Annotated in this window: 58 protein-coding genes and 3 pseudogenes (1 of these 61 only partly in view); 34 read left to right on the top strand and 27 right to left on the bottom strand. The window is 59.8% G+C overall.

All coding sequences use genetic code 11. The features are described from left to right. From ACIOUG_RS12480 to ACIOUG_RS12500, 5 genes are all read left to right on the top strand, one after another. The coding region (locus ACIOUG_RS12480; protein ID WP_401065791.1) for a ribonucleotide-diphosphate reductase subunit beta at nt 1-442 on the top strand (442 nt) is incomplete at its 5' end. Between the two features lie 98 nt (nt 443-540). Then, nucleotides 541-1521 carry a ParA family protein gene (locus ACIOUG_RS12485; RefSeq protein ID WP_401065793.1) on the top strand — a complete coding sequence of 327 codons (981 nt, stop codon included), beginning with the start codon at nt 541-543 and terminating at the stop codon, nt 1519-1521. A 536-nt stretch (nt 1522-2057) separates the two neighbouring features. Next, entirely contained in the window at nt 2058-2591 is a 534-nt protein-coding gene (locus tag ACIOUG_RS12490; protein ID WP_401065795.1) for a Bro-N domain-containing protein, read from the top strand. A gap of 116 nt (nt 2592-2707) precedes the next feature. Next, nucleotides 2708-3421, top strand: a complete 714-nt coding sequence (locus ACIOUG_RS12495) for an HNH endonuclease (protein ID WP_401065797.1) — start codon at nt 2708-2710, stop codon at nt 3419-3421. 252 nt (nt 3422-3673) lie between these two features. Next, a complete protein-coding gene (locus ACIOUG_RS12500; protein ID WP_401065800.1) occupies nt 3674-4657 on the top strand; it encodes a hypothetical protein in 984 nt (327 codons plus the stop codon). A 3-nt stretch (nt 4658-4660) separates the two neighbouring features. Here the strand turns inward: ACIOUG_RS12500 and ACIOUG_RS12505 are convergent, their stop codons facing one another. Together ACIOUG_RS12505 and ACIOUG_RS12510 are read right to left on the bottom strand one after the other, a co-directional pair. Further along, a complete protein-coding gene (locus ACIOUG_RS12505) occupies nt 4661-5800 on the bottom strand; it encodes a hypothetical protein (protein WP_401065802.1) in 1140 nt (379 codons plus the stop codon). Between the two features lie 63 nt (nt 5801-5863). Beyond that, nucleotides 5864-6679, bottom strand: a complete 816-nt coding sequence (locus ACIOUG_RS12510; protein ID WP_401065804.1) for a sulfite exporter TauE/SafE family protein — start codon at nt 6677-6679, stop codon at nt 5864-5866. Between the two features lie 112 nt (nt 6680-6791). Between ACIOUG_RS12510 and ACIOUG_RS12515 the strand changes: the two genes are divergently transcribed. The 4 genes from ACIOUG_RS12515 (at nt 6792) to ACIOUG_RS12530 (ending at nt 8688) form a co-directional block, all read left to right on the top strand. Continuing rightward, a complete protein-coding gene (locus ACIOUG_RS12515; RefSeq protein ID WP_401065806.1) occupies nt 6792-7559 on the top strand; it encodes an AraC family transcriptional regulator in 768 nt (255 codons plus the stop codon). Between the two features lie 93 nt (nt 7560-7652). Continuing rightward, on the top strand, nt 7653-7970 hold the full coding sequence (locus ACIOUG_RS12520) for an XRE family transcriptional regulator (RefSeq protein WP_401065808.1): 318 nt from the start codon (nt 7653-7655) through the stop codon (nt 7968-7970). A gap of 42 nt (nt 7971-8012) precedes the next feature. Then, entirely contained in the window at nt 8013-8381 is a 369-nt protein-coding gene (locus ACIOUG_RS12525; RefSeq protein ID WP_083368143.1) for a type II toxin-antitoxin system RelE/ParE family toxin, read from the top strand. Further along, nucleotides 8368-8688, top strand: coding sequence for a helix-turn-helix transcriptional regulator (locus ACIOUG_RS12530; RefSeq protein ID WP_339430903.1), 321 nt, complete (start codon nt 8368-8370; stop codon nt 8686-8688). The genes ACIOUG_RS12525 and ACIOUG_RS12530 overlap by 14 nt, the downstream gene beginning before the upstream one ends. 11 nt (nt 8689-8699) lie before the next feature. On the opposite strand, the gene ACIOUG_RS12535 is transcribed toward ACIOUG_RS12530, so the two are convergent. Continuing rightward, on the bottom strand, nt 8700-9755 hold the full coding sequence (locus ACIOUG_RS12535) for an MBL fold metallo-hydrolase (RefSeq protein ID WP_401065811.1): 1056 nt from the start codon (nt 9753-9755) through the stop codon (nt 8700-8702). A 215-nt stretch (nt 9756-9970) separates the two neighbouring features. On the opposite strand from ACIOUG_RS12535, the gene ACIOUG_RS12540 reads away from it, so the two are divergent. The 5 genes and pseudogenes from ACIOUG_RS12540 (at nt 9971) to ACIOUG_RS12560 (ending at nt 14218) form a co-directional block, all read left to right on the top strand. Then, the gene (locus tag ACIOUG_RS12540; protein WP_401065813.1) at nt 9971-10579 is read left to right on the top strand and encodes a TetR/AcrR family transcriptional regulator; all 609 of its coding nucleotides are present in this window, start codon (nt 9971-9973) and stop codon (nt 10577-10579) included. 135 nt (nt 10580-10714) lie between these two features. Beyond that, nucleotides 10715-11812 (top strand): diguanylate cyclase, encoded by a 1098-nt coding sequence (locus ACIOUG_RS12545; protein ID WP_401065814.1) that lies wholly within the window; start codon nt 10715-10717, stop codon nt 11810-11812. Between the two features lie 274 nt (nt 11813-12086). After that, a pseudogene (locus ACIOUG_RS12550) lies at nt 12087-12770 on the top strand (PAS domain-containing protein); the annotation flags it as partial. Nucleotides 12771-12878: 108 nt separating this feature from the next. Continuing rightward, nucleotides 12879-13316, top strand: a pseudogene (locus ACIOUG_RS12555) (methyl-accepting chemotaxis protein); the annotation flags it as partial. Between the two features lie 368 nt (nt 13317-13684). Further along, entirely contained in the window at nt 13685-14218 is a 534-nt protein-coding gene (locus ACIOUG_RS12560; protein WP_401065815.1) for a DUF1003 domain-containing protein, read from the top strand. Here the strand turns inward: ACIOUG_RS12560 and ACIOUG_RS12565 are convergent, their stop codons facing one another. After that, nucleotides 14219-15160, bottom strand: a complete 942-nt coding sequence (locus tag ACIOUG_RS12565) for a LysR family transcriptional regulator (RefSeq protein ID WP_401065943.1) — start codon at nt 15158-15160, stop codon at nt 14219-14221. It abuts the gene before it with no gap. Nucleotides 15161-15300: 140 nt separating this feature from the next. On the opposite strand from ACIOUG_RS12565, the gene ACIOUG_RS12570 reads away from it, so the two are divergent. Together ACIOUG_RS12570 and ACIOUG_RS12575 are read left to right on the top strand one after the other, a co-directional pair. Beyond that, on the top strand, nt 15301-16002 hold the full coding sequence (locus tag ACIOUG_RS12570) for a CTP synthase (RefSeq protein WP_401065817.1): 702 nt from the start codon (nt 15301-15303) through the stop codon (nt 16000-16002). Then, nucleotides 15999-16313, top strand: a complete 315-nt coding sequence (locus ACIOUG_RS12575; protein WP_401065818.1) for an antibiotic biosynthesis monooxygenase family protein — start codon at nt 15999-16001, stop codon at nt 16311-16313. Before ACIOUG_RS12570 ends, ACIOUG_RS12575 begins: the two co-directional genes overlap by 4 nt. A 196-nt stretch (nt 16314-16509) precedes the next feature. Here ACIOUG_RS12575 and ACIOUG_RS12580 read toward each other — a convergent pair whose 3' ends face one another. Then, nucleotides 16510-16836 carry a DUF2025 family protein gene (locus ACIOUG_RS12580; RefSeq protein ID WP_401065820.1) on the bottom strand — a complete coding sequence of 109 codons (327 nt, stop codon included), beginning with the start codon at nt 16834-16836 and terminating at the stop codon, nt 16510-16512. A 222-nt stretch (nt 16837-17058) separates the two neighbouring features. Here ACIOUG_RS12580 and ACIOUG_RS12585 point away from each other — a divergent pair, with 222 nt between their 5' ends. Next, nucleotides 17059-18183, top strand: coding sequence for a glycerophosphodiester phosphodiesterase (locus ACIOUG_RS12585; RefSeq protein WP_401065823.1), 1125 nt, complete (start codon nt 17059-17061; stop codon nt 18181-18183). Beyond that, a complete protein-coding gene (locus ACIOUG_RS12590; protein ID WP_401065826.1) occupies nt 18184-18867 on the top strand; it encodes a helix-turn-helix domain-containing protein in 684 nt (227 codons plus the stop codon). Between the two features lies 1 nt (nt 18868). On the opposite strand, the gene ACIOUG_RS12595 is transcribed toward ACIOUG_RS12590, so the two are convergent. After that, nucleotides 18869-19747 (bottom strand): sterol desaturase family protein, encoded by an 879-nt coding sequence (locus ACIOUG_RS12595; RefSeq protein ID WP_401065828.1) that lies wholly within the window; start codon nt 19745-19747, stop codon nt 18869-18871. A gap of 164 nt (nt 19748-19911) precedes the next feature. Between ACIOUG_RS12595 and ACIOUG_RS12600 the strand changes: the two genes are divergently transcribed. Together ACIOUG_RS12600 and ACIOUG_RS12605 are read left to right on the top strand one after the other, a co-directional pair. Further along, nucleotides 19912-20217 (top strand): PepSY domain-containing protein, encoded by a 306-nt coding sequence (locus ACIOUG_RS12600; RefSeq protein WP_401065831.1) that lies wholly within the window; start codon nt 19912-19914, stop codon nt 20215-20217. A gap of 161 nt (nt 20218-20378) precedes the next feature. Next, a complete protein-coding gene (locus ACIOUG_RS12605) occupies nt 20379-21554 on the top strand; it encodes an ATP-binding protein (RefSeq protein WP_401065834.1) in 1176 nt (391 codons plus the stop codon). Nucleotides 21555-21685: 131 nt separating this feature from the next. Here ACIOUG_RS12605 and ACIOUG_RS12610 read toward each other — a convergent pair whose 3' ends face one another. Next, nucleotides 21686-22132, bottom strand: a complete 447-nt coding sequence (locus ACIOUG_RS12610; RefSeq protein WP_401065837.1) for a hypothetical protein — start codon at nt 22130-22132, stop codon at nt 21686-21688. Nucleotides 22133-22242: 110 nt separating this feature from the next. Continuing rightward, nucleotides 22243-23865 carry a methyl-accepting chemotaxis protein gene (locus ACIOUG_RS12615; RefSeq protein WP_401065839.1) on the bottom strand — a complete coding sequence of 541 codons (1623 nt, stop codon included), beginning with the start codon at nt 23863-23865 and terminating at the stop codon, nt 22243-22245. 412 nt (nt 23866-24277) lie between these two features. Here ACIOUG_RS12615 and ACIOUG_RS12620 point away from each other — a divergent pair, with 412 nt between their 5' ends. Further along, entirely contained in the window at nt 24278-25300 is a 1023-nt protein-coding gene (locus ACIOUG_RS12620) for a transporter (protein ID WP_401065841.1), read from the top strand. 199 nt (nt 25301-25499) lie between these two features. Then, complete coding sequence (locus tag ACIOUG_RS12625) at nt 25500-27113, top strand: inorganic phosphate transporter (RefSeq protein ID WP_401065843.1); 1614 nt, start codon at nt 25500-25502, stop codon at nt 27111-27113. A 122-nt stretch (nt 27114-27235) separates the two neighbouring features. Here ACIOUG_RS12625 and ACIOUG_RS12630 read toward each other — a convergent pair whose 3' ends face one another. Further along, nucleotides 27236-28132, bottom strand: coding sequence for a LysR family transcriptional regulator (locus ACIOUG_RS12630; RefSeq protein WP_401065846.1), 897 nt, complete (start codon nt 28130-28132; stop codon nt 27236-27238). Between the two features lie 120 nt (nt 28133-28252). Here ACIOUG_RS12630 and ACIOUG_RS12635 point away from each other — a divergent pair, with 120 nt between their 5' ends. Continuing rightward, nucleotides 28253-29008, top strand: a complete 756-nt coding sequence (locus ACIOUG_RS12635) for an SDR family NAD(P)-dependent oxidoreductase (protein WP_401065849.1) — start codon at nt 28253-28255, stop codon at nt 29006-29008. Between the two features lie 106 nt (nt 29009-29114). Here the strand turns inward: ACIOUG_RS12635 and ACIOUG_RS12640 are convergent, their stop codons facing one another. Continuing rightward, nucleotides 29115-29552: a multidrug/biocide efflux PACE transporter gene (locus ACIOUG_RS12640; protein WP_401065852.1), complete on the bottom strand. Its 438-nt coding sequence runs from the start codon at nt 29550-29552 to the stop codon at nt 29115-29117. A gap of 89 nt (nt 29553-29641) precedes the next feature. Between ACIOUG_RS12640 and ACIOUG_RS12645 the strand changes: the two genes are divergently transcribed. Next, nucleotides 29642-30496: a LysR family transcriptional regulator gene (locus ACIOUG_RS12645; RefSeq protein ID WP_401065854.1), complete on the top strand. Its 855-nt coding sequence runs from the start codon at nt 29642-29644 to the stop codon at nt 30494-30496. 84 nt (nt 30497-30580) lie between these two features. Here the strand turns inward: ACIOUG_RS12645 and ACIOUG_RS12650 are convergent, their stop codons facing one another. After that, complete coding sequence (locus ACIOUG_RS12650) at nt 30581-31417, bottom strand: LysR family transcriptional regulator (protein ID WP_401065857.1); 837 nt, start codon at nt 31415-31417, stop codon at nt 30581-30583. A 111-nt stretch (nt 31418-31528) separates the two neighbouring features. Here ACIOUG_RS12650 and ACIOUG_RS12655 point away from each other — a divergent pair, with 111 nt between their 5' ends. Beyond that, entirely contained in the window at nt 31529-32254 is a 726-nt protein-coding gene (locus ACIOUG_RS12655) for an SDR family oxidoreductase (protein WP_401065858.1), read from the top strand. Nucleotides 32255-32401: 147 nt separating this feature from the next. Here ACIOUG_RS12655 and ACIOUG_RS12660 read toward each other — a convergent pair whose 3' ends face one another. From ACIOUG_RS12660 to ACIOUG_RS12670, 3 genes are read right to left on the bottom strand one after another with little or no spacing between them, the layout of a single operon-like run. Further along, nucleotides 32402-33631, bottom strand: coding sequence for an RNA polymerase sigma factor (locus ACIOUG_RS12660; protein WP_401065861.1), 1230 nt, complete (start codon nt 33629-33631; stop codon nt 32402-32404). Then, entirely contained in the window at nt 33624-33968 is a 345-nt protein-coding gene (locus ACIOUG_RS12665) for a YciI family protein (protein WP_401065864.1), read from the bottom strand. Before ACIOUG_RS12665 ends, ACIOUG_RS12660 begins: the two co-directional genes overlap by 8 nt. A gap of 40 nt (nt 33969-34008) precedes the next feature. Continuing rightward, nucleotides 34009-34434: a YybH family protein gene (locus tag ACIOUG_RS12670; RefSeq protein ID WP_401065866.1), complete on the bottom strand. Its 426-nt coding sequence runs from the start codon at nt 34432-34434 to the stop codon at nt 34009-34011. 141 nt (nt 34435-34575) lie between these two features. On the opposite strand from ACIOUG_RS12670, the gene ACIOUG_RS12675 reads away from it, so the two are divergent. Both ACIOUG_RS12675 and ACIOUG_RS12680 read left to right on the top strand, forming a co-directional pair. Then, entirely contained in the window at nt 34576-35061 is a 486-nt protein-coding gene (locus tag ACIOUG_RS12675; protein WP_401065868.1) for a GNAT family N-acetyltransferase, read from the top strand. An 18-nt stretch (nt 35062-35079) separates the two neighbouring features. Continuing rightward, nucleotides 35080-35685 carry a pyridoxamine 5'-phosphate oxidase family protein gene (locus tag ACIOUG_RS12680; RefSeq protein WP_401065871.1) on the top strand — a complete coding sequence of 202 codons (606 nt, stop codon included), beginning with the start codon at nt 35080-35082 and terminating at the stop codon, nt 35683-35685. A gap of 137 nt (nt 35686-35822) precedes the next feature. On the opposite strand, the gene ACIOUG_RS12685 is transcribed toward ACIOUG_RS12680, so the two are convergent. From ACIOUG_RS12685 to ACIOUG_RS12695, 3 genes are all read right to left on the bottom strand, one after another. Further along, nucleotides 35823-36311, bottom strand: coding sequence for a GNAT family N-acetyltransferase (locus ACIOUG_RS12685; protein WP_401065874.1), 489 nt, complete (start codon nt 36309-36311; stop codon nt 35823-35825). Nucleotides 36312-36634: 323 nt separating this feature from the next. After that, nucleotides 36635-37129: a GyrI-like domain-containing protein gene (locus tag ACIOUG_RS12690; RefSeq protein WP_007969356.1), complete on the bottom strand. Its 495-nt coding sequence runs from the start codon at nt 37127-37129 to the stop codon at nt 36635-36637. Between the two features lie 67 nt (nt 37130-37196). Beyond that, nucleotides 37197-37859, bottom strand: a complete 663-nt coding sequence (locus tag ACIOUG_RS12695) for a LysE family translocator (RefSeq protein ID WP_210558846.1) — start codon at nt 37857-37859, stop codon at nt 37197-37199. 136 nt (nt 37860-37995) lie between these two features. Between ACIOUG_RS12695 and alaC the strand changes: the two genes are divergently transcribed. Further along, entirely contained in the window at nt 37996-39213 is a 1218-nt protein-coding gene (alaC, locus tag ACIOUG_RS12700) for an alanine transaminase (protein ID WP_401065878.1), read from the top strand. A 161-nt stretch (nt 39214-39374) separates the two neighbouring features. Here the strand turns inward: alaC and ACIOUG_RS12705 are convergent, their stop codons facing one another. Further along, a complete protein-coding gene (locus tag ACIOUG_RS12705) occupies nt 39375-40730 on the bottom strand; it encodes a GntP family permease (protein WP_401065881.1) in 1356 nt (451 codons plus the stop codon). Between the two features lie 82 nt (nt 40731-40812). After that, on the bottom strand, nt 40813-41346 hold the full coding sequence (locus ACIOUG_RS12710; RefSeq protein ID WP_401065882.1) for a gluconokinase: 534 nt from the start codon (nt 41344-41346) through the stop codon (nt 40813-40815). 216 nt (nt 41347-41562) lie between these two features. Here ACIOUG_RS12710 and ACIOUG_RS12715 point away from each other — a divergent pair, with 216 nt between their 5' ends. Further along, nucleotides 41563-42594 carry a LacI family DNA-binding transcriptional regulator gene (locus ACIOUG_RS12715; RefSeq protein WP_095121388.1) on the top strand — a complete coding sequence of 344 codons (1032 nt, stop codon included), beginning with the start codon at nt 41563-41565 and terminating at the stop codon, nt 42592-42594. Between the two features lie 158 nt (nt 42595-42752). Here ACIOUG_RS12715 and ACIOUG_RS12720 read toward each other — a convergent pair whose 3' ends face one another. Then, nucleotides 42753-43625, bottom strand: coding sequence for a LysR family transcriptional regulator (locus ACIOUG_RS12720; protein ID WP_401065884.1), 873 nt, complete (start codon nt 43623-43625; stop codon nt 42753-42755). Nucleotides 43626-43746: 121 nt separating this feature from the next. Between ACIOUG_RS12720 and ACIOUG_RS12725 the strand changes: the two genes are divergently transcribed. The 3 genes from ACIOUG_RS12725 (at nt 43747) to ACIOUG_RS12735 (ending at nt 46453) form a co-directional block, all read left to right on the top strand. Then, a complete protein-coding gene (locus ACIOUG_RS12725; protein ID WP_123588708.1) occupies nt 43747-44187 on the top strand; it encodes a PACE efflux transporter in 441 nt (146 codons plus the stop codon). A 125-nt stretch (nt 44188-44312) separates the two neighbouring features. Next, on the top strand, nt 44313-45737 hold the full coding sequence (locus ACIOUG_RS12730; RefSeq protein WP_401065887.1) for an MFS transporter: 1425 nt from the start codon (nt 44313-44315) through the stop codon (nt 45735-45737). Nucleotides 45738-45892: 155 nt separating this feature from the next. Continuing rightward, nucleotides 45893-46453: a hypothetical protein gene (locus tag ACIOUG_RS12735; RefSeq protein ID WP_401065946.1), complete on the top strand. Its 561-nt coding sequence runs from the start codon at nt 45893-45895 to the stop codon at nt 46451-46453. Nucleotides 46454-46579: 126 nt separating this feature from the next. Here the strand turns inward: ACIOUG_RS12735 and ACIOUG_RS12740 are convergent, their stop codons facing one another. From ACIOUG_RS12740 to ACIOUG_RS12750, 3 genes and pseudogenes are all read right to left on the bottom strand, one after another. After that, complete coding sequence (locus tag ACIOUG_RS12740) at nt 46580-47119, bottom strand: methyl-accepting chemotaxis protein (protein ID WP_256214240.1); 540 nt, start codon at nt 47117-47119, stop codon at nt 46580-46582. Between the two features lie 3 nt (nt 47120-47122). Continuing rightward, nucleotides 47123-47899 (bottom strand): annotated as a pseudogene (locus ACIOUG_RS12745) (PAS domain-containing protein); the annotation flags it as partial. A gap of 409 nt (nt 47900-48308) precedes the next feature. Beyond that, nucleotides 48309-49199, bottom strand: a complete 891-nt coding sequence (locus ACIOUG_RS12750) for a LysR family transcriptional regulator (RefSeq protein WP_401065889.1) — start codon at nt 49197-49199, stop codon at nt 48309-48311. A gap of 99 nt (nt 49200-49298) precedes the next feature. Between ACIOUG_RS12750 and gstA the strand changes: the two genes are divergently transcribed. Next, on the top strand, nt 49299-49892 hold the full coding sequence (gstA, locus tag ACIOUG_RS12755) for a glutathione transferase GstA (protein WP_401065891.1): 594 nt from the start codon (nt 49299-49301) through the stop codon (nt 49890-49892). A 124-nt stretch (nt 49893-50016) separates the two neighbouring features. Here gstA and ACIOUG_RS12760 read toward each other — a convergent pair whose 3' ends face one another. The 4 genes from ACIOUG_RS12760 to ACIOUG_RS12775 all read right to left on the bottom strand — a co-directional run bounded on the left by ACIOUG_RS12760 (nt 50017) and on the right by ACIOUG_RS12775 (nt 53642). Then, nucleotides 50017-51030, bottom strand: coding sequence for an ABC transporter substrate-binding protein (locus ACIOUG_RS12760; protein WP_401065894.1), 1014 nt, complete (start codon nt 51028-51030; stop codon nt 50017-50019). Then, complete coding sequence (locus ACIOUG_RS12765) at nt 51027-51554, bottom strand: sigma-70 family RNA polymerase sigma factor (protein ID WP_401065896.1); 528 nt, start codon at nt 51552-51554, stop codon at nt 51027-51029. The genes ACIOUG_RS12760 and ACIOUG_RS12765 overlap by 4 nt, the downstream gene beginning before the upstream one ends. Nucleotides 51555-51752: 198 nt before the next feature. After that, a complete protein-coding gene (locus tag ACIOUG_RS12770) occupies nt 51753-52544 on the bottom strand; it encodes a phosphate/phosphite/phosphonate ABC transporter substrate-binding protein (protein WP_401065898.1) in 792 nt (263 codons plus the stop codon). Nucleotides 52545-52700: 156 nt separating this feature from the next. After that, nucleotides 52701-53642, bottom strand: coding sequence for a fatty acid desaturase (locus tag ACIOUG_RS12775; protein WP_401065900.1), 942 nt, complete (start codon nt 53640-53642; stop codon nt 52701-52703). A 324-nt stretch (nt 53643-53966) separates the two neighbouring features. Between ACIOUG_RS12775 and ACIOUG_RS12780 the strand changes: the two genes are divergently transcribed. Next, nucleotides 53967-54229, top strand: partial view of a GNAT family N-acetyltransferase gene (locus tag ACIOUG_RS12780; protein WP_401065903.1) — the 5' portion only. The gene runs 148 nt beyond the window's last position; only the first 263 of its 411 coding nucleotides appear in the window; the start codon lies at nt 53967-53969; its stop codon lies off the right edge, out of view.

The following is a 54229-nucleotide window of genomic DNA, read 5'->3' on the forward strand; positions in this document are numbered from 1 at the left end:
CCAAATCCTCTCCATGGGACGCCGCAACAAAATCACCGGCGTCGCCGAGCAGTTCCAGTACATCCTGCGCGACGAATCCATGCACCTGAACTTCGGCATCGACGTGATCAACCAGATCAAAATCGAAAACCCACACCTGTGGGATGCCGAGATGAAAGAAGAAGCGACCCAGATGATCCTGCAGGGTACGCAGCTGGAAATCGAATACGCCCGCGACACCATGCCTCGCGGCGTACTGGGCATGAACGCAGCGATGATGGAGGACTATCTGAAGTTCATCGCCAACCGTCGTTTGTCGCAGATTGGTTTGAAAGAGGAATATCCAGGGACGACTAACCCGTTCCCTTGGATGAGCGAGATTATGGACTTGAAGAAAGAGAAGAATTTCTTTGAGACGCGGGTTATTGAGTATCAGACTGGTGGTGCGTTGAGCTGGGATTGACCCCCTCTAACCTCGAAGCCGTGCTTTACCTACATATGGATGTTGGGAAAGTAAATAATAGCCCCGCATTTGCGGGGCTTTTTTATTAGGAGCAAAAAATGCAATCAATCGCAATTTTTAATAATAAAGGTGGAGTTGGAAAAACCACCTACATCTATCACGTTGCGCATCTGCTCGCCGAGAAAGGCAAAAAAGTTTTATTGGTTGACTGCGATAGCCAGTCGAACCTTACAGCTTACTGCCTTGACGATAAAAAAATTAGTGATGCCTGGAGCGAGAAAGGCAATAGCATCTACCGCGGCATAGAACTCGTTTATCGCGGGATCGGAGACATTCGAAGTGAAGTGGAGCCTATAAAAGTTGGAAACTCGCTATACTTAGTCCCTGGAGATATACGCCTTAGCAACTTTGAAGACGCTCTTGGTGATACTTGGAATAGCGCAAAAGGTGGAAGCGAACCTAGCATCAGAGCGCAATCAGCAATATATCGCTTTTCAAAATTAATGGCGGAAAAAATCAATGCCGATGTCATTATGTATGATCTCGGCCCTAACCTTGGGGCGTTAAATAGAGCAGTTCTCGGCGCGAGTGACTACTTCATTACTCCAGTGGCCCCCGACTTATTTTCGATTCAGGGCACTGAAAATCTCGGATCAAAATTTGAATCCTGGCGCCAGGGTTGGGCGCAGTGTAACTCGTCCTGGAAGGGAGATGAAATCGAGATCCCAAAAGGAATGCCTATATTTTTGGGTTATGTAGTACAGCGACACAACATTCGGGACAATAAAGAGGGAATGACTCAAGGCTGGCAAATATATGCAGATCAAATTGACGGAGCCATTGTAAAAAACATCATTAAGAAACTTGAAGAAAGCGGCCAAGTATATACATGGCCGGACGGTTTTAATCTTGGAAAAATCCCCAACCTTCATAGTCTTATCCCATACTCTCTTGCAGCAAGGAAACCCGTTTTCAATTGCACGAGGCGAGATGGGCTTAACGGCGCACATATTAGCAGAGCCAGAGAATCAAAAAATCATTTCACCCCAATCGTCAATCGACTTCTAAAAGTAATTTAAACCCTGACAGCTAGTCCGAAGAAACTCGGACTAGCACCACTTACACCTCCATCTCTTTAAACAAAAAAACACAATGCAACATTGCATAACTACTAACAACAAAAACTCAATACAACATTTCCACCACGCATCACATTTCAATAATTTTGTATATAAATATTACACCCAAATATAAATCTAGTTTTATAAAATACGACCTTGACCTGTTCGAGCAAATCCTCTCTACTTAGTATCTGGTGCCTAAGAAACACCTCACACAGCGGACTCACCGCACCCGACAGTCGCGGCTTTTTGTGCCTACGGTTTCCCCGTGCGCATCAAAAACTCTGTTATGCCGGGAGTGGGCGAATACAAGACCCGAAAGGGGAATATGTCCGGCCCTCTGTGTGGGGTTTCTTAGCTCCCGGCACCCAGCCTTAAGAAAGCTGACATCACACAGAGGTAAATGGATATGCCTAAAAATGTCTCCTTCAGCACGAAGGAAATCAGCTTCAACCTCAACATCATTTACATGCTTCCAGCATTGGAGGCCTTCCATGTCTGAATCTCACAGTTCGACTGTCTTCACTCTGCACAAGCTCTCTCTCCACGCCCTTCTCCTTGAAGGCCAGCCTTGGTTTTGCGCACGCGATATTGGTCGTTTGATGGGCGTCCATCTTAGTGATCGTATGGTCAGCAAACTGGACAAGGATCAGCATCGTTTTCTGTGGATTGAGTATCACCGCCAACCTGACAAGCAACTGATGCTCAGTGAGTCCGGGGTGTATGCGCTGTTGGTGTATCACTATGTGCCAGGGAATCGACTATTGCGCGAATGGCTGACCCATCAGGTGGTTCCAGCCTTACGCGATGCTGCGTCCTCGGAAAATCCAGATTTACCAATCCTGAGTTTTTTGAAATGGCCTGAGATGTCAGTGAGTCTGTTGCATTGGCAGGATGAAAGCTGGATTCGGCTACGAGATATGCCGTACCTGTTACAGGATCAGACACAGCAGCGAGTAAACATCGCCAAGCCTTGGTGGTGGCGGGCTGCGAAGGTGTTTCAGTCTTCGAAGCATCTGATGAGCTAGATACCGTGTTTGTAAGATCACTTGCGAGAACCGTCGTTAATCTCTGTAGGAATTTTCCTAGACAGCTGTAATGGCCACTCAGTATCGTCCGAGGGTTTTCAACCCTCGGCGATTTTATGGATACGGAAAAGGAAAATAGTGGCTGGACGGATGAAGAGCTTGAAGCTTCGGTTGATGGCTATCTCGATATTCAGGCTCGTTACCCAAATGATCAAAAATTTAATAAGTCCTTGGAGCACAGGCGTCTGCTGAACGGCGTGCTCGCCGGGCGAAACACCAAGTCGATCGACTATCGACTGCAGAACATTACCGCTCTGTTCGAAGATCTTGGGCTGAAAACGATCTCTAGCTACAAACCAAAGGTGAATCTCGGTTCAGGGATCACTGCGCGCCTGATCAAAATCCTAGAATCGAAAGGCCTCATTACGCTGGATTCCGGTACACCTTTCACGCAAGAAGAATCATCACTTCGAAATGTACAACGAGCGAAACAACGTGATTTCGTAAGTGAGCCAGAGGGTGTGCAGATACCTCAGCAAATCGTCAGGACAACCAAAACCTACGCCCGCATATCCAAAGTCAAAGATTGGATTCTGTTCAACGCCAAGGGTATCTGTGAGGGATGTGGACAACCAGGTCCGTTTGAAATGAATGGAGAACCTTACCTTGAGGTTCACCACGTTAAGCATTTGTCGGACAACGGGACGGACTTCAAGACCAACACCGTAGCGCTGTGCCCAAACTGTCATCGACGCTGCCACCATTCTGACGACAGAGAGGCTTTCACTGCTTGGCTGTATGACAACGTTGGAAGACTCGAAAAGGAATAATCGCGGTTTATCTGACTACCCGTATTGGCTGATCTTGGGGCTGCTTCGCAGCCCAGCGGGAGCAAGCTCCCTCGCCACAGGGGTGATGTGTGGCCCGCAGTGGCGGGGTGAGGATTGAAAAATCTGGTTGATGCCTGGAATCGCCAGCAGGCTGACTCCTACAGATTCCGCATCATCCTGAAAACAATCAGTGCAACCCGCGCCGCCGCCCGCTATTAATACCCCTCCCCACTCAAGGATCCGAGCCCCACCATGAAATTCGATCTCGCCTACTGCCTCAGCCTCGACGACAAGTTGTCGATCTATGACGTTCGAGATCTCAATTTTGATGAGACGGTGGCGTTCGATTCTGCGAAGGAACACTTCCAGTGCCCCAACGATGCCTGTCGTTCGGCGTTCGATGCGTCGAACGATTTGGGCACCTTCAATGCCAAGAACGTGAATTACGTACGCACGCCACACTTCAAGAATCTGCCCACGACGCAACATGTGGCGGGTTGTCTGTATGTGAGTTTGAAGACGTCGGCATCCGGGGTTGAGGCGGTGGATGGCGAAACGGATGACGGGCGGGAGGAGCATTTTCCGTCGGAGTTGTTGCTGACGCGGCGTGAATATGTGCGCAAGCCTGTTGCGCCGGCGGGTGCGGCGGATGTGTTGCGGGATGATCCGGTGCGGGTGGCGCAGGTGAGTTCCAAGGAGTCGCCGGGGCGTGAGACGGCGCCGGACAAGACCAGTGTGTTTGCGCATCCGGTGGAGTGTTTTGTCTCTAATTTCGCCGACAAGGAGTTGCTCAAGCGCATGCCGTTGAAGATCGGCGAGCACACGGCGCCTTATGGCTCGTTCTTCAAGAAGATCGAGTATCTGACGGACAACAAGGGGCTGATTTACTGGGGCAAGATCAAGGAGATCAAGGATTACACCCAGAGTTTTCGCATCGATTTCGAGCAGAAGGTCTGGTTCAAGCAGGCGGATGAGGCGAAGAAGAAGCCGTACTCGGTGAACGTGTACTTGAGCAAGAAGTTGATCGACAACTACCGCAAGCGCAAGGCGTTTCTGGAAGAGATCAAGCATGCGATCGACAGCGACAAGGAGTTGTTCTGTTTCTTCTATGGCGTGACGCCGGAGTTGAAGCAGGTGCCGAGCAAGAAGAACCCCGAACAGACGTTCGGGGTGTTCAGTGCCAACATCGAGAACCTGGATCACTTTATTGTGCGGGAAGCGCCGGGGTTGGCGTGACGGTCAGCCTTTGGGCAATTGCAGTTTGGCGTCGCCACGGTGCTGGTTGACCAGCGAGTAAGGCAGTACCGACCAGTCGGGGTTGTCGCAGTTACGCTGGTAACGGGCGAAGTAAGCACCCAGGTAAATCCCCTTCGGCGTGAAGTGCCAGTTGGAATAGCCCCAGACACTTTCATCGGAGTAATCGCAACTGCCGTCATCTTCGGCGGGCTTCTTCATCTCTTCGGGATAGAGCGTGGTGAACTGTTTGACCAGCCACGGCGCCATGACTTTCATCTGAGCGTATTCGGTGGCCGCGCTATTCGGTTCACCGATCCACAGTACATCTTTGAGTTTCAACAATTCGCCGGTGTGGACGTCGAGGTTGATTGGCGAGCTGCCGAAATCCGGGTGGGCGCCGCCGCAGCTGTAACCAGTAGAGATGTCCAGACTGACCACGTCCGGCGAGAGAAACTCCGGGGCAGCACCTTGATCGAACTCGGCGTATACCCCGCCATCCATCATGCAGCGGTGATAGTCGATGACTTCAGTCCAGAGCCGTCCGAGCAAGTGGTTGTTGATCCGCTGCTGCTCTTCTTTCGTATAGCCGGACTCGACACTGAACAGCGAAATCTTCGACTCGGGCTCCGTCCACCATTGCAGGTCGTAGCCCATGAAGTTTTCTTTCTTCTCCGGTTTGAGTTTGAGTCCCTGTAAGCGCAAATACTCGTAGGGATCGCTCTTCGGCAAAGTGGCAATAAAGGGCAGCGTAGTTGCGCTCGGCGCAGGAAGTTTGGCTTCGGTCAGTTGCACCGGCAGTTTCTTGCCCTTGGGGTTTTGCCATTCGCCCTGCCAGCCATTGGCGGTGGATTTCAACTTCAGGGTGGGCAGCGGTTTGTCGTCGCCATAGCGGTTGTTGCCTTCAACAAGATTCAATGTGCTGTCTTGCAGCGAGCCGCTGAGTTCCAGGTCGCGGTGATACTTCTCGTAGAAGTAGCGGCCGGTAACTTCGTCCTGCTGCGTGGTGTTGAGCTCCACCACAATCGGCGTTTTGCCCAACGTACCGGTGAACACACGTCGGCCATCTTCGGCATGGGTGGTGGTGGAAATGAGCGTGAACAGCGCCACAGCGTATGGCGCCAGGCGCAGCAGTCCCTTGAGCATGGATCAATCCCTGAATGAATGAGGCTGCGAAGTATGCAGAGGATGCACGCAGGAATCGAGGCTCTACTTGAGCAGCATGCCCAGCATCACGACGATTAACAGACCGATATACACCCAAGCATGCACCCGATCCGGTATCCGCCCGATCCACGGCGTGGCCAAGCGAATCCCGACCAACGACCCTAGCGTCAGCACCGCAAACGCCAGCAAATCCACATACCCGACAAACCACGCGCCCAGATCCGTCTCGCTGAAACCGGCCAGTGCCATGTAGGTCAGCGTCCCGGCCACGGCGACCGGCACGCTTAACGGGTTCGCCATGGATGTGGCCTGGGACATGCTCAGTCCGCAGCGACGCAAAAGCGGTACGGTCATGACGCTTCCTCCTACACCAAGGAACGTGGCGATGGCGCCGATGCCTACACCGCCGGCGGATATTTCCTTGCGATCCAATCGGCGTGGGATGACGCCTTCGCTGCGGGTGAGGAAGCCGCGTCTGAGCAGGCAGTCGATGATGGTCACGCCGAGGTAGGCGATGAAGGCGTAGCGAATGATTTCGCCGCTGGCCCACACCGCGGCTATCGCGCCGATGATCGCGCCGAGGGCAATGAAGCCGCCGAGCGGCCACAGGTAATGGCGGATCAGGTTGCCGGCGCGGCGGTGTTTGTCGGTGGCGATCAGGGCGTTGACGATCATCACGCAGGTCGAAGTGGCGACGGCAATGTGCATTGCCGATTGGCCGATGGGGTCGTCGGCGCCGTGGCTGGCGCTGAGCATGCGGTATAGCAATGGCACGACGACGAAGCCACCGCCGAAGCCGAACAGGACGGCGGTGATGCCGGTTAGGCAGCCGAACAGAGTCAGCAGTAGGTAGAACATGGCGCGTCTTCCGGTGATGGCGAGCTGTCGACGATAGAGCGACGCGGCTTGGCCTGCTTCAGCAACTCAGCCAATAATGTTTGCGTTTACGCCAATCAACGGTACGCCTTCGATGCGCAATGTTTTGATCAATCTGCTGGATGATACGCCGCGCCCGGTGGTGGCGATCGGTACGGATTATTCCCACGGCCATCTGTTGCCATTTCATACACACCGGCGGGCGCAATTGCTGTACGGCGCGACCGGGGTGATGCAGGTTCGCACCCATGACGGCAACTGGGTGGTGCCACCGCAACGGGCGGTATGGATTCCGCCGGGAGTGGCGCATGAAGTGCTGATGCTCGGCGTGAGTACGCGCAGTGTGTACATCGAGCCGGGGGCGGTGGATTTGGGTGAGCGCTGTCAGGTAATCAGTGTTTCACCGTTGATGCGGCACTTGTTGATGGAGGCGGTGGAACTGCCGCTGGCCTATGACCTCGACGGCCGCGACGGCGTATTGATCGACCTGCTGCTGCATGAACTGACGCGCAGTGCGCCCCTGCCCTTGCATATTCCGCTGCCGACTGACGGAAAGCTCCTGGCTTTGTGTCAGACCTTTCTGCTTCAGCCGAACGCCCATCAGTCGCCGCAACACTGGGCCGAGCAGTTGCACATAAGCTTGCGCACCTTCAACAGACTGTTTCGGCAGCAGACCGGGTTGAGCTTCAGCCAATGGCGGCAACAGGCCTGCGTGGTGCTGGCACTGGCACGTCTGGCGGCCGGTGAAGCGGTGACGCGAATCGCCCTGGATTTCGGTTATGAAAGCCCGGCGGCGTTCTCGACGATGTTCCGGCGCATCCTCGGTCAGGCACCGTCCGTCTGGTTGGAGGCGGCGAACTAGGGCAAATCAAAAAATGCGTTTGATCCCGGCCGAAAACAACTGTACAAAAACACAGTACATTTTCAATCAGCACTCTTGAGCCCGGAGCACACCATGGCCTCTCTTGCGATGAACCACATCCTCGAACGCATTGCCCTTTTCCAGTTCACCCCGACGCATTGTGTCCAGGCCCGAGCGATGCTGGGCTGGAGCGTGGAACAGCTGTCGCGCGAAGCGGAAGTTGCGGTGGACGACATTCAGCGGTTTGAAACGCAGCAGGAAGTGGCGGACGCAGCGCGGCTGGCGCTGGCGTATCGGTTTGAGGCGCAGGGGTTGGTGTTTTTTCACGGGTTTGCGCCGGGGCGATCAGTGAGTGCCATGAACTCAGCATTGGAGTCAGTGGGGCACGGGGATCACGCCATGGCTAAATAAACAGGCAAGTTGATATTTATCCCTAAATAGGTATATTTTCGCATGAGTGCAAGGAAGCCGCTCTTGTGGGTCTGCAGTAGCAAGAAAGATCTCAAGCAGATGCCCACAGATGTACAGGATGTTTTTGGTTACGCATTGGATTTGGCCCAGAGTGGCTTGAAGCATCCGGATGCAAAACCCCTGAAAGGGTTTGGAGGCGCAGGAGTGCTGGAGCTGATCGAAGACTTCGACACCAACACCTACCGGGCCATTTATACGGTTCGTTTCGGCAGTGCCATTTATGTATTGCACTGCTTTCAGAAGAAGTCGACGACCGGAATCAAAACGGCTCAGTCAGACATTGATCTGATCCGAAACCGACTTCGAGCCGCTCAGGATCACGCGAAAGGATCAGAAAATGATAGAAATTGAAGAAAGTAGCGGGAACGTCTACCAAGACCTCGAATTACCCAATGCCAGTGAAATGCAGGTTAAGTCGCAGCTCGCGGCGAAGATCGGCGAGATCATAAAGGCACGCCATCTCACTCAAATTCAGGCATCTGAAATTCTTGGATTATCTCAGCCCAAGCTATCCGAAATGCTGCGGGGGAAATTTCGCGGCATCAGTGAAGCCAAGATGATGGAGTGCCTCTCGCATCTTGGACGAGACGTTCAGATCGTAGTGAAATCGGCCCCCCGGTCACGGAAAGAGGGCCGAATTGAAGTGGTGTTTGCTTAACTTGAAACTCGTCACGCGTTCTGCACCACGCCCTCACCCTCCCCTTCAACCGCCAACCACCACGCACTTCCGCGCTGTGGTTGCATAAGGTTGAACGCCTCGCCCATTTGCGGCGTGGTGATCGAAACACTGCGTTCCCACGCCAGCGCCAGAATCCGGTCAAACGGTTCATGCCAGGCATGCATTGCCAGGTCGAAGGTGCCGTTGTGGATCGGAAACAGCCAGCGGCCCTTGAGGTCGAGGTGCGCTTGCAGGGTTTCTTCGGGTTGCATGTGCACGTGTGGCCATTCGACGTTGTAGGCGCCGGTTTCCATCAGGGTCAGGTCGAACGGACCGTACTGTTCGCCGATGCGTTTGAAGCCGTCGAAGTAGCCGCTGTCACCGCTGAAGAAGATCCGCGTGTCACCGTCGATCATCACCCATGAAGCCCAAAGGGTGCTGTTGCTGTCGAACAGACCACGCCCGGAGAAGTGCTGCGACGGGGTGGCGACGAAGCGGATGCCGGCGATTTCGGTGCCCTGCCACCAGTCGTACTGGCGCACTTTGTCGGCGTCGATGCCCCACTTGATCAGGGTATCGCCGACGCCTAGCGGGGTCAGGAAGTAGTTGGTCTTGGCCGCCAGTTTCAGCACGGCCTGGTAATCGAGGTGGTCGTAGTGGTTGTGCGACAGGATCACTGCTTCGATCGGCGGCAACTGGTCAATGCTGATCGGCGGCTGGTGGAAGCGTTTCGGCCCGGCCCATTGCACCGGCGAGGCGCGCTCGGCGAAGACCGGGTCGGTTATCCAGAATTTGTCGCGCAGCTTCAGCAACAGGGTCGAGTGGCCGAGGCGGTAGATGCTGTGGTTGGGCGCTGCCAGCAAGTCTTCCCGAGTCAGCGCTTGCACCGGTATCGCGGCGGCTGGTCGGGTATTGCGCGGTTTGTGGAAGATCATGTTCCACATGATCCGCAGCATCTTGCGCACGCCTTCGCGTTGCACCGGCGCATGGTTACGGAACAGCCCTTGATCCTGGCGAGAGGCTTCAGGCGTGGAAGTTTGATCCGCAGAGACATCTGGATTGGCCATGACTGAGAGACTCCAGAAAAACCGCGCAATTCGCGGTTTTTCACGGTGGGACGATAAATGGCCAAAGCACGCACGCATCAGCCGAACTGTCTGGTTTTAGGTTGCGCGGATTAACGCAACATTACACTGGGCGGTGTAGTTTCTAGGTTGCATGAAACCGCATGACAAGTAAACTGCCAAGTGTAATTCCACCCTCTCTCTGCCGAAGCGTACTTATGACAGCTCCAAAGCGCCTCACCGACCGCAAACGCGAAGCCATCATTCAGGCGGCGATTGCCGAATTCCGTGCCAACGGGTTCGAGATCACCAGCATGGACAAGATCGCAGCCTCCGCCGGGGTGTCGAAGCGCACGGTGTACAACCATTTTCCGAGCAAGGAAGAGCTGTTCGCCGAAATTCTCAACCAACTCTGGGCACGCATCACTGCCGAGCAAACCGTGACCTATCGCCCCGATCAGCCGCTGCGCGAGCAATTGCAGCAGATGTTGTTGGCGAAACTGCAGATGATGGCCGATGACAATTTTCTCGGTCTGGCGCGGGTAGCGATTGCCGCCACCATCCATTCCCCGGAGCGTGCGCAAGACATGGTGGCGCGCATGGGCGAGCGGGAAGAAGGCCTGACGGTGTGGATTCGCGCCGCACAGGCGGATGGTCGACTGAAGGCTGTGGATGCGGAGTTCGCCGCGCAACAGGTGCAAGGTCTGTTGAAGTCGTTCGGTTTCTGGCCGCAGATTTCCATGGGCCAGCCGCCACTGGATGCAACCACACAAACAGCGGTGGCCGAGTCGGCAATGGAGATGTTTCTGGCACGCTACCGGCTCTAAACCGCCCCTATCCCGCGCCTGCCTCGATTAAATGGCTCGGAAGGACACTGATTATTCCCGTTGGAATAAATGACAATGTCCGACAATTGACCGACGGACGGTCAACCTGAAAAAGATACTGCAAAGTATTTCAGGATGAATCTGGCGCAGGACATCATGGAAAACCAACGCGGCAAAGGCTTGTCATTCGCCAGGCGCATTTATCTGCCCAGGGCCATCGGTCTGGGCGTCGGCTTTTTCAGTGTCGCGGCAGCGCTGTACCCGTTGAACATGCCAATGTGGCTGTGGGCGCTGCTGGTGTTCAACGGTTTTATCTGGCCGCACCTGGCCTATCAGGTTTCAACCCGTTCAGCCTTCCCCTACCACGCCGAACGTCGCAACCTGTTGTACGACTCGCTGTGCGGCGGCTTCTGGACCGCGTGTTTCCAGTTCAATCCGCTGACCACCGTGACCATCCTGTCAATGATGACCATGAACAATGTCGCCGCCGGTGGCCGACATCTGTTCCTGCTCGGTGCCCTCGCCCAAGTCACGGGCATACTGTTGGGCTGGCTGGTGTTCGGCTTCAAGATCAGCCTGACGATGACGCAAATCGAGGTGTGGGCCTGCCTGCCGATGCTGACCCTGTACCCGTTGGCCTTGGGCATGGTCTGTTACCAACTGGCGATCAAACTCGCGCAGCACAAGCGTGCACTCAGAGACCTTAGCCGCACCGACAGCCTCACCGGACTGCTCAACCACGGCGCCTGGAAAGATCTGCTGCACGCCAGATTCGAACGCTGCCGGCAGCACAGCACCCAGGACATATTGGCGCTGATCGACGTTGATCATTTCAAGACCATCAACGACAACTACGGGCACATCATTGGCGACGCGGTTCTGAGCCAACTGAGCCACGAACTCAAAAGCATGCTTGCCGAAGGCGAACGGGCCGGCCGTTATGGCGGCGACGAGTTTTGCCTGATCTTGCCTGACCAGCCGCTGAAAAAAGCCGAACAGCAGATGGAACGATTGCGTCAGGCGCTGGATCAATACCGTCACTCTGAGGTGCCAGAGCTGCGGGTCAGCCTGAGTATCGGCCTGGCGCGGTTTCAGCCGTCATACAGCGACGCGCTGGCCTGGCTGGATGACGCTGACAAAGCGCTGTACACCGCCAAACACACGGGACGCAACACCATCAGCGTGGCACTGAGCCGTCCGAGCTCGAACGATGCCAACTCCATCAGCCTTTGAAAAACCGTTAAACATGTCGGCTCGCATTTTCTTGTACAACCTTAATCAGTTTGTATAAGATCAGCGCGTCAGCCTGGATGCTGGCACTTTGCAGTCAATGGCAAATGCTCATCCAGCATTTGCTCTGCCAGCGCGGAAACAGGGACACAAACCTCGTCTTTCCCTACTTCCAGGTACTGCTCACATGTTTTTCAATCGCCATCAATCCGCCCTCAACGACCTTCAACACACCATCACCGAACAGAACGGCCTGCTCGAAGCGATCAATCGCTCCATGGCGGTGATCGAGTTCGACCTCGATGGCGTGGTGTTAAAGGCCAATGACAACTTCCTCAAAACCATGGGTTACCGCGCCGAACAGGTGATCGGCCAGCCTCATCGCTTGTTCTGCACCCCGGAGTTTGGCCGCAGCGCGCAATACATCGAATTGTGGTCACGCCTGAAAAACGGCCAGTTCCAGTCCGGCACCTTCGAGCGGATCAACAGCCAGGGCCAGCCGATCTGGCTGGAAGCCAACTACAACCCGATCAAGGATGCGTCGGGACGCGTGGTCAAAGTGGTCAAGTTCGCCATGAACGTGACGACCAAGGTGCAGCAGGAAAGCGAGGCCAACGCCAAACTGCAGGCGATCGACCGGGCGATGGCGGTCATCGAGTTCGACCTTGACGGCGGCATTCTCACGGCCAATCAGAATTTTCTGACACGCATGGGTTACACGCTCGCTGAACTCAAGGGTAAACATCACCGCTTGTTCTGCCGCGCAGAGCTGGTCAACAGCAGCGCCTACGAAGATTTCTGGCGACGGTTGAATCAGGGTGAGTTGTTCCAGGGCCAGTTCGAACGCGTCGACAAGCGTGGCCAAAGTGTTTGGCTGGAGGCCAACTACAACCCGGTGTACGACGCCGCCGGGCGTTTGTGCAAAGTGGTGAAATTCGCCACCGACGTCACCGCCCGCGTCGAGCAGCACGAGCACGATGCCCGTAGCGCCAGCGCGGCTTATCACATCTCGGTGGAAACCCGGAAAGTCGCCGAGCAAGGCACCCAGGTGATCCAGCAGGCGGCCAGTGAGATGCGGGAAATTGCCGATGACATCGCGCAGTCTTCGACCTTGATCGCACAACTCGGCGAGCGCTCTGAGCAGATCACGGCGATCGTCAACACCATCCGCGCGATTGCCGACCAGACCAATCTGCTGGCACTCAACGCGGCGATTGAGGCGGCGCGTGCGGGGGATCAGGGACGCGGGTTTGCCGTGGTCGCGGACGAAGTGCGGCAACTGGCGGCGCGCACCAGCGGCTCGACGGCGGAGATTTCCAACATGATCAGCCTGATCCAGAACGAAACCCGGCAGGCGATCAAGAGCATGGAAGGCACCCGAGGCCGGGCGGCGCAAGGTGTTGAACTGGCGGACCAGGCCGGCAGCGTGATTCTGCAGATCCGCGATGGCGCCAGTGAAGCGGTACAGGCGGTGAGCATGTTTGCCAATGAGCGGGCGCCCGGTTGATTGCGGTGCTGAAGCTTTAGACCGAGTCGCGGCCTTCGCGAGCAAGCCCGCTCCCACAGGGAAATGCATTCCAGGGTGGCAGCATGTTTGCCAAGGATCGGCATCGATGCGCTGAGGCTTTAGACCGGGTCGCGGCCTTCGCGAGCAAGCCCGCTCCCACAGGGAAATGCATTCCAGGGTGGGAGCATGTTTGCCAAGGATCGGCATCGCGGCGCTGAGGCTTTAGGCCGGGTCGCGGCCTTCGCGAGCAAGCCCGCTCCCACAGGGAAATGCATTCCAGGGTGGGAGCGGGCTTGCTCGCGAAAGGGCCAGCAGCCTCGGCACAGGACTATAGTGATCAATAGTCCCTGAAGCCTGCCGAGCCCATCATGACCACAGAAAAACCCGACACCCCCACCGTCCCCCCCGTCGATCACCTGCGTTTCCACCGTCCCCACGCTCACCTCAACACCACGTTTGGCAACGACAAGTTCGCCCTGCGGGCCGAGGCGTTTGCGCGATTCTTCGGCACGCCGACGTTTCTCGGCGCGCAAACTTTGATCGTGCTGCTGTGGGTGTGCCTCAACGTGACGGGCGTTACCACGTTCGACGTTTACCCGTTCATCCTGCTCAACCTCGCCTTCAGCCTGCAATCGGCCTACGCCGCGCCGTTGATTCTGCTGGCACAGACCCGTCAGGCCGCACGGGACAAGGCGCAGTCGGACGCCGACGCGCAACACCGTGAAGCGCTGGCCGTGGCCAATACCGAGCGCCAGGCCCAGGCCGCGCAGACCACCGTGCAATTGCTCGAACTGCTGGAACAGAACACCCGCCTCACCGAAATGACCAAGAGCCTGACCGAACGCATCGAGGGTTTGACCCGCGAGTTGCACCAACACATGTGCCAGACGCGCCAGCCCTGATCACGCCAGTCGCAGCGCCCGCCCGAGTTCATCGAACAGCGTGACCACCGAGCGCAACGCCCGGCAGTCCGGGCGGGTCAGCAACCACAGCGCGGTGTCGTAGCCGTGCAGCGGTTCGCTCAACGCCTGCAAACCTTCGGTGATAAGAAAATCCGGCAACGCCGCCACGCCGAGTCCGGCACGCACCAGTTCGGTCACCGAAAGCATGCTGTTGCAGCGATAACTCGGGGTCACGCCGGGCAACTGTTGGCGCCGCCAGGCGACGGTCGGGTGATCCGGCAGAAACTCATCTGGGGTGATCCAGGTCAGTGCCGCCAGATCCGTCGCATCAGCATTCTGCAGATAGCGCGCACTGGCGCAGACCCGGTAGGAAATCTTCGCCAATTGCCGTCCGACCAGATGCTCCGGCGGCGTACGCGTCAGGCGCAGGGCGATGTCGGCATCGCGGCGGCTGAGGTTGGCGAAATCGTTGGACGTGCTCAGCTCGATGGTCAGCGCCGGATAGTTCGGCATGAACTGCGCCAGCGCCGGCAACAGCAAGCCTTGCAACACTGAGTCGGTACAGGTCAGACGCACCGTGCCACTGACCACTTCACCGCCCTGTTCGACACCGATCCGCGCCGCGTCCAGTGCCTGCTCGGCGCGCTCGGCCTGCTCGGCCAACGTCTGCGCGAGGGAGGTTGGCAGGTAACCGGCGCGGCTCTTTTCGAACAGTTGCTGACCGAGCGCCGACTCCAGACGCCGCACCGCGCGAAACACCGTCGACACGTCGACCCTGAGCAACTGCGAAGCCCGGGCCAGAGAGCCGCCACGCACCAAAGCGAGGATCAACGCCAGATCCGGGTAGTCGAGCCGATAGTGCGTCGCTGCATTGATCACTTGGGTTAACGCCAATATTGAGTGCGTGAGCGCCAATCTATAGTGAGCCCCGGTGATCGACAACTGCACACATTCACTGTGGTGAGGGGATTCATCCCCGATGGAGTGCGCAGCAGGCCTGGTTTGAGGGCCGCTTCGCGCCCCGTCGGGGATAAATCCCCTCACCACAGAGGTTCATCACTCACTCAAATCAAGGAAATCCCATGGACGCCATTTCCATCGCCCTGATCGGCGATTACGACCCGCAAGTCACCGCACACCAAGCCATCCCTGTCGCGCTCGGTCTGGTGGCCGAACACCTCGGCCAGGCCGTGCAATTCGATTGGCTGGCCACGGATCAAATCCACGTCGATACACCCTTGGAAAGCTACGACGGCTTCTGGTGCGTCCCGGCCAGTCCCTACAAAAGTGAGGCCGGTGCACTCAGGGCCATCCGGTTTGCCCGCGAACGGCAGCGCCCTTTCCTCGGCACCTGCGGCGGTTTTCAACATGCGCTGCTGGAGTTTTCCCGCAACGTGCTGGGCTGGGCCGATGCCGAACATGGCGAAACGTCACCGGATTCGCAGCGAGCGGTGCTCACGCCGCTGACCTGTTCGTTGGTGGAGGCAGTGGACAGCATTCATCTGGTCGCCGGCTCGTTGATCGCCAAGGCGTACGAAACGTCGCAGATTCATGAAGGCTATCGCTGCCGGTTCGGTGTGAACCCACAGTTCGAACGAGAATTGCTGACCCATCAGCTACACGCCGTTGGCCATGATTCGGCAGGCGGCTTGCGGGCGATCGAATTGACAGACCATGTGTTTTTTGTCGCCACGCTGTTCCAGCCGGAACGCGCCGCGCTCAAGGGCCAGATCCCGCCATTGGTGCGCGCGTTCGTCGAAGCGTGCGGGGAGCAGCGCCAATGAAACCTGACGAAACCTGCTTTGCGGTGATTTTCACCTCGACCCGCACCGAGGGCGACAACGGTTACGCGGCGGCGTCCCAACGGATGATGGAACTGGTCAACGAGCAACCGGGGTTTCTCGGGATTGATTCGATTCGCGGGGAAGACGGGGTCGGGATCACCATTTCGTATTGGCAGAGCGAGGCGGCGATTCTGGCCTGGCGCGAACATCCCGAGCACCGGGTGATTCAGGCGCGTGGCCGGGCGCAGTGGTATTCGAAGTTTCAGACGCGGGTGTGTCGGGTGGAGCGCGAGTATCGGTTTGGGCAGTGACCACTGCGGCGCATGGACTGGCCTCTTCGCGAGCAAGCCCGCTCCCACAGGGACAGTGTTTGGGCAGTGAGCCTGGTGGTGCCGTCACTGGCCTCATCACCAGCAGGCTGGCTCCCACAGGGACTTGTGATCGCCACAGATCCAATGTGGGAGCGGGCTTGCTCGCGAAGAGGCCGCAACAGCCACTACAAAAACCTCAGCCCCGCACCAGACTGCGCACCGCCACAATCTCCGGCACCTCAACCTTGCTCATGTACACCCGCAGCGGCTCGCTGATGTTGATCCGCTCATCAATATTCTGATCCAGCAACAACTGAATCAGCTCGCGCTTCAAGGTCATGGTTGTATCAGAGGCCGCCACCCAGACAAATTCGCGGGTGGGAATGATGCCGTCATCGGCCACGTCCATGCCGAACGAATCTTCGCTGAAACGCACGATGTACTGGCCGGTCTTGCGGTTGAGGCCGACAAAACCCTTGAGGTCATCGGCGGCCTGACAGATGAGTTGGGAAGTGATGCGCATGGTAAACCTCACGAAAAATCATCGATGGTTTACACGCAGGGCAACAGACTCGGCGCGCCCTCTGCCGGAGCGTCTGCCGAAGGCAAGCGTACTGCAAACCGCGCCACAAAAGTGCAGGAAAAATCGCTTTTAATACGTTTATGTCGGTCTGGCGATAGCACGCAACCGATTCAGTTGTTAAAAGGTACGTCTTTGAAAATGCCCTGCGAAAGGAACTCGAACATGCCCGCCACTTTCACCAAAAGCGCCCTCATGCTGAGCCTGCTGCTCGGTCTCGGCCAGGCCCACGCCGCCCAGACTGACGTCAATGCGCTGGCCGCCGCCCATGGCATCCCGCACCCGGCCGTGATCGCTCACCGTGGCGCATCCTTCGATGCACCGGAGTCCACCGCCGCCTCCTACAAACTGGCCCGCGACCTCGGCGCCGATTACCTGGAAATGGACTTGCAGCGCAGCAAGGACGGCGTGCTGTTCGCCCTGCACGACAACAACCTGCAACGCACCACCGACGTCGCGACCAAGTTCCCGGAGCGTAAAGACAGCCCGGCCAATGCCTTCACCATGGCCGAACTGAAAACCCTCGACGCCGGCAGCTGGTACAACAAGGCCTACCCGGATCGCGCGCGTCCGACCTACGCCGGCCTGAAGATCCTGACCCTGGACGAAATCATCGACATCGCCCAGGCCAACCCGAAACACAAGCCAGGCCTGTACATCGAAACCAAGGAGCCGCAGCTTTTTCCGGGGATCGAGCATGACCTGAAAGAGAAGCTGCAGGATCGCGGCTGGCTGAGCCCGGCCGGTTCGAAACTGGCGAAAAGCGAGCTGGGCGTCGGCCAGGGCAAAGGCAAGGTGATCCTGCAGACTTTCGAGAAGAACAGCCTCGAACTGCTGCAAAAGGAAATGCCGCAAGTGCCGAAAATCCTCCTGCTGTGGGTTGGTGAAGGCAGCATCGAGCCGAAGTCCAAAGTGACCTTTGCCGACTCCGGCGAGAAGGACAAGAACGTGTTCTACGGTAAGCAAGAGCCGAAGTCCGAAGCCGAATTCAAACAATGGGTGGATTTCGCCAAGGCGCAGGGCGCGATCGGCACCGGGCCTTCGGCCAGGCTGACCAAGGGCGGCGACCAGAGCTATTCGGATCTGGTGCAACCATGGATGAACCAATACACCCACGACCAAGGCATGCTGGTGCACGTCTACACTGTCGATGAGCCGGTGGACTTCGAGAAAGTCATGGCGGCCGGTGTCGATGGCATCTTCACCAACCGCGCCAGCGAACTGTTGAAGTTCTACAAGCGTCCGGCGGCGTCCAGTGTTGATCAGGTGTTGAAGAACAACGGGTTCTGAGTGAACACGCACACCGAGTGGACAGGCCGCCTCTGGCTGGGGCACGCCTATGGCCTGATCCACGGAGTGTCGGGGCGCACCGCGCCCCATTCCCACTACGCCCACCAGATCATCCTCGCTCCCGAGCGTCCGGCCACTGTGCTGCTGGACGGCACGCCTGTCACCGCCTCCCCGCTGTTGATTGCTTCCAATGTGCGCCACGCGATTGTCGACGCGCCGGATCCGCTGTTTACCGTTTACGCCGAACCGCTGCTGTTTGATGCGCAGACGCTTGTCGATCGACTGTCTGCCGCCGAACTGTCGCTGCCCGCACTTGATCGCGCGATACGCCAATGTCCGCGCCGCTCGCTGAGCGATCCACGCATCGAACGCGCACTGGCTGCCATCGATGCTTCGCTGATCGACAAAGTCGCGGCGCGCGCCGTGGCTGACGCCGCACATGTGTCGCTGAGTCAGTTGCAGCGGCTGTTCGTCAGTCAGGTCGGTCTGCCGGTGCGCCGACTGGTGCTGTGGCGCCGCTTGCGCCTGGCGATGGCGGCGATTCTGCTGGGCAGCCCGGTGACCGCTGCGGCACATTCGGCGGGGTTTGCCGATTCGGCGCACTTCTCGCGCAGCGTGAAAAAACTCTTCGGCGTCACCGCGTGTCAAGCGTTGCAGCGTATCGACTTGCAGCTGCTGGACTGACTCAACGGCGCAACGCTGGCGGCACCACTGGCTCGCGACTCAACGTGACCGTCGCGAACGGATCCAGCAATTGCGCGGCGTAGTCACGGGGAAAATCCGGGCGGCTGCCAATTCCCAGATCACCCTGGCGAATCTGATAGTCCGGGGTGTAGAAACCGGTGCCCAACAGCCAGTCCCACAGCGTAAAAAACAGTCCGAAATTGACGTCCCCGGCCCGCCCGTACTTCATGTGATGAAAGCGGTGCAGCGGCGCCCAGGCGAAAATCCAGCGCAGTGGCCCCATGCGGATATCGACATTCGAGTGCTGCAAGAGCAGTTGAATGGCAATGGCAAACGCCAGTAACGCCGCGACCTGCGAGGGAATGCCCAGCACCAGCAACGGCAGCAGCCCCGACGTCGCTTCCAGCAGTTGATGCAGCGGGTGTTTCATCAAACCGTTGAAGCCATACAGTCGCTCGACACTGTGATGCACCGCGTGCAGCCGCCATAGCCACGCCACGCGGTGGCTGGCGTAATGCATCAGGCTGATTCCGGCGTCGGCAATGAATATCGCCAGCGCCAGCTGCAGCCATAACGGCCACTCCCGTGGCCATGCGCCGTCAATCGCAAAAAGCGTTACCAGGCCCGGCAATGCCAGCAGGCCCAGTGCATTCAGTGCTTCGTTGACTAATGCGTGCAGGATGTCGCGGCGCCGGTCACCGGCCGGATGGTTCCAGCCCGGCTCATACGGCAGCAACCATTCGGCAACAAACGAAACGAGCAGCGCGCTGACAAACAGCGGCAACAAGCACAACGTCGACACCTGCGACACCCAAACTCCAAACCCGATGAATCCGCCCCAGAACACTGGCGCGTACAACCCGGCAACCCTGCGTTTCATGTGCACCTCCGTTGATCGAAGGCACAGCATGCGAGCGCGCGGCGAACGGCAATTGAACAAACGACGCAATCGAACAAGGCCATTTAAGGGTGAATTAAGTTGCGCTGGTTAGTCTGGCCCCACTGCAACAGATCAACCCCATTCGATACCCAAGGAACGAAACGATGAAAACTTTGACTGCCCTGTTCTCCGCCGCTGCTCTGACCCTCACCGCTGGCCTGGCCCAGGCTGATGTGCGCGTCGACCAAATCCCGCAACTGGTGAAGGAAGGCAAGATCAAGTCGCTGGAGTCGATGAACGCCGAAGCACTGAAACTGCACCCGGGTGCGACCATCACCGACACCGACCTGGATAACCACTTCAACGGTTACGAGTATGAGGTCGAGCTGAAAACCGCCGATGGCAAAGAGTTTGACGTCGACTTCGATGCCACCACCGGCAAGGTGCTGAGCAACAAGCAAGACACCTGATACACCGCCAAAGCAAAGCCGCACGATCAACAGGTCGTGCGGCTTTTTTGCGTCTGCCGGTCGGCAAATCACGCGAATACCGCCTGAAGGGATGCCAAAGCTGCCATCAGACCGCTAGTATGGCCCCCATTAATCGACGAACGCAGCCGGGAACGATGGGCATGGGGCAGAGCAAAGCAGCAGACATCGCCACCATCGGGCGCATCAGCGCGGTGCCGGCCATCCTTCAGGTCATCCGCGAACTGACCGGCCTGCGCTTCGCCGCCGTGGCGCGGGTCACCGAGGAATCGTGGACGACGTGTGCGGTGCTCGATCAACTGGATTTCGGCCTGCAGGTCGGCGGCGAGCTGGATGTGGTCACCACCCTGTGCCACGAAATCCGCCAGTCGCATGTCTCGGTGGTGATCGACAAGGCCAGCGAAGACCCGCTCTACCGCGAACATCACACCCCGCGGATGTACCAGTTCGAGAGCTATATTTCGGTGCCGGTGTTCCGCACTGACGGACGGTTCTTCGGCACCATCTGCGCCCTCGATCCGATCCCGGCGCAGCTCAGGTCCAGCACTATCCAGAGCACCATGGAGTCTTTCGCGCGGATGCTCGCGTTGCAGATCGAAGCCGAGGAAAGCGCGCAACGCACCGAAACAGCGCTGTTGCAGGAGCGCGAAACCGCCGAGTTGCGCGAACAGTTCATCGCCGTGCTCGGCCATGACTTGCGCAACCCGTTGTTCGCCATCAGCGCCGGCGCCGAAATGCTCCTGCGCAAGCACCCCGATCCCGCCATCGAAGTACGGGTACGCAATATCCTTGGCAGTGCGCAACGGGCGACGCGGCTGGTGGATGACGTGCTCGACTTTGCTCGCGGGCGATTGGGCAAAGGCATTCCGGTGGCTATCCAGCCCTGCGCGGATCTGACCGACGCCGTGCAGCAAGTGGTGACGGAGATCCGCAACGTGCACCCCCGGCGCACGATTCACGCGACCATCGGCGACTTGCAGGGCGTGTCCTGCGACCGTGCGCGGATTGCCCAACTGCTGTCGAATCTGCTGGCCAATGCCGTGGCCCATGGCGACCCGGCGGGGGTTATCGAAGTCATCGCCCAGGTCGAGCACGGTGCGTTAATGCTGGCGGTGAAAAACCAGGGGCATATTCCTGAGGCGATCCTGCCACACCTGTTCCAGCCCTATTCGCGCCCAAGCGTCAGCACGCCACAGGCCGGGCTTGGCCTGGGGCTGTACATCGCCAGCCAGATCGCCCAGTCCCACGGCGGACGTTTGCACGTCGCGTCCACCGCACAAAGCGGCACGCTGTTCACCTTCAGCCTGCCAACCACCTGAAACACACCACAGATCCCTGTGGGAGCGGGCTTGCTCGCGAAGGCGTCGTGTCAGTCAATATTTTCAGTGGCTGATACTCCGCATTCGCGAGCAAGCCCGCTCCCACATTGGACTTTCAGTGCCTTTGGGAATCAGGCCGAAGTGCTGACCAACGACCCCGAACTGCTCGACCCGGAATCCTGCAACGCCTGCAACAACGCCGCCGTGGCCGTCTGCAACGAAGCCGAGGTGCTGGAGATTTGCGCCTCGGCGGAGGCCACGTCGGCAGCCTTGGCATCAGCGTCTTCCTGCTTGGCCTGAGCCGCTTGCAGCGCCTGCTGCTGTTCCTGCAATTGCTTTTGCAGCTCGGCGATCTGCTTGCGCAGTTCTTTCACCGAATCCGACTCACCGCTGCTGTCGGAACTGCTGTCGCCCGCCGGAGCCGCGCCCCCGCCGGCCGCCACTTTGCTGGTATCGGCACTGACGCCCGCGCTGCTGGTTGCACTGGTTGAGGTGTCGTCACTGGCGTCGCTGATCTTGGTTTTGCTGGTGGCGGTGGTGACGGTCTGATTGATTGAAACAGAGGTGATGCTGACCATGGGATGGCTCCAATGCCGGTTATAGATAACCGGCCATCGGCGGCAGTCGCGGCGATTTGAGATCGACTGTGTACCGACTCGGTAACCGAACCGGTACACGTCGGCTGACGTCAGGCGCTCAGGCGCGCGGTGACTTCATTGAGTTGCCCGGACAGGCCATGCAGGTTCTGGCTGGCGCTTTCGGTGCGCTGCACGCTGTTGAGGTTGGTGCTGGCGATCGAGGTGATCTCGGTCAGGTTGCGCGAGATGTCTTCGGCGACCGAGGTCTGCTCTTCGGCGGCGGTAGCGATCTGCCGGTTCATGTCGCGGATCGCTTCCACGGCGTGGGTAATGCGCTCGAGCATCGCACCGGCCTGGGTCACTTGCTCGACGCTTTCATCACTGCGCGCCTGACCGCTTTCGATCGCTTGCGCAGCGTCCACGGCACCGGTCTGCACATTCTGAATGATCTGGTTGATCTCGATGATCGACTCGGCCGTACGCTGCGCCAGGTTGCGCACCTCGTCGGCGACCACCGCAAAACCGCGTCCGGCTTCACCGGCCCGCGCCGCTTCAATCGCCGCGTTGAGCGCCAGCAGGTTGGTCTGTTCGGCGATGCCGCGAATCACTTCCAGCACCTTGCCGATGCGGCCGCTGTCGGTTTCCAGGCGACGAATCACCGTGGCGGTGTTGGCAATTTCGCCACGCATCTGGGTGATGCTGTGGATGGTGCTCTGCATGACCTTTTCACCCTGCTGGGCAGACTGGTCGGCATCGTCGGCAGCCCGCGCCGCGTCCGCCGCATGGCGGGCGACTTCCTGGGCGGTGGCGGACATTTCGTTCATTGCCGTCGCCACTTGGTCGGTGCGGTTGAACTGCTCGTTGGTGCCGCCGGCCATGGTCGTGGCAATCGCATTCAACTCGCCGCTGGCGCTGTCCAGATCACTGGCGCTGCGTTGCAGGTGGCTGAAGGTTTCGGCGAGGAAATCACGCAGGGTATTGGCGGCGGCGGCAAGGTTGCCCAGCTCGTCCTGACGGTCGTTGGCGACACGCTCGGCGAGGCGCCCACGGCTCAATTGGGTGACGTAATCGATCAGCTTGCGGATCGGGTCGATCAGGTTGCGGTTGACCAGCCACAGGCTCAGCAAACCGATCAGCAGACCAGAACCGAGCATCACCAGAATCCCCAGCAACACAGTACGGTCGGCACTGGCGCTGATCTGCGCCGACTGTTCGGTGCCCTGCTTGCGCAGCTCGGCGACCAGTTCGCTCATCTGATCGCTGGTCGCGCGGTCCACGCCTTTGACGGCGCTGTCGCCGGCCGTTGGATCGGCACCGGCAGCAACGTAGGCATCGCGGCCTTTCTGGTAGGCGCTGCCGAGTTGGCGGTGCTCTTCGCGCAGACGTTCGATGCGGGTTTTCAGTGCCGGCTCAAGGCCTTTCTGGCCGGCCAGTTCACCGAGAATGTTCTGCACATCGCGCTGACGATCTTCGAACTGGCTCCAGTATTTGGCCAGGTCCGCCGGTTGCTTGCCGCGCAGCAAGACGTTTTTCCACTCCTGCACCTGCACCTTGAATTGCAGGTTGGCCTCGTCGATCAGTTGCGAGGTGTGCAACGGGCCGGCGATCAACTGACTGTAGTTCTGCACGCCATTGGACAGGAAATGAAAGCAGGCCAGTGCGATCAACAGCATCGCCAGCAGGCTGCCGCTCAGCAGGGCGAGAATTTGTGCTCTCAGGGATTTTTGCAGCATCGCGAGATACTCAGGACAGGGATGAGGCACGCCCGGTAAGGCGTGGAATTTTGCCGGACATCCGTGTCGGCGAGCCTTGGCTCATAGCCAAGCGCGCGCAACGTAACCCAAGCTTGATCGGCGTACCAGAGCGCTTCTTGAAGAAATTCCGACCATTGGTAGGTGAATTAAGAGACTGTGATCGACCATGGCACAGGGTGGGAGCGGGCTTGCTCGCGAAAGCGACGTGTCATCCACATCATCACTCAATGATCATCCGCATTCGGGAGCAAGCCCCCTCCCACAGGATTGCCGGTAATGATCACGATCACTGTCATTTTGCAGTCACACAAGCGTCATGTGTGATTGCGATGATGCGGCTCAGTGAACCTGCCATTCCGCGACCGACGCGCCCTCCTCGCAGCGAGCCTCCATGAACCACAGCCTCGATATCAGTCATCGCGATCCTGATTTGTTCGGCCTGCTTTACGGCTTCCGTTTTCGTCCCGGTGAACGTGGCCGCGAAGTCGATTCGGCGACCGCCCTGCGTTGTCTGCAAGATGACAGCGACACTGATGAATTCCTCTGGCTGCACCTGAACCTGGCGCACGCCGCGTGCGAGCGCTGGATGAAAAGTCATCTGCAATTGCCCGAAGAATTTTTTGAAGCACTGCACGAAGGTTCGCGTTCGACGCGCATCGAGCACGTCGACTCGGCACTGCTGGCGGTGGTCAACGACGTGGTGTTCAACCTCAGCAGCATGGTCTCCTCGGACGTGTCGACGCTGTGGGTTTGCGTGCGCAGCAAACTGATCGTCAGCGCACGCCTGCAACCGCTGCACTCGGTGGACAAATTGCGTTCGTCGGTGAAGGCCGGTGAATGCTTTCGTTCGCCGTCGGAACTGCTGGTGCACTTGCTGCGCGATCAGGGCGAAGTGCTGACGCAGATCGTGCGCAAGACCAGCATGAGCGTCGATCAGGTCGAGGACGAATTGCTCTCCTCGCGCCTGTCGACCAACCGCGCCGAACTCGGCGCCAACCGCCGGGTGCTGGTGCGTTTGCAACGGCTGCTGGCGCTGGAGCCGGGTTCGCTGCTGCGCCTGCTCAACCGGCCGCCGCCGTGGCTGCAGAAGGAGGACGTCAAGGAGCTGCGCAAATCCACCGAGGAGTTCGCGCTGATCATCAACGACCTCACCGCCCTCGGCGAACGGATCAAACTGCTCCAGGAAGAAATCGCCGCCAACCTCAACGAACAGAGCAACCGCACACTGTTCACCCTGACCGTGGTCACGGTGCTGGCGCTGCCGATCAACATCATTGCCGGTTTCTTCGGGATGAACGTGGGGGGCGTGCCGCTGGCGACAGATCCCGAGGGGTTCTGGATTCTGGTGGCGCTGGTGGTGACGTTTACCGTGATTGCCGGGCGCTGGGCCTTCCGCAAGCGCGGGGATTATTAAGATCAAAAGATCGCAGCCTTCGGCAGCTCCTACAGGGCACGGTAAACCTGTAGGAGCTGCCGCAGGCTGCGATCTTTTGATTTTCACTATCAGATCAGCGGTGAGCTAATCCGCCAAACACTGACCTGCCGCAGTCTCTCTGTAATATTTAGCAACGATCATGACCAACACTCCTTCCCTCGCTCAGGATTGTCCGCTCATGGCTACTCCCTCCCTGACCGCCCGCCAGGCGTCCGCCCCCAGTGGCAGGCCCGCCCTCGACAAGAAAACCGGCCCGTTCACCTACGTGATCTTTTTCGCGGTGCTCGCGATGGGGATGTTGTTCACCGCTTACAGCCTGATGCACGACATGCATGAACTGGGCACCACCGTCACTACCTGGACCCCGTTTCTGCTGCTCGGCGTGGCGCTGCTGATTGCGCTGGGCTTTGAGTTCGTCAACGGTTTCCACGACACCGCCAACGCGGTCGCGACAGTGATTTACACCCACTCGCTGCCGCCGAATGTGGCGGTGGTCTGGTCGGGGTTCTTCAATTTCCTCGGGGTGCTGCTGTCCAGTGGCGCGGTTGCGTTCGGCATCATTGCTCTGCTGCCGGTGGAGCTGATTCTGCAGGTCGGTTCGTCCGCCGGTTTCGCGATGATCTTCGCCCTGCTGATCGCAGCAATCCTGTGGAACCTCGGCACCTGGTGGCTGGGACTGCCGGCCTCCTCTTCCCACACTCTGATCGGCTCGATCATCGGTGTCGGCGTGGCCAATGCCTTGATGCACGGGCGCGACGGCACCAGTGGCGTGGACTGGGCGCAGGCGACCAAGATTGGTTACGCCCTGCTGCTGTCGCCGCTGGTGGGCTTCGGCTGCGCGGCGCTGTTGCTGCTGGCCATGCGCGCCTTCATCAAAAATCGCGCGCTGTACAAGGCGCCGGAAGGCAACAACCCGCCACCGTGGTGGATTCGCGGTCTGCTGATCGCCACCTGCACCGGCGTGTCCTTCGCCCACGGCTCCAACGACGGGCAGAAAGGCATGGGCCTGATCATGCTGATTCTGGTCGGCACCTTGCCGATGGCTTATGCGCTGAACCGCACCATGCCGGCCGATCAGGCGTTGCAGTTCGCTGCCGTCGCCGAAGTCACCCAGCAAGCGCTGGTGAAAAATACCCCGCTGCCAGCCCCGGCGGATCCGCGCCCGGTGCTGTCGGATTACGTGCGCAGCAAGCAAGCCACCCCGCAACTGATCCCCGCCCTCGCCGCCCTCACCGGGCACATTGGCGAAGAGGTCAAAGGCTATGGCTCGCTGTCGAAAGTCCCGGCCGAAGCCATGGGCAACGTGCGGAACGACATGTACCTGGCCAGCGAAAGCATTCGCCTGATGGACAAGAACAAGGTCGGCAACTTCGACGCCGACACCACTGACAAACTGCAACTGTTCAAGCAGCAGATCGACAACGCCACGCGCTTCATTCCGCTGTGGGTGAAGATCGCCGTGGCCATCGCCCTGGGCCTTGGCACCATGGTTGGCTGGAAACGCATTGTGGTGACGGTCGGCGAAAAAATCGGCAAGACCCACCTGACCTACGCCCAGGGCGCCTCGGCGGAAACCGTGGCGATGCTGACCATCGGCGCGGCGGACATGTTCGGTTTGCCGGTGTCGACCACCCACGTGCTGTCATCGGGTGTGGCGGGGACCATGGTGGCCAATGGCGGCGGGTTGCAGATGAAGACCATCCGCAATCTGCTGATGGCGTGGGTGCTGACCTTGCCGGCGGCTATTCTGCTGTCGGGTAGCCTGTACTGGCTGTTCACCCAGATCTTCTGAACAACCCGGCCCCCCTGTAGGAGTGAGCCTGCTCGCGATAGCGGTGCTTCAGTCACATCTGCATCGACTGACAGCACGCCATCGCGAGCAGGCTCACTCCTACAGTTGATCTGCGGTATCAGTCAGAGCGTCGAACGAATCACCTCCCCCAACCACTCCATGAACACCCGCACCCGCAATGGCAAATGCCGTTGCCGCGCATACAGAATCGAAATGCCCATCGCCGGCGCCGTGAACTGCGGCAGCACAGTCACCAATTCGCCAGTTTCGAGGTGCGGCTGCATGCCCGTGCGCGGCACCTGAATCAGGCCGAAGCCGCCGAGGCAGGCTGACTCATAGGCATCGGTGCTGTTGACCGTGACACTGCCGGCCATCGGCAGGCGCCGTACCTCTCCATCCTGTTCATAGACAAACCCTTCCGAGCGCGAACCGAGCACGCCGACGTAATGCACCAGCCGATGCTGCGCCAGATCCTCCAGCGTGCGGGGCACTCCATAGCGCTCGAGGTAAGCGGGGCTGGCGCAATTGATCATCGGGAAGTCGCCCAAATGCCGCGCCACCACCGATTGATCCGGCTGCGCGCCGATGCGCACCACGCAATCGAAGCCCTCGCTGAGCAGATCGACGCGGCGGTCGGTGCTGCTGATTTCCAGTTCAAGATTCGGGTGGCGCGCCATGAACTCGGGCAGCAGCGGCATGATCAAGCGGCGCGCGAGGATGTTCGGCATGTCGACACGGATCCGCCCGCTCAGCGACGCCGGATCCTGCCGAAACAAACCCTCGATTTCGTCCATGTGCGACAGCAGATCCTTGCTGCGCTCGTACAGCACCAGGCCGTCCTGAGTCGCCTGCACCTTGCGGGTGGTGCGTTGCAGCAAGCGTGTGCCGAGCAGGGTTTCCAAGGCCTGCACATGCTCGGACACCGTCGAGCGTGGCAGCCCAAGACTCTCGCCGGCGAGGGTGAAACTCGACAGCTCGCTGACCCGGACGAAGGTGCGCAGCAGTTCCAGTTTGTTCATGAGGACACCCGTTGATTGTTCGGCTGAGTCGATCAGTGATTCCGCTTTCAGTCTGTTTATCACCCCACGGCGGATAAATAAACTTTGCTCATCACCACTCACCGCAATCGAGGATTTCACATGAGCCGCAAAATCGCATTGATCACTGGCGCCAGCCGTGGCCTGGGCAAAAACGCTGCACTGCATCTCGCCGCTGAAGGCGTGGACATCATCGGCACCTACAACAGCCGCGCCGATGAGGCTCAGGCACTGGTGGCTGAACTGGAACAACGCGGCGCCAAAGCCGTGATGCTGCAACTGGACGTTGGCCGCAGCGAGACCTTTGCCGATTTCGCCAAACGAGTTGAACAAGCGCTGCAGCAACTGGAACGCCCGCGCTTCGACTTCCTGATCAACAACGCCGGGATCGGGGTCCACGCACTGTTCGCAGAGACTACCCCGGAACAGTTCGACCTGCTGATGAACATCCAGCTCAAAGGACCGTTCTTCCTGACTCAGCAACTGCTGCCGCTGATCAATGACGGTGGCCGGATCATCAACATCTCCAGCGGCCTGACCCGCTTCAGCCTGCCGGGCTACGCCGCCTACGCGGCGATGAAAGGCGCGATGGAAGTGCTGACCCGCTACCAGGCCAAAGAGCTCGGCGCGCGGCAGATCGGTGTGAACATTCTGGCGCCGGGCGCGATCGAGACTGACTTTGGTGGCGGCGCGGTGCGCGATAACGCGGCGTTGAACGCGATGGTCGCGAGCAACACCGCACTGGGTCGCGCCGGGCAACCGGATGATATTGGGGGGGCGTTGTCGATGCTGCTGACGCCGGGCGCGCAGTGGATCAACGGGCAGCGCGTCGAGGCGTCGGGCGGAATGTTCCTCTAACGGCAACACACGCCTCTGTAGGAGCTGCCGAAGGCTGCGATCTTTTGATCTTTAAAATCAAAGTCAAAAGATCGCAGCCTGCGGCAGCTCCTACAGTGGGTTCGGGTTAGCCCTGACAGGTGCTGCGCTGCACAAACCGCTCGCGCACCACGTCATAGCCCCAGTGATACACGTAGGTGTAAGGCAGGAAAAACAGCAGCACGCCGATGTCGAGCAAGAACGCCTGCCACAGGCTGACCGACAGCCACCAGGCAATCAGCGGCACGCCCATCACGATCAATCCACCCTCAAACAGCAGCGCATGGACCACCCGGGTCCAGCCGTTGTGCGCGACGTTCAGGCGCTTGAGCGTGCGGTCGAAAAAGCCGTTGAACAGCACGTTCCACGCCAGGGCCAACAGCGCGATCAGCACGGTCACGGCGCCCATGTCCAGCAGCGCTTTGTCCATGATCCACGCCAGCAACGGCGTGCAGATAAGGATCGCCAGAAACTCGAAACCGATGGCCTGGAAGATACGTTCAGTGATGGATTTGTTGGCAGTCATGGCCTGACTCCTTGTGTGAAGATGGTTGCCATGATCCGCCCTCACACCGATACTTCATAACCAATAACCATCGATCAAGGCGATAGTTCATGGCTTCGCAGGAAGTGCTGGTGGCGTTTGTCCAGGCCGCCACTCAGGGTTCGTTTTCGGCGGCAGCGCGCAAACTGGGGCGCAGTCAGTCGACCATCAGTGCGGCGGTGGCGAGTCTGGAGATTGATCTGGACCTGGTGCTGTTCGACCGCAGCAGCCGCAAACCGACCCTGACCCCGGCCGGCCACGTCATGCTGCAACGGGCCGAGGCGATCCTGGCGGCCACCAGTCGGCTGGAAATGACTGCCCGGCAACTGGCCCAGGGCGTCGAGCCGAAACTCACGGTGGCGATTTCCGACACCTATCAATCGGCGCGTTTTGAAGCGGCGCTGGTCGGCTTCGAGCAGCGTTACCCGGATCTGGAGCTGGAATGCCTGATCGCCGAGTGCGACGACCTGATCGAACTGGTCCAGCGTGGCCGCGCACACCTGGCGTTCGCCGAAATGCGCGACAGCTATCCGCCGGACCTGGTGACCTCGACCGTGGCCGAGCGCACTGATCTGGCGCTGTTCGTCAAACGTGATCACGTGCTGACCCAGGTCGAACGTGTCGATCAGCAGGTGCTGGAACAGCATCGCGAGTTGCGCCTGGCGACCATCGTCAATCCCTACGACAGCCGCGCCAAGGGCCGGGTGTGGTCGGCACCGAGTTACCTGATGCTGATGGAAATGGCGGAAATGGGCTTCGGCTGGGCGGCGCTGCCGCGCTGGCTGGTGGCGCGCTTCGGTAACGCGACGCTGGTGGAGTTGAGCGTGCGCGGCTGGCCGCGGCCGGTGTATGTCGACGCGTTGTGGTCGCGGCTGTATCCGCCGGGGCCGGCGGGAAGCTGGTTGCTGAGCAAGATGCTGGAATAGAGCAAAAGATCGCAGCCTTCGGCAACTCCTACAGAAGCATGCGTTTCATTGTAGGAGCTGCCGCAGGCTGCGATCTTTTGATCTTCAGGCCGCTGCAATTTCCACCGGCCGGTTCTCCTGAAAATACCCCTGCAACCCGCGCATCGCCGGCAACTCCAGCGCCTGCGCCGCATAGCACAACCCGACTCGGCGCGTCGGCGCCGGCAGGTGCAACGCCCGCACCACCACTCGCGCATGCCCGCTGACCAATGACTGCGGCAACATCGCCACGCCGACACCCGCCGCGACCATGTGCAGCGCCTGCTGCAACGAGCCGGCATGCCCCGCCACCGCTTCCGGCGAGCGACCGTACAACGCCATCAAGCGCTGATGCGATGGATGCTGCGGGCAGGTGATCCAGTCCGCGATCGGCGTCCACCCGGCCTGCGTCGCCGCCATCGGGTGATCCAGCGGCAGCGCCATCACATAGGGTTCTTCCCACAGCGGCAGAAACAGCTCGTCCTCACAGCACAGCTCCTCCACCGCCAGCCGCCCGTCACCGTGACAGCCTTCCTCCAGCGTCAGCAACAGATTGGGCAAGGCCTGATGGGCCATGCGCACAAAGGCTTCGATGTGGCTGGCGGCGATGTCGCCCTCGATGCCCAGGGTCAGCGGCGCACGGTTCTCGCCACTGCGAAACATCCGGCTCAGGGCTTCGGCCTCGGCGACCATGCGCCGCGCCTGCGGGTACAACAACCGCGCCTCGGCGCTGACCTCGACCCCACGCGGTTGACGCACGAACAGGGGCGCGCCGAGTTCTTCTTCAAGCTGTTTGATGGTTACCGACAGGGTCGGCTGGCTGATGAACAAGCGCTGCGCCGCCGCAGTGATGTTGCGTTCTTCGAACACCGCGAGAAACGCTTTGAGGTGACGGATATCCATAGATGATTCCGATGACAGACAGAGGAATAAGGCATTTTTCAGCTTGGAAGACGCTGAATATACTGCACCCAGCATTCAGTCATTTGATTTTCTTATTTCAGGAGTTCACGTATGGGCAAGCCATTGATCATCATCACCGGGGCCAGTTCGGGCATTGGCGCGGCCGCCGCTCGCCGTTTCAGCGCTGCCGGGCACCCGTTGTTGCTGCTGGCGCGACGTATTGAACGCCTGGAGGCACTGGAACTGCCGAACAGCCTCAGCCGGCAGGTCGACATCACTGATCGTGCCGCCCTGCTCGCGGCAGTCGCCGAAGCCGAGGCCCGATTCGGCCCGGCTGACGCGTTGATCAACAACGCCGGGGTGATGCTGCTGGGCGCGATGAGCGCGCAGGATCCGGCGCAGTGGGAGCAGATGCTCGACGTCAATGTGAAGGGCCTGCTCAACGGCGTGCATGCGGTGGTCGCGGGCATGGTCGAGCGCAAGCACGGCACGATCATCAATGTCAGTTCGGTGGCCGGACGCAAGACGTTCCCCAACCACGTGGCGTATGTCGGCACCAAGTTTGCGGTGCATGGCTTGTCGGAAAACCTGCGCGAAGAACTGGCACCGCACAACGTGCGCGTGACCACCATTGCCCCGGGCGCGGTGGAAACCGAATTGCTCGGCCACACCACTGATGAGGCGATCAAGACCGGCTATCAGGCGTGGAAACAGGAGATGGGCGGCACGGTGCTGAGCGCCGAGGATGTGGCGACGGCGATTGCCTATGCATATGAACAGCCGCAGGGCGTGTGCATTCGCGAAATCGTGCTGGCTGCGACCCGGCAGCAAGCCTGATGCTTTGATGGTGGCTGGACTGGCCTCTTCGCGGGCAAGCCCGCTCCCACAGGGATCTGCGGTGGTCATAGATTTTGTGTACACCACGGACACTGTGGGAGCGGGCTTGCCCGCGAAGGGGTCGGCACTGCCACCGAAGATTTCAGATCAATCCAATTGCGCCAGCCGCGCTTCGATAAACCGCCGCTCCGGCTCCTGCCGGGTCAGTTCCAGTGCTCGCAGGTAAGCCGTGCGCGCCTGCTCCACCCGGCCCAACTGGCGACAAAACTCCGCCCGCGCCGAATGCGCCAAGTGGTAATCCTGCAACTCACCGCGTTCGAGAATCCCCTCGATCAGCGTCAATCCCGCCAACGCTCCATCGCGCTTGGCCACCGCCACCGCGTGGTTCAACTCGATCACCGGCGACGGCATCGCACGCAGCAACACGTCATACAGCCCAACGATCTGCTGCCAGTCCGTTTCCGCCGCTGACGGCGCTTCGGCATGCACCGCGGCGATCGCCGCTTGCAAACAATACGGTCCAAAGCGCCGTGTGGTCAGCGCCCGCTCCACCAGCGCACAACCTTCAGCGATCAACCCGGCATCCCAGCGCGAGCGATCCTGATCATCCAGCAGAATCAACTCCCCCTCCACGGAAGTCCGCGCCGCCCGCCGCGACTCATGCAGCAGCATCAACGCCAACAGGCCCATGACCTCAGGCTCCGGCAGCAACTCCATCAATAACCGCCCCAGCCGAATCGCCTCGCGGGTCAGATCCTCCCGGGTCAGCTCAGCGCCCATCGACGCCGAATACCCTTCGTTGAACACCAGATAAATCACCCGCAGCACGCTATCAAGGCGCTCGGGCAATTCGCTCAGGCTGGGGACTTGATAAGGGATTTTCGCATCACGAATCTTCGCCTTGGCGCGCACGATGCGCTGGGCAATCGCCGTCGGCGCCGAGAGAAACGCGCGGGCGATTTCTTCGGTGGTCAGGTCGCAGACTTCACGCAGGGTCAGCGGCACTTGCGCATCCGCCGCCAGCGCCGGGTGACAGCAGGTGAAGATCAGCCGCAGACGGTCGTCTTCCACGTCTTCGCCGCTCCAGTCGGCCTGTTCCAGTTCTTCGAGCTGCGCCAGCAACAGCGGCTGCGAGGCCTTGAAGCGGGCGCGCCGGCGCAACACATCAATGGCCTTGAAGCGCCCGGTGGAGACCAGCCAGGTGCGCGCATTGTCCGGCACGCCGTCGCGCTGCCAGCGTTCGACCGCGATGAAGATCGCCTCGTGCAAGGCTTCCTCGGCGAGGTCGAAATCCCCGAGCAGACGGATCAGGGTCGCCAGAATCCGCCGCGAGTCTTCGCGATAGACCTGCTCGACCCGCGTCCGGACGTCAGACATTCAACTGCCGCACCGGACGCACTTCGACGCTGCCGACCCGGGCCGCCGGAATATTGCCGGCGACCTGGATCGCTTCGTTCAGATCCTTGGCGTCGATCAGGTAGAAACCGGCCAGTTGCTCCTTGGTTTCGGCGAACGGGCCATCGGTGATCGTCAGCTTGCCGTTGCGCATACGCACGGTGGTCGCGGTCTGCACCGACTCCAGCGCTTCGGCCGCGACCATCCGCCCGCTGCCCTGAATCGACTCGGCGTAGGCCCAGCACTCGGCGTCTTCCGGGCTGTCGGGCGAGGTGTGCAGCAGGCGCTCATCGCTGTAGACCAGGCATAGATACTTCATGGCGTTCTCCTGAATCGGACGGATCAACTATGGCTGAAGATCAGGGCTGCACATCGAACAGGGTCGCGCCGCTCATCGGATCGAACGGCGCCGACCAATGCTCGTGGACAATCTTCCACGTCCCGCCCACCTGCCGATAGCACGCGGTCGCACGCATCCAGCAGCTCTGGGTTTCGCCTTTGTCGTTGGTACCGCCGCAATTGGCCACCCAATGGGCAAACGCGAGGTTGTCCGCCGTCTCGATGGCGATCTCGTGGAACTCGAAAACGTGCGGGCCGGAACACATTTCCATGCAGGCTTCCCAGTGTGCGCGGTAGGCGGCCTTACCCTTGAATTGCAGGGCCTTGATCGCGTCGAAGGAGAGGATGTCATCGGTGTACAACGTCATAACCTTGTCGACGTTCTTGGTCATTACCGCGTCGCGATAGGTATTGATCAGGGTCTGGATTTCGGTCTGAGCGCTCATGCTGTTCTCCATGTTTTTTGTGGTGAAGACACCCTTAGTCGTTTGCCAATCGAGCAGATCGACAGACGAAACAAAAAATTTCCGCCGAAGACAAAATCGCTAGAATCCGAGGCTCATCTTTGTAGGAAAAAGGAAATTCCCGTGTCAGCCCAACTCGTGCCATACGACAGCCTGAACGCCTTGCAGCGTCAGCAGGTCGAGGCGATTGAAATCCATCCCGAGCAGATCAAGTTTTCCGGCGACATTCACGGCGCGCTGCACACGCTGCTGTCCAGACCCGGCCCCGGCGTCAAAGGTTTTGCCCTGCTGGCCGATCAGGTGCCGGTGGCGTTCCTGCTGCTCAAGCGCCCGCCCGTGTTGCCGGACTGGGCCGACGAACACAGCGCCACCCTGCATGCCTTGCAGGTCGATCACCGCGCGCAGGGCAAGGGCTACGGCAAGGCCTGCCTGCAAGCGTTGCCCGCCGCGGCACGAGAGGCATGGCCGGAAATCAAGGGGCTGGAACTGTCGGTGGATGCCGATAACGACGCGGCAATCGCGCTATACGCCAGATATGGTTTCGTCGACAGCGGCGAAGCGTACAAGGGCCGGATCGGTTACGAGCGGCGCATGGGCCTGTTTTTCTAAGTCATCGAGGGATGCACGATGATCGATTCAATCGAAGCACTGGAAGCTATTTACGGCTTGCCCCACGACCGCGCGGTGCGCAAGCAGATCGGTTTTCTCAACGCGGATTATCAGGCGATGGTGCGAGTCTCGCCGCTGGTGATCGTCAGCTCGGTGGGTGCCGACGGCCTCGATAATTCGCCGCGTGGCGATGCGCCGGGATTTGTCCGAATCATTGATCAAAACACCCTGGCCCTGCCGGATCGCCCGGGCAACAACCGCATCGATACCCTGCGCAATGTGCTGCACGATCCACGGGTGTCGCTGCTGTTCATCATTCCGGGAATCGGCGAGACGCTGCGGGTCAATGGCACGGCGACCATCAGTGCAGATCCAGATCTGCTGGAAAGCTTTGCGGTGAACGGCAAACCGGCGAAAACGGTGTTGCTGGTGACGGTGGAAGCGGCGTTTTTCCATTGTTCGAAAGCCTTCGTGCGCTCCGACGCATGGAACCCGCAAACCCATCTGCCACGCTCGGCGCTGCCTTCTGCGGGCGCGTTCCACAAGCGTCTGAACGACGGGCAGTTCGACGCCGAGACCTACGATCGCGAAGCGCCGAAGCGGGTAATTGACACCCTCTACTGACCCCTATCAGCAGATCACCATTGTTCCCCTGTGGGAGCGGGCTTGCTCGCGAAGCCGTCGTGTCAGATAAATCATTGGCAAATGACACACCGCCTTCGCGAGCAAGCCCGCTCCCACATTTGGATTTGCAGCGATTTTCAGAGCGTCAGGATCATCTCGTGCCACGCCATCCCGCCATGCTCGGACTCCGACGGCTTGATGTATGCAAAGCCGAATCCGGCATACAGCGGAATATGCTTCTCCTTGCACATCAGATGAATCGTCGCCTTGTCCATCCCGCGCATGCGTTCGATGAATTCGGCCATCAGCCGCTTGGCCAGGCCCTGCCCCTGAAAGTCCGGGTGCACCACCACTGACATGATCACCACGTTCGGCCCTTTCGGGTCGTGGCCGATCAGCTCCTTGAACGCCTCGTCGGACATCTGCACATCGAACGCCGCGCCCGAGTTGATGAAACCGGCGACCACGCCGTCCACTTCGGCAACGATAAAACCATCCGGCCAGGTGGCAATGCGCGTGGCGATTTTCTCGCGAGTGGCGGCTTCATCGCCTTCGTAGGCAACGGTTTCGATGGCGTAGCAGCGATCCAGATCGGCGGCGGTGACGTTGCGGATGACGGTGTTCATGGCAGCTCGAAAATCAGCGGAGAAAAGTGCGCAAAGCATAAAGGAATAAGGTGTGCATATCGATCCGCGCGGCGGGCGTAAAGCCTGCGTATAAGCGCTTTTCTTCGTGCGGGCGACGGGCTATTCCTGCGGTGTGTCTCTGATCACCCTTGGGGGAAACCGCTTATGAGCAGCGTTGAAATCGGCCTGTTGATGGTGTTGGGCATCAGTACGTTCGGCTTTATCACTCTGGGCATCGACCTGTTGCGGGCGCGACGGGTGAGCAAGGGTAAACGCGGTTGAAAACATGAGGCGGATCAGCGATCCGCCTCATGTTTTATGGCTCAGGCCTTGGTATCGACCGGCACGCAGATTTCCAGTTTGCCGGTGTGCAGTCGCGGATTGAAATCGGCGCTGTAGCGTTCCAGCTCAGGGGCGTTGAGTTCCACGTAGTGGGAGGTCGGCAGCCAGGTCTTGTAGATGTACTGCAAGGTCTGCGGCAATTGATCGAGCGGGCCCTTGTGCTCGAACACTGCGTACTGCCGGGGCAGCACTTCGACCCACTGGTAGACCTTCTGGTCGAGGTCATCGAGCTTGCTGATTTCCACCCCGGCGATGTAATCGAAGCCACCCTGGCCGTCGAAGTTGCTGCAGACACCGTAGGTCACTTCGTTTTTTTGTCCCTGTATCTTTCCCAGGTGCGGCAAGAACTTTTCCCACAGCGCAGGAATGTCCTTGGCAGTGTCTTGGGTAAATCGACCACGAAATCCTGCGATCAGCAGGAAGTGTCCATGTTCGAAGCGAGGTTCAGCCACTTCGACGCGTTTTTGCTCATCCATGACTCGACTCCTGGCAAAAAAAAGGGGTTCGGCTGCTGAGTATAGAAGCCAAACCCGATTCGCAATGTTACAAGGCGTGCAACTGGTCGGCGGCCCCGGAGCCAACGAACTCGTTATAACCGGATACGATCACGTAAACCGCGAAATAGCAGAAGATCGCGGCCGATGCCATGTACGAGTAGCGCAACAGCTTGTCACCCAAAAGCTTGCCGCCGTGGCTCGCGGCAAAGCACAGACCGGCCGACCACAGCAGCCCGGCGCAGAGGAAACCACCGAGAAACAGCGCCGAACTGAGCGGGCCGCCGCCACCGGAGCGGGCGATCAGGGTGCCGCCCACCGCGGCAAACCACAGGATCGCGCTGGGTGAGGACATGGCGAGGAAGATCCCGCGAAAGAACTCCTTGCGATGCGAGTTCTGCCCCACTTCCGCCGTCGCTGCCAACTGCGCCTCGTGGTGAATCGCCGAATAGATCATCTTCGCCGCGAAGTAGATCAGCAGCACCGAGCCGCCGATCCACAGCACCCAGCGCACGCTTTCGTACTGCAGCAGCACGGTCATCCCGGCCAGCGCCAACACTGCGTAAATCAGATCACCGACGCACGTACCGAGGCCCAGCGCAAAGCCCTGAAAGTAACCGCGCTGCATCGCCAGGGTGATCATTGCAATGTTGGCCACGCCGATGTCCAGGCACAGCGAGAGGCTCAGCAAGAAGCCGCTGGTGAATTCCATTAAGCATTTCCTTGGAAAAATTATTGTCGCGCACGCTGGACAGTCCGCCATCGCTGCCCTTATCTTCCGCCACAGGTCACCGCAGTGACCAGCGTCGCTCGGACGGTTCCGGGCGCTTACGTTATCCGAGGCAACAATGGCTGAACAAGGTTCGCCGCGCCGCTTTGCGCGCATTGATCGACTCCCCCCTTACGTTTTCAACATCACCGCCGAGCTGAAGATGGCCGCGCGGCGTCGTGGTGAAGACATCATCGACCTGAGCATGGGCAACCCCGACGGGGCCACGCCGCCGCACATCGTCGAAAAACTGGTGCAGGTTGCACAGCGCGAAGACACCCACGGCTACTCCACGTCCAAGGGCATTCCGCGTCTGCGTCGGGCGATTTCCAACTGGTACAAGGAACGCTACGCGGTCGATATCGACCCGGAAAGCGAAGCCATTGTCACCATCGGTTCCAAGGAAGGCCTGGCGCACTTGATGCTGGCGACCCTGGATCAGGGCGACACGGTACTGGTGCCGAACCCGAGCTACCCGATTCACATCTACGGTGCGGTGATTGCCGGCGCCCAGGTGCGTTCGGTGCCGCTGGTGCCCGGCGTGGACTTCTTCGCCGAGCTGGAACGGGCGATTCGTGGCTCGATTCCGAAACCGAAGATGATGATCCTCGGCTTCCCGTCCAACCCCACCGCGCAGTGCGTGGAGCTGGATTTCTTCGAACGGGTGATCGCCCTCGCCAAGCAATATGACGTGCTGGTAGTGCACGACCTGGCCTACGCCGACATCGTCTATGACGGCTGGAAAGCCCCGTCGATCATGCAAGTACCCGGCGCCAAGGACATCGCGGTGGAGTTCTTCACCCTGTCCAAGAGCTACAACATGGCCGGCTGGCGCATCGGCTTCATGGTCGGTAACCCGGAACTGGTCAACGCCCTGGCGCGGATCAAGAGCTACCACGACTACGGCACTTTCACCCCGCTGCAAGTGGCGGCGATTGCCGCGCTGGAAGGCGATCAGCAATGCGTGCGCGACATCGCCGAGCAGTATCGCCAGCGTCGCAACGTGCTGGTCAAAGGCCTGCATGAGCTGGGCTGGATGGTCGAGAACCCGAAAGCTTCGATGTATGTCTGGGCGAAGATTCCCGAGGCTTATGCGCATCTGGGTTCGCTGGAATTTGCCAAGAAGCTGCTGGCCGAGGCCAAGGTCTGCGTCTCGCCGGGGGTGGGGTTTGGTGAGTATGGCGATGATCACGTGCGCTTTGCGCTGATCGAAAACCAGGACCGGATTCGTCAGGCGGTGCGCGGGATTCGCGGGATGTTCCGGGCGGATGGCCTGACCCCGAAAACCACCAGCTGACACCTACCCCTGTAGGAGCTGCCGCAGGCTGCGATCTTTTGATTTTAAAGATCAAGATCAAAAGATCGCAGCCTGCGGCAGCTCCTACAGGGGTTAGCAGTTTTGCATCACCCACAAAAAAACCGCATCGCTGCGGTTTTTTTGTGTCTGCAAGAAGCTGCTTAAACGAACAGCGACAACAGCAGGATAAAGCCCAACGCAACCACCGACAGGATGGTTTCCATCGCCGTCCAGGTCTTGAAGGTTTCGGCCACGGTCATGTTGAAGTACTGCTTCACCAGCCAGAAACCGGCGTCGTTGACATGGGACAGGATCAGCGAACCGGCACCGGTGGCCAGCACCAGCAGCTCTCGGTTGACGCCCGGAATCATGCCCACCACCGGCACCACGATGCCGGCGCCAGTGATGGTCGCCACGGTGGCCGAACCGGTGGCGATACGAATCACCGCCGCCACCAGCCACGCCAGCAGGATCGGCGAGATCTGCGCGCTGACCGCCATGTGGCCGATCACGTCGCCCACGCCACTGGTCACCAGCATCTGCTTGAAGCCACCGCCGGCACCGATGATCAGGATGATCGCGGCGGTTGGCGCCAGGCTTGCGTCCAGCCACTTGAGGATCTGCTGCGAACCGATGCCCTGCTTGTGTCCGAAGGTGTACAGCGACAGCAACAACGCCAGCAGCAGTGCGGAGATCGGGTGACCGATCATGTCCATCCAGGTCCGGAAGAAGTGGCCGTCCGGCAGCGCCACGTCAGCGAAGGTTTTCAGCAGCATCAGGAACACCGGCAGCAGCACGGTGATCAGGGTGATGCTGAAGCTCGGCAGCTTGGCCGATTCGTCGTTCTCACGGGCCAGTTGATCGACCAGTTGCTGATTCGGCGTGCCGGGAATGTGCTTGGCGATAAAGGTACCGAAGATCGGACCGGCAATGATGGCGGTCGGCAGCGCAACGATCAGACCGTAGAGGATGGTCTTGCCGATGTCGGCGCCGAACACCCCGATTGCCAACAGCGGGCCCGGGTGCGGTGGCACCAGGCCGTGTACCGCGGACAGACCGGCGAGCAGCGGGATACCGATCTTGATGATCGACACACCGGTACGCCGGGCGACGATGAACACCAGCGGAATCAGCAGCACGAAGCCGATTTCGAAGAACAGCGGGATACCGACGAGGAACGCAGCGAACATCATCGCCCACTGCACTTTGTCCTTGCCGAACGCGCGGATCAGGGTCTGCGCGATCTGATCGGCGCCACCGGATTCAGCCATCATTTTGCCGAGCATGGTGCCCAGCGCGAGGATGATGCCGACGAAACCGAGCACCCCACCGAAACCGTCCTGGAACGCTTTGATGATGGTGCCGATCGGCATGCCCGACGTCAGCCCGAGAAAGGCAGCGGCAATGGTCAGGGAGATGAAGGGGTGAATCTTGAACTTGGTAATCAGGACGATCAGTCCGATTACCGTGACCACTGCATCAAGCAGCAGAAACGTGTCGTGGGACATGCCAAACATTGGGGGTGTCTCCTGGCTTGTTGTTGTTATTAAAGCGGGTTAAACAGAATTCGTGAGGACAGCGCTAGCTCTTTCAACACACTCATACCGCCTGCTTCAGACCGTGGGCCTGCCACCAGACGTGCGCCTGGGCCGCCAGTTCTTCAACGCTGTGGATCGAAGCATTCAGCGCCAGAGTCAACGGTTCGCCGACCGGCGATTCGAGGGTGGCGAACTGGCTTTCGATCAACGTCGCCGGCATGAAGTGGCCCGGACGATGGGACACGCGGTCGGCGGCCACTTCAGGGGTCAACTCAAGAAACACGAAGCCCAGGCCCGGCAAGGCACTGCGCAACACTTCGCGGTAACTGTGTTTGAGCGCCGAGCAGGTCAGCACCGGGCGCTGGCCAGTGGCGTCGACACGACGCAGTTCATCGCACAGGCTGTCGAGCCAGCCGGCGCGGTCGTCGTCGTTCAGGGGGATCCCCGCGCTCATCTTTTCGATGTTGGCGGCCGGATGAAAAGTATCGCCTTCAATGGCAGTGGCGCCGCTCAATTGGCACAGGGCCTCGCTGACGCACGTCTTGCCGCAACCGGCAACGCCCATGATGACCAGGGCGGTGATGGGATGACTCATATAACACCTCAGCGCGCAGACAGCGCTACCTTTGCTAGCTATGACTCTAGTGCACAGGCAGAAGTTGCCGACGCCTTCTTGTCGTTTTTTTGGGTTGCAGCAGGTTTTCGCCCAACGCCAAAAAGCGAGGATCAGGCAGGACCTCGCTTACGCATTTGCAGCTGCATCAGGACAGCGCTACCTTAGTGCCTTGATTTTTGTTTGGCAAGCCGCCCGATGACCACCCCTAAAAACGATAAAAACACTCGCACCACCGGCCGTCCCACCCTTAATGAAGTTGCCCGCCTCGCCGGCGTGAGCCCGATTACCGCCTCCCGCGCGCTGCGCGGGGTCAGCACCGTGGCCACGGAACTGGTGGAAAAAGTGCAGAAAGCCGCGCTCGAACTCAACTACGTGGTCAACCCTGCCGCCCGCGCATTGGCCTCGGCGCAGAGCCATTCGGTGGTGGTGCTGGTGCCATCGCTGTCCAACCTGTTGTTCATCGATACGCTGGAAGCCATTCATCGGGTGCTGACGCCCAAGGGCTTCGAAGTGCTGATCGGCAACTTCCACTACTCGCGCGATGAAGAAGAAAACCTGTTGCGCAACTACATGGCCTATCAGCCACGTGGTTTTCTGCTGACCGGCTTCGACCGCACGGAAAGTTCACGGCGGATGATCGAGGCCAGCAACATTCCCTGCGTGTACATGATGGAACTGGACAGCGCCGCCGGGGTGAACTGCGTGGGTTTCTCCCAGCTCAGTGCCGGCGAAACCGCTGCCGAACATTTGCTCTCCCGCGGACGCAAGCGTCTGGCCTACATCGGTGCGCAACTCGATCAGCGCACCTTGCTGCGCGGCGAAGGTTTTCGCAAAGCCCTGCAGAAGGCCGGCCGTTATGATCCGGATCTGGAAGTGCTGACCCCGCGCTCCTCGTCCGTGGGTCTGGGCGGTGAATTGTTCCTGCAACTGCTGGCGGCGCATCCGGATGTCGATGCGATTTTCTTCGGTAACGACGACCTCGCGCAGGGTGCGCTGCTGGAGGCGTTGCGCAACGGGATCAGGATCCCCGAGCAGGTGGCGATCCTCGGCTTCAACGACTTGCCGATGTCCGAGCACATGGTGCCGCGCCTGAGCAGCATCAACACCCCGCGTGAGGCGATCGGCCGGCGCGCGGCGGAGCAGATGTTGACGTTGATGGCCGGCAACAGCGTGGCGCGTCCGGTTGAGGATATGGGCTTCGAGTTGAAGATTCGCGAGAGTACCTGACCTCTGAAATCCCTCGGATGGTCACAAATGCCAAGGTGAAACCCAATCTCCCTGTGGGAGCGGGCTTGCTCGCGAAGGCGGTGTGCCAGATAAGCAAATGCCAGCTGACACGACGCCTTCGCGAGCAAGCCCGCTCCCACAGGGGAAGTGTGTTGGGCTCAGTGACCGAGCAATTCGACGAGGGCCAGCGCGCCCTTCTGCAGCGGCTGGCTCTTGAGCCACACCGCGTGCACCGGCAGCTCCAGGCCGTTTTCGATATTGCGGAAATTCAGGCGTTTCAGGCGCCCACTGTCCAGCCACGGCTGCACCACCGACAACGGAAAATTGCCCCAACCCAATCCTGCCTCGACCATCTCCATGGCCGTTTCCAGGTTGTCGGTGCGCCAGTGCGATTCAGCCACCAGCGGGCGGGTCTCGCTGATCGGCAAGTCGCGGCTGGCGACGACGATCTGCCGCACCTGCACCAGGTCTTCGAGAAACAGCGCCTGTCTCTGCAACAACGGACTGTCCGCCGCCAGTGTCGCGATCATCCGTTCGCTGCCAACGAACTGAAAGCGCTCCAGCACGTTCATGCTCAACCCGGCGAACGCCACGCAGACGCTGACGCGACCACTGTGCAGCAGCGCCAGCACATCGTCCTGCGGCGCGGTCAGCACTTCGATATCGAGCAGCGGATGACGCTCGGCAATCACTTTGATCGCGGCGAGCACGCGCCGCCGGTCGATGTCCGCCACCACACCAATCGACAGCTTGCTCTCCAGCCCCAGCGACAGCTCCACCGCGTGCACCTGCAACTGCTTGAGCTGTTCGGCAATCAGCCGCGCGTGGGGCACCAGTGACAGGGCCATGGCTGTCGGTTGCGGCTCGCGATGGCTGCGGTCGAACAGCGGATAGCCAAGTTCCGCCTCAAGATTGCCGATGGCCATGCTCACCGCCGAGGGTACCCGGCCCAAAGCGCGGGCCGCAGCGGAAAACGAGCCGCGCTCGATCACCGCAAGAAACAGTTCGATGCTGTCACTGTTGAAATTCACTTCACTTACCTATCACCAAAACTGAAAGCTACTGACTTTTTCTGTCACGCCCATTGAAGCTATCTTTCGCCGTCTTCGCCAGTCCTGCTGGCCAGCAATCGCAAGAAAGAGGCAAAACCCCATGCAAGGCGTCAAACGCAAACTGGTCTACGTGTCGCTCTACGAAGTGATCGGCATGACCTTCTCCGCTCTCGGCCTGGCGCTGTTGTCCGGCACTTCGCCCGGCAGCACCGGCCCGTTGGCGGTGATCATCACCACCATCGCGGTGACCTGGAATTTCATCTACACCTCGCTGTTCGAGCACTGGGAAAGCCGCCAGAAGTCGCGCACCCGCACGGTCAAACGGCGCATCGCCCACGCCGTGGGTTTTCAACTGACGCTGATCGTGTTCCTGATTCCGTTGATTGCGTGGTGGATGAACATCAGTCTGGTGCAGGCATTCCTGCTGGATCTGGCGTTGATCATCTTCATCCCGTGCTACACGTTCGCATTCAACTGGCTGTTCGATCGGGTGTTCGGCTTGCCGGCGTCGGCACTGCCCGATTCGGCCGCTGCGGCATAAATCGTTAACTCACAAGCAGTTAGTGCAAGAAATCGGCGGTATTCCAGGGCAAACCGCCGATATTCACAATCCATCCACTCCGATAGCAGGCTAAGCTTTTCCATCAATAAAAAATGGATCAGCCGATGACTGCTCACGCTCCCGCCGCCGCGCAAAGCGAAGGCATCGACCCGAAACGCGCCGCCGAGATTTCCGCGCGCATCGACCGCCTCCCCGCCGTCGCCACCCTTTGGCGGCTGGTGGCGCTGTTGTCGATCGGCGGCTTCTTCGAACTCTACGACCTGTTCCAGACCGCCTACATCAGCCCCGGACTGATCCGTGACGGGATCTTCGCCACCGGCAATCAGGGCGTGTTCGGCTTCTCCGATCAGGCGGCGTTTGCATCGGCGACCTTCCTCGGCCTGTTCCTTGGCGCCAGCCTGCTCAGTCCGTTGGCCGACCGTTTCGGCCGCCGCGCAATCTTCACTTTTGCGCTGGTCTGGTACACGGTGGCCACGGTGCTGATGGGGATTCAAAGCTCGGCGCTGGGGATCATCTGCATGCGTTTTCTGGTGGGCATCGGCCTCGGTATCGAGTTGGTGACCATCGACGCCTACCTTTCGGAACTGGTGCCCAAGCGCATGCGCAGTTCGGCGTTCGCCTTCGCCTTTTTCGTGCAGTTTCTCTCGGTGCCGGCGGTGGCGCTGATGTCGTGGTGGCTGGTGCCGCAAGCGCCGTTCGGTGTGTCGGGCTGGCGCTGGGTGGTGTTGGCGAGCGCGGTGTTTGCGCTGTTCATCTGGTGGCTGCGCAAACGCCTGCCCGAATCGCCGCGCTGGCTGGCGCAGCATGGGCGGTTTGATGAGGCGAACAGGATTCTCGACGGCATCGAAGCACGCTGCGAAAAGGATCACCGCCAACCGCTGGATGCCCCCGAAGCCGTTCCGGTGGATGTCGAAGGCAAGGGCCGCTTCGCCGATATCTGGCAACCACCGTATCGTCGACGCGCGTTGATGCTGATCGTGTTTCACGTGTTCCAGGCGATCGGTTTCTTCGGTTTCGGCAACTGGCTGCCGGCGCTGCTTTCCGGCCAGGGCGTCAGCGTCACTCACAGCCTGATGTACGCGTTCATCATCACCCTCGCCTACCCGCTCGGGCCGTTGTTGTTCGTCAAGTTCGCCAACCGTTTCGAGAACAAATGGCAGATCGTCGGCTCGGCCCTCGGCGCGATGACCTTCGGCACTTTGTTCGCGTTGCAGACCAGCGCCTTCGGCCTGATCTTCTGCGGGGTGATGATCACCTTTTGCAATGCGTGGCTGAGCTTCAGTTATCACTCGTACCAGAGCGAACTGTTCCCGACCAACATCCGCGCGCGGGCGGTGGGTTTCTGCTATTCGTTCAGCCGCTTGTCGACGGTGTTCAGCAGCCTGTTGATCGGGCTGTTCCTCGACAACTTCGGCACGCCCGGGGTGCTGGCGTTCATCGTCAGCAGCATGCTGATCGTGATGCTGACCATCGGCTGGTTCGGCCCGCGCACGCGCAATCTGGCGCTGGAAAACATTGCCCACCGCTGAGGGTCACCCGGTCATCCTCTGCCGCCTGACGGCAAGGGATGACCGCCTTGCCTATGCGCGAGATCAGCAACCTATTGAAATAGCTGGACTTTCTTCTAAGGCACGGTAATTGCTGCAACAGGCAGGTCAGCAATAATTCAAAGGTCTCCATCATGATGTTGGTCAGTGCCAAACAGCAGCAACTCATCCACCTGCCCAAGCGGCTGGCGGAAGACGCGACCACGACCGCCGCTGCCGGTCTGCAAAGCGGCCTGCACGGCGCCATGCTGCAATCGTTGCAGAACCAGGCCCAGTCACAAGCCACCGATGCGACCTCCAAGGTCCAGGATTCGGCCACGCAGATCGCCACCCAGCAAGTGGCCGCCGCCACGCGCATCAGCGATAACGTCGACGAAGCCTTCGCCAAGACCCGTGTCGGCCTGCAAACCACCGACGCCACGGCTGCCGGCAGCACCACCGGCACGTCGGCCACCGACGCGTTCAAGGACTACATGAGCAAGTCGCCGGAACAGCGTCTGCGTGACAGTATCCTTCAGAGCATGGGCATCACCGAAGACGACATCAAAGCCATGCCGCCGGAGAAACAACTGGCCATTGGCAAAGAGATCGCCGAGCGCCTGCAGGACAAGATGAAACTGGCGCAGTCGGAGAAAGACAACGTCAATGACGTCAAGGACAGCGACAAACTGGCGGACAAGTTTCTCGCGGCGCTTTGACCTGAAAGTTGCTTAGAAACCAATGTAGGAGTGAGCCTGCTCGCGATAGCGATACATCAGTTACTTATCCAGTGACTGACACACCGTAATCGCGAGCAGGCTCACTCCTACAGTTGTTGATGGCTGTCAGTTCAGCTGCAACGTCGCATTGAACTGCCCGATCGCATCCACCACATGCCGCGATCCCTGCTGAATCTCCAGAATCACCTCCCCCGCCTCGTTCGCCAGTTCCACCCCCAGCCCGGTGCGGCTCAGGCTCGACTGCATGCTCGACACCGCGCTCAGCGACAGGTCATGGTTTTTGCGCACCACTTCGACAATCTCCAGGGTCGCCTGACTGGTCCGCGCCGCCAGACTGCGCACCTCATCCGCCACCACCGCGAACCCGCGCCCGTGCTCACCGGCCCGGGCCGCTTCGATGGCGGCGTTGAGCGCCAGCAGGTTGGTCTGATCGGCGATCCCGCGAATGGTCTGGACGATGGTGCCGATGATGTCCGATTGCTTGCTGACCGCATCAATGCTCAGTGCCGCTTCGTTGAGGTCGCGGGAAATGTCCTGAATGATCTGCACGGTTTGCTGCACCACCTGTGAGCCTTTCTGCGCGCAGGCGTCGTTCTGTACCGAGGTGCTGTGAGCCGATTCCGCAGCGTTTTGCAAAGTAGTCATCTGCTGAGTGATGTCGCTGGCGAACTTGACGACCTTGTACAAGCGGCCCTTGGTGTCGAACAGCGGGTTGTACGAGGCTTCGAGATAAACCATCTGCCCGGACTTGTTCTTGCGTTCGAAACGGTGCGAGTGATATTCGCCGCGATTGAGCGACGCCCAGAATGCCTTGTACTGCGCCGATTCGGATTCGGAACGGTGACAGAACATGCTGTGGTGATGGCCGACAATTTCGTTGTGCGAGTACTGCATGGTTTTCAGAAAGTTGTCGTTGGCGGTAATCACATTGCCTTCCGGGGTGAACTCGATCACCGCCATCGAACGGCTGATTGCCGCCAGCATGCTTTCTTCTTCGTGCTCTTTGTTGACCCGGGCGGTGATGTCCGACGCCACTTTGATCACACTTTTGACTTGTTTGTCCGGGCCGTACACCGGCATGTAACTGGCTTCAAGCCAGATCTCCTTGCCAGACTTGTTCAAGCGTAGAAACGTGCCGCTGATCGGTTCGCCCCGGGCCAGGTCGCGCCACAATCTGGCGTACTCCTCGCTGCGGTAAAAGGCTTCTTCACAAAACACCCGGTGATGTTTGCCGCGCACTTCCTCGGCGCTGTACCCCATGGTCTTGCAGAAGTTTTCATTGGCATCCAGAACAATGCCTTCGGGGGTGAATTCGATCATCGCCATCGAACGGCTGATCGCGTCCAGCTTGGCATTGGCTTCGGTCAAGGCGCAGCTGAAACGCTCGATTTCCTGCAGATCAGCCTTGTGATGTAGGTTGAACATGGTTGTATCACCTTCCGCGCGGTCTTTTGATTTGATGAAAGTTCAGGTCTTTCAGAATCCACCACTACGTTCCACAGAACAGGCACACGCATTCCTCCACAGGAGGAAGTTGTCAGGTGATAAATGATGTTTAATCCGAGGGTCCATGCAGCGACACTCTTATCAAGACATCCTTCTCTTGATAGCCCGGCAACGGGCCAGCCCTAACGTGCAGAAGAACTTCCATGTACAAACTCGCTCCTTGTTGGTTCAGTGTCCGGTGCCTTTGATTGCGCACTCTGGCAGCGTTGAAATCACGGCTAACCGATGACGGTCGACATAGTTAGTTACAGCTCAGCATAGCCAGCGCAAAGCCGTGCGCAAGGCCACTAGTCGGCCAGTATCTGGCACTTTTTGCACAAGAAACGGTTCAGCGAGTGGCAGCGACCGCCGTATCCGCCAGCAGATCCAGCAACGCCTGCACCGCCGCCGACGGCGTCTGCCCCGCAGGCAGCACCAGCGAAAACACCCGTTCGATACGCGGCAGCAGAGCGATCACCCGCAAACCCTGGCGCTCGGCCGGCAAGGTCATTTCCGGCACCAGCGTCACACCGAGGTTTTCTCGCACCAGAGTGAAGGCGCTGCTCCATTCGCGCACCTCGACCCGCACGTCCTGCAACTGCAACCCGGCCTCGGCGGCGAGGCTGCGGGCGTTGGTCGAGCAACCACCTGTGGCCAGCACAAAAGGCAGCGCCGTCAGTTCTTGCAGGCTGACGCCCTGCTCAGTTCCTCGCAGCGCCAGCGGATGCCCTGCCGGCACCACCGCTACCCATTCATCCCGACCCAATGGCCCGGCGTTACGCTCGGGTGCCGGGTTGAGCACCACGCCAACATCCACCAGACCGGCCGCGAGCAGGGTTTCCACCTCATCGTCGCTGACCTCCAGCGCCACCACTTCGATCCCCGGATACAGCCGATTGAACTGGCGCAGCAGCGGCGGCAGGAAACTCGCCAGCACCATGGGGAAACTCGCCAGACGGATCGTCCCGCGCAGCATCGGCCGCACGCTGTCGACGGTCTGGCGAATGGTCTCCAGCGCGCCAAGCATCAGCCGCGCCTGCTCGATCACCGGCAGGCCGATGGCGGTGGGCAAGGTCTGCCGACTCTCGCGGCTGAACAGTTGCACGCCGAGGGTTTCTTCCATCAACGCCAGCGCCTGGCTCGCCCCGGATTGCGTCATGCCGATCCGCTCGGCAGCGCGGGTGATATTGCCGTGATCGGCCACGGCGACCACCAGCCGCCAATGCATCAGGTTCATCATGCCAGTAGCTGTCCTTATGGCTGCTTCTTGAAAGATTAATTTTACCGAGGGTGCGGTGCACTATGACACTGGCGCCAAATCCTCACCAGAGAGCTACCGATGAAGCTGTATTACGCCCCGCAAGCCTGTTCGCTGGCGCCGCACATTGTGTTGCGCGAACTGAAGTTGCCCTTCGTGCTGATCCGCGTCGACAACCGCAGCAAGCGCACGGCCAGCGGCGAAGACTTTCTCGCGATCAACCCCAAGGGCTACGTCGCCGCACTGCAACTGGACAACGGCGCGGTGCTGACCGAAGGTCCGGTGATCCTGCAGTATCTGGCGGATCTGCAACCACAGTCAGGGTTGGCCCCGGCACCCGGCAGTTTCGAGCGGCTGCGTTTGCAGGAGTGGCTGAATTTCATTTCGAGCGAGATCCACGGCGGCTTGGGCGCGCTGTTTGATGAGCGTCTGCCGGCCGAACCGATCAAGGAGAAGTTGTTCAAGCGATTTGCCGTACTGGTCGCGGTGCTGGAGCAGCAGGAGTATCTGCTGCCGAGCGGCTTCAGCGTGGCGGATGCGTTGTTGTTTGTAGTGTTGCGCTGGGCCGGGTTGTTCGGGATCGAGCTGGGGCAGTGGCCGGCGCTGGCGCGGTTTCAGGCGCGGGTCGAGCAGCGGCCGACCGTGATGGCGGCGTTGGCGGCGGAAGCGGTGTAAGTCTTTAGATCATTCGCGAGCAAGCCCGCTCCCACACTGGATTTGTGGCGCGCCCGCCCCCCTGTGGGAGCGGGCTTGCTCGCGAAGGCGATGGCTCAAACGCCACAGATCAACCAGTTGAAACTCAAAGCCCCGCCGTCACCTTGCTCGCCACCTCCCCCGGCACCCACGCCTTCCACACCTGCGGCTGATCGCGCAGAAACGCTTCGGCGACCTGCCGCGGTGGCTGGCGCTTTTCGCTCATTCCGGCCAGCGTCTGGTTCAGCAGATCAATCGGCAAATCGACTTTCTCGAAGAACGACACCAACTCCGGGTATTGCGCCTTGAACGGAGCCGAGACGCCAATCGCCAGACTCGCCGGCATCGAGCGGGTGCCCTTGGGATTCGGGTTATTGGCATCAGCCAGAGTCTTCCAGGCCTCGGCATCGAACGGCGGCTCTTCGAGCTTGACCAGTTTGAAGCGACCGAGCAGCGGCGTCGGCGACCAGTAGTAGAACAGCACCGGTTTGCCACGTTTGATCGACGACGCCACCTCGGCATCCAGCGCTGCGCCGGAGCCTGTGCGGAAGTTGACGTAGCTGTCGGTCAGCGCATAGGCCTTGAGCTTCTGGCTGTTGACGATCTCCGAGGTCCAGCCGGTCGGGCTGTTGAGGAAGCGTCCACGGCTCGGGTCTTCCGGGTCGCGGAACACCTCTTTGTAGCGCGGCAGGTCGGCCACCGATTTCAGCTCCGGGGCCAGCGGTTTGATCCCGCGTTCGGGGTCGCCCTTGATCACGTACTCCGGCACCCACCAGCCCTCGGTCGCGCCCTTGACCGTATCGCCAAGCCCGAACACCTTGCCTTCATTGGCCGCCTTGACCCACGCCGGACTGCGCCCGGCCCACTCCTCACCGATCACCTGAATGTCATTTTTCGCCAGCGCCGCTTCGAGGCTGACGGTGCTGCCCGGCAGCGTATCGGTCGGGTAACCGTAGCCTTTTTCGACGATCAGGCGCAGCACTTCGGTGATGAAACTGCCGCTCTCCCAGGTGATGTCACCGAAGTGAATCGGCGCAGTTTTCTCTGCCGCCGAAACAGCGCCGACGCTCAAGCTCAGCGCCAATAGCGAGCTGCCGAGCAGGGTTTTGATTGATCTCATGCGGACCTCTTGTCTGTCAGGATTTGGTTGGCGCTGTGGCGGTCGCACAGGGCCTGGGAACGGCTCATGTAAACGCTGACCGAACGCTGGGAGATGCCCAGCTCGGCAGCGATTTGCGGGTAGGTCAGACCATCAATCCGCGCCAGCAGAAAGGTCGAGCGGACTTTGTTCGGCAGGTGTTGCAAGCTACGGTCGAGGCGCTTGAGGGTCTGGCTCAGTTGCGCGAGGTCTTCCGGTGAAATGGCGACCTCGACGTCGATCTGCTGCGCATGCCGGCGCTCCAGATCCGCCCGGCGCCAGCGCTGATAGAGCAGACGTTGGGCAATCGTGGTGAGCATGGCGCGCGGTTCGCGTATCGCCGTGAGGCTAGGCGCCTGGAGCAACTGCGCGAAGGTTTCGGCAGCGATGTCTTCCGCGCCGGCGGCGTCGTGCAGATGCCGACGCAGGTAAGTGCACAGCCAGCGGTAGTGGGCGCGGAACAGTGCGTCGAGATGATTGCGGTGAGCGGAGTCGGCGCCGGACATAAGGGCTCCTGAGTAAGGGGTCGCTGAATGTCCGGTGATCCGGTGGCGCGATCGTAGCAAGGCGCCTTATGCATTAATAAGATTTATATTTCATTTTTATATTCTTTTTGGAGATATAAAAGCAAAAGATCGCAGCCTTCGGCAGCTCCTACAGGTTGACCGCATTCCAAAGTAGGAGCTGCCGAAGGCTGCGATCTTTCAACGCAAGCGGCCATAGCCCATTTCTTCAGCCTCACGCTGATAGTCGAGCACAACCCGATAATCGCTTTCGCTGGCCGCCAGCACTTCAGGCAATCCCAACGTCTGTGCCACATCCGGCAGCTCACGCAACGCCCGATTCATCACCCGGCGCAACTGTTCGATCTGCTCATCAGTGGCAGTAGCGGCAGTGACAAAAGGCAAGGTCGGGCTGAACGCACTGCGCGCCACCACCCGCAATCCCCTGACTTCCTCAGGCGCATGCCGAGCGAGGTAGGCATAGGTCACGCTGTCGATCGCCGCCAGATCAGCGCGACCCTCGCGCAACCAGCGCAGACTCTCGCGATGTGCCCCGCTGCTGCCGACCGCGGCGAAGAACTGCCCGTCGCGGTGCAACGGCGCGAGGCGCTGGCGCAACAGATTCATGCCGCTGTTGGAGTCATCACTGTTGATCACCCCGCGACTGCCGCGAAACTCCGCCAGGGTTTGGCGCGCATCGTCGGCACGGCTGAGGATCAGGCTGCAGTGGTTGCCGGCAGTGGCGTCGGGCAATTCGTAGCGCGGGCGGCCGACGATGCGCACCTGACCGCGCAGCAAGGTCATCAATGGATAGCCGCAGGTTTGGGTCAGCAGCAGATCCGGGGATAACCAGAGTTCGGGGAGCGACAGGCTGGCGGCGTCCAGGCGGGAGTGGCCGAGGTGTTCGAGGATGCGGGTGATCCAGCGTTCATTGGCCGCGCGGATGGGCTCGGGGGCGTTGTACATCAGCAGTTCGGTGTGGTGTAGGGTCATACACATTATTTCCCTGCAAATAATTAACCTGTGGGAGCGGCGGTGCGACGATTCGACTTGCTCGCGAAAGCGGTAGAACAGTGACATGTCTGGTGTCTGACACACCGCTTTCGCGAGCAAGCCCGCTCCCACAGGGTTTTTGTGGTGTTCTTGAGATTAGTGGAAAGGATGCTGCGGACTGTCGATCGGTCTGCACCCGTGCTGCCGCCACAACTGCCCATACCCCTGCACCAGAAACCCGCCACTGCGCGCCACCCACTGCTCGCGGCGCATGCGGTAGGCCTGAGGCAAGTCGTACCACGCCAGCCCCGGCAGGTCGTGATGCACCAGGTGAAAATTCAGATTCAGAAACAGCCAGCGCCACGGCCAGCCCGCCTCGTTGAGCACGGTGCGCTGCTCCGGTTGTGCATGCGGGCGGTGTTCATAGTAGGAGCGGATCATCGCGATCGACAGTGCAGGTACGCTGATCAGCATCAGGTAATGCCAGACCGGCAGCACGCTGTAGCGGGCGATGAACCACAGCATCAACAGGGTGCACGCACCGTGGCTCAGCCACATCAGCCAGGCCTGGCGCTCGCGTTTTTTCAGACGTTGCAGCTCTTCGACGGCCAGCGCCAGCAACGCCAGCGGCGCGCCAAGTGCGAAACGACCGAGCACGGTTTTGTTCAGCCAGTGCAGGCAGCGTTCGAACAAGGAACTGCCCTGCCAGCGCGCGGCCGTCAGATAGCGGCTTTCCGGATCTATACCGGGCACGGTCAGGTCTTCATCACGGTGATGCAGCAGATGGCTGTCGCGATACAAGGTGTACGGGTACCACACTGCAAAGGGTGCGTAGCCGAGGATTTTATTGAAAAGCACCGAGCGCGTCGGATGCCCATGCAGCAATTCATGCTGCACCGACAGCCACAGCACCAGCAGCGGAATCAGCAACAAGGTGCTCAAGCCGCGACCCAGCCAGGCGCTATTGAGGATGATCGCGAACCAGCCGCCATACACGCCGATCAGCAGCAGCCACGTCGGCCACTCGGTGCGGGCGGTGAAACGCTGGCGCAGGGTTGCAATCTGCTGGCGATGGTCGGCGTCGAAGTAGTTCGGCATGGCGTGGCTCGGAACGGGAAACTTCCCCTTCTGTGCAACGAAGCCGAGCAATCTTGCAGATTATTTTTGCACTGAAACGGGAGCCCGAGGGACGGGCTCCCGAAGGACGTGATCAATGACCGAAAATATCGACTTTCTTGGCCTTCTTCTCCGCACGCTTTTCAATGGCGGTCTTGGCCGGTTTCTTCTTCGCGGCTTTCTTTGAATCCATACCTTTGGACATGATGCGTACTCCACTCACAGGGATGTAGGCTCAGGTATACACCTATCGCGCGGCGCGCGTTCTTTTATAATCGGCGCTTTGCCCGCCGCCAGTCCGATCCCATGCCCGATACCCAGTATGTCCTGCTCGACGAGCCTTTGTGGCCGTTGATGAACAAGTTTTACCGCCGCCACCAATCGTCGATGAAGGCGGTGCGCGATGCGCAGTTGTGGGTGGCCCGTCGCGAGGACATCGTCGCCGCGCTGTGCCTGCGGCCGGTGGCGGGCGGTCACTGGCTGACCGGGTTGTTTGTTGATCCGGGTTGCCGGGAGCAAGGGATCGCCGGGCAGTTGATCGCGGCGGCGGTGAAGGATTTGCAGGAGCC

Origin of the sequence: Pseudomonas sp. NPDC087803 (assembly GCF_044742995.1) — a bacterium.
Classification (GTDB): Bacteria; Pseudomonadota; Gammaproteobacteria; order Pseudomonadales; family Pseudomonadaceae; genus Aquipseudomonas.

What these genes read in the sequence shown, in the direction of transcription:
- ACIOUG_RS12525 (WP_083368143.1), top strand. Translation starts at nt 8,013, where the DNA reads ATGAGTGCAAGGAAGCCGCTCTTGTGGGTCTGCAGTAGCAAGAAAGAT.
- ACIOUG_RS12545 (WP_401065814.1), top strand. Translation starts at nt 10,715, where the DNA reads ATGAATCTGGCGCAGGACATCATGGAAAACCAACGCGGCAAAGGCTTG.
- ACIOUG_RS12500 (WP_401065800.1), top strand. Translation starts at nt 3,674, where the DNA reads ATGAAATTCGATCTCGCCTACTGCCTCAGCCTCGACGACAAGTTGTCG.
- ACIOUG_RS12630 (WP_401065846.1), bottom strand. Translation starts at nt 28,132, where the DNA reads ATGAACAAACTGGAACTGCTGCGCACCTTCGTCCGGGTCAGCGAGCTG.
- ACIOUG_RS12520 (WP_401065808.1), top strand. Translation starts at nt 7,653, where the DNA reads ATGGCCTCTCTTGCGATGAACCACATCCTCGAACGCATTGCCCTTTTC.
- ACIOUG_RS12585 (WP_401065823.1), top strand. Translation starts at nt 17,059, where the DNA reads ATGCCCGCCACTTTCACCAAAAGCGCCCTCATGCTGAGCCTGCTGCTC.
- gstA (WP_401065891.1), top strand. Translation starts at nt 49,299, where the DNA reads ATGAAGCTGTATTACGCCCCGCAAGCCTGTTCGCTGGCGCCGCACATT.
- ACIOUG_RS12765 (WP_401065896.1), bottom strand. Translation starts at nt 51,554, where the DNA reads ATGTCCGGCGCCGACTCCGCTCACCGCAATCATCTCGACGCACTGTTC.
- ACIOUG_RS12760 (WP_401065894.1), bottom strand. Translation starts at nt 51,030, where the DNA reads ATGAGATCAATCAAAACCCTGCTCGGCAGCTCGCTATTGGCGCTGAGC.
- ACIOUG_RS12575 (WP_401065818.1), top strand. Translation starts at nt 15,999, where the DNA reads ATGAAACCTGACGAAACCTGCTTTGCGGTGATTTTCACCTCGACCCGC.
- ACIOUG_RS12620 (WP_401065841.1), top strand. Translation starts at nt 24,278, where the DNA reads ATGAACCACAGCCTCGATATCAGTCATCGCGATCCTGATTTGTTCGGC.
- ACIOUG_RS12730 (WP_401065887.1), top strand. Translation starts at nt 44,313, where the DNA reads ATGACTGCTCACGCTCCCGCCGCCGCGCAAAGCGAAGGCATCGACCCG.
- ACIOUG_RS12680 (WP_401065871.1), top strand. Translation starts at nt 35,080, where the DNA reads ATGATCGATTCAATCGAAGCACTGGAAGCTATTTACGGCTTGCCCCAC.
- ACIOUG_RS12505 (WP_401065802.1), bottom strand. Translation starts at nt 5,800, where the DNA reads ATGCTCAAGGGACTGCTGCGCCTGGCGCCATACGCTGTGGCGCTGTTC.
- ACIOUG_RS12515 (WP_401065806.1), top strand. Translation starts at nt 6,792, where the DNA reads ATGCGCAATGTTTTGATCAATCTGCTGGATGATACGCCGCGCCCGGTG.
- ACIOUG_RS12560 (WP_401065815.1), top strand. Translation starts at nt 13,685, where the DNA reads ATGACCACAGAAAAACCCGACACCCCCACCGTCCCCCCCGTCGATCAC.
- ACIOUG_RS12570 (WP_401065817.1), top strand. Translation starts at nt 15,301, where the DNA reads ATGGACGCCATTTCCATCGCCCTGATCGGCGATTACGACCCGCAAGTC.
- ACIOUG_RS12635 (WP_401065849.1), top strand. Translation starts at nt 28,253, where the DNA reads ATGAGCCGCAAAATCGCATTGATCACTGGCGCCAGCCGTGGCCTGGGC.
- ACIOUG_RS12615 (WP_401065839.1), bottom strand. Translation starts at nt 23,865, where the DNA reads ATGCTGCAAAAATCCCTGAGAGCACAAATTCTCGCCCTGCTGAGCGGC.
- ACIOUG_RS12685 (WP_401065874.1), bottom strand. Translation starts at nt 36,311, where the DNA reads ATGAACACCGTCATCCGCAACGTCACCGCCGCCGATCTGGATCGCTGC.
- ACIOUG_RS12705 (WP_401065881.1), bottom strand. Translation starts at nt 40,730, where the DNA reads ATGTTTGGCATGTCCCACGACACGTTTCTGCTGCTTGATGCAGTGGTC.
- ACIOUG_RS12770 (WP_401065898.1), bottom strand. Translation starts at nt 52,544, where the DNA reads ATGACCCTACACCACACCGAACTGCTGATGTACAACGCCCCCGAGCCC.
- ACIOUG_RS12775 (WP_401065900.1), bottom strand. Translation starts at nt 53,642, where the DNA reads ATGCCGAACTACTTCGACGCCGACCATCGCCAGCAGATTGCAACCCTG.
- ACIOUG_RS12530 (WP_339430903.1), top strand. Translation starts at nt 8,368, where the DNA reads ATGATAGAAATTGAAGAAAGTAGCGGGAACGTCTACCAAGACCTCGAA.
- ACIOUG_RS12540 (WP_401065813.1), top strand. Translation starts at nt 9,971, where the DNA reads ATGACAGCTCCAAAGCGCCTCACCGACCGCAAACGCGAAGCCATCATT.
- ACIOUG_RS12610 (WP_401065837.1), bottom strand. Translation starts at nt 22,132, where the DNA reads ATGGTCAGCATCACCTCTGTTTCAATCAATCAGACCGTCACCACCGCC.
- ACIOUG_RS12650 (WP_401065857.1), bottom strand. Translation starts at nt 31,417, where the DNA reads ATGGATATCCGTCACCTCAAAGCGTTTCTCGCGGTGTTCGAAGAACGC.
- ACIOUG_RS12645 (WP_401065854.1), top strand. Translation starts at nt 29,642, where the DNA reads ATGGCTTCGCAGGAAGTGCTGGTGGCGTTTGTCCAGGCCGCCACTCAG.
- ACIOUG_RS12600 (WP_401065831.1), top strand. Translation starts at nt 19,912, where the DNA reads ATGAAAACTTTGACTGCCCTGTTCTCCGCCGCTGCTCTGACCCTCACC.
- ACIOUG_RS12660 (WP_401065861.1), bottom strand. Translation starts at nt 33,631, where the DNA reads ATGTCTGACGTCCGGACGCGGGTCGAGCAGGTCTATCGCGAAGACTCG.
- ACIOUG_RS12495 (WP_401065797.1), top strand. Translation starts at nt 2,708, where the DNA reads ATGGATACGGAAAAGGAAAATAGTGGCTGGACGGATGAAGAGCTTGAA.
- ACIOUG_RS12535 (WP_401065811.1), bottom strand. Translation starts at nt 9,755, where the DNA reads ATGGCCAATCCAGATGTCTCTGCGGATCAAACTTCCACGCCTGAAGCC.
- ACIOUG_RS12750 (WP_401065889.1), bottom strand. Translation starts at nt 49,199, where the DNA reads ATGATGAACCTGATGCATTGGCGGCTGGTGGTCGCCGTGGCCGATCAC.
- ACIOUG_RS12690 (WP_007969356.1), bottom strand. Translation starts at nt 37,129, where the DNA reads ATGGATGAGCAAAAACGCGTCGAAGTGGCTGAACCTCGCTTCGAACAT.
- ACIOUG_RS12665 (WP_401065864.1), bottom strand. Translation starts at nt 33,968, where the DNA reads ATGAAGTATCTATGCCTGGTCTACAGCGATGAGCGCCTGCTGCACACC.
- ACIOUG_RS12715 (WP_095121388.1), top strand. Translation starts at nt 41,563, where the DNA reads ATGACCACCCCTAAAAACGATAAAAACACTCGCACCACCGGCCGTCCC.
- ACIOUG_RS12735 (WP_401065946.1), top strand. Translation starts at nt 45,893, where the DNA reads ATGTTGGTCAGTGCCAAACAGCAGCAACTCATCCACCTGCCCAAGCGG.
- ACIOUG_RS12740 (WP_256214240.1), bottom strand. Translation starts at nt 47,119, where the DNA reads ATGACTACTTTGCAAAACGCTGCGGAATCGGCTCACAGCACCTCGGTA.
- ACIOUG_RS12640 (WP_401065852.1), bottom strand. Translation starts at nt 29,552, where the DNA reads ATGACTGCCAACAAATCCATCACTGAACGTATCTTCCAGGCCATCGGT.
- ACIOUG_RS12625 (WP_401065843.1), top strand. Translation starts at nt 25,500, where the DNA reads ATGGCTACTCCCTCCCTGACCGCCCGCCAGGCGTCCGCCCCCAGTGGC.
- ACIOUG_RS12605 (WP_401065834.1), top strand. Translation starts at nt 20,379, where the DNA reads ATGGGGCAGAGCAAAGCAGCAGACATCGCCACCATCGGGCGCATCAGC.
- ACIOUG_RS12710 (WP_401065882.1), bottom strand. Translation starts at nt 41,346, where the DNA reads ATGAGTCATCCCATCACCGCCCTGGTCATCATGGGCGTTGCCGGTTGC.
- ACIOUG_RS12695 (WP_210558846.1), bottom strand. Translation starts at nt 37,859, where the DNA reads ATGGAATTCACCAGCGGCTTCTTGCTGAGCCTCTCGCTGTGCCTGGAC.
- ACIOUG_RS12485 (WP_401065793.1), top strand. Translation starts at nt 541, where the DNA reads ATGCAATCAATCGCAATTTTTAATAATAAAGGTGGAGTTGGAAAAACC.
- alaC (WP_401065878.1), top strand. Translation starts at nt 37,996, where the DNA reads ATGGCTGAACAAGGTTCGCCGCGCCGCTTTGCGCGCATTGATCGACTC.
- ACIOUG_RS12655 (WP_401065858.1), top strand. Translation starts at nt 31,529, where the DNA reads ATGGGCAAGCCATTGATCATCATCACCGGGGCCAGTTCGGGCATTGGC.
- ACIOUG_RS12670 (WP_401065866.1), bottom strand. Translation starts at nt 34,434, where the DNA reads ATGAGCGCTCAGACCGAAATCCAGACCCTGATCAATACCTATCGCGAC.
- ACIOUG_RS12510 (WP_401065804.1), bottom strand. Translation starts at nt 6,679, where the DNA reads ATGTTCTACCTACTGCTGACTCTGTTCGGCTGCCTAACCGGCATCACC.
- ACIOUG_RS12490 (WP_401065795.1), top strand. Translation starts at nt 2,058, where the DNA reads ATGTCTGAATCTCACAGTTCGACTGTCTTCACTCTGCACAAGCTCTCT.
- ACIOUG_RS12725 (WP_123588708.1), top strand. Translation starts at nt 43,747, where the DNA reads ATGCAAGGCGTCAAACGCAAACTGGTCTACGTGTCGCTCTACGAAGTG.
- ACIOUG_RS12580 (WP_401065820.1), bottom strand. Translation starts at nt 16,836, where the DNA reads ATGCGCATCACTTCCCAACTCATCTGTCAGGCCGCCGATGACCTCAAG.
- ACIOUG_RS12595 (WP_401065828.1), bottom strand. Translation starts at nt 19,747, where the DNA reads ATGAAACGCAGGGTTGCCGGGTTGTACGCGCCAGTGTTCTGGGGCGGA.